A 55719-nucleotide genomic window follows, 5' to 3' on the forward strand; every position below is an offset into this window, starting at 1 on the left:
TACATATAGATAACCACAAAATAGAATAGTAGATATTAGTCAACCTAGTGGCTTACTCATTGCCTTTGAAACTGCAATTGCTGAAATTAAAATCATTGTCCCATTTAATTTACAAAAGGGGCTTTGGCTAAATAGTGCGGGGATCTTCCCCTTATTGAGATTCTGGTTAATCATCCGCTCATTACAGAACAATAATTCTTTTTTAGCGCAGTGCTTATAATTGCGGGAGTAATGACAATGAGCGAAGTAAATAATCCATTAGGCCTAATGGGCATTGAATTCACTGAATACGCAACACCAGATGCAGATTACATGGACAAAGTGTTTACTGATTTTGGCTTCTCAAAGCTAAAAAAATTCAAAGGTAAAGACATTGTTTACTACAACCAACATGACATTCATTTCTTACTGAACAATGAGCGTGAAGGTTTCTCTGCTGAATTTGCTAAAAGCCACGGTCCAGCAATCTGTTCTATGGGTTGGCGTGTAGAGAATGCACAAAAAGCATTCGAAGTTGCTGTTGAGCGCGGTGCAAAACCTGCAACAGACTCAACTCACAAAAACTTACCATACCCTGCTATTTACGGTATCGGCGACAGCTTAATTTATTTCATCGAGCAATTTGGCGACAAAGGTTCTATCTATGAGTCAGATTTTGAAGATTTAAGCGAGCAAAACATTGTTGAAGACAAAGGCTTCATCCGTATCGACCATTTAACCAATAACGTTTATAAAGGCACGATGGAAACATGGGCTAACTTCTATAAAGACGTATTTGGTTTTACTGAAGTTCGTTACTTCGACATTAAAGGTCAAAAAACAGCGTTATTATCTTACGCACTTAAATCTCCGTGCGGTACTTTCTCGATTCCAATCAACGAAGGTAAAGATAACAATAATAACCAAATCGATGAGTACTTAAATGAGTACAATGGTCCGGGTGTACAGCATTTAGCATTCCTAACGAATGACCTAGTAAGCTCACTTGATAAGCTTGACCAATCAACGATTGCGACGCTTGATATCATCCCTGAGTACTACGACACTATTTTTGACCGTGTGCCTTGGGTTAAAGAAGATAAAGAGAAGATCCGTAAGCATCAGATCCTAGTAGATAGCCAAAGCGAAAATTGTTACCTACTACAAATCTTCTCGAAGAACCTATTCGGTCCTATCTTTATCGAGATGATCCAACGTGTAGATGACGGCGGTTTCGGTGAAGGTAACTTCCAAGCGCTTTTCGAATCAATCGAACGTGATCAAGAGCGTCGTGGTGTAATCTAGTTCATCATGATGAATAAAAAGCAGCGTTATTCACACGCTGCTTTTTGTCGTTTTAAATTCTGTTTTAAACTAACTGTTTAAATTGCGTTGATTGCCTCCATATAGATAACTAATAAATCAGCGCGAACCAATAAGGAAAGAGTATGAGCCTAATTAACGAAACCCACGATATTAATCTAAAAAGCTGGGTTGCATCTGCTAACGAAGCGAACTGTGACTTCCCAATTCAAAACCTTCCTTTTGCAGAAGTACGTCGTAAAAATTCAGACGAAGCGTTCCGTGGCGCTGTAGCAATTGGTGATCAAGTTATCGACTTAGCAAAAGTAAATGAACTTGGTTTATTCTCTGGTGATGCACAAGTTGCTGTTAAAGCCGCAAGCCAAGCTACACTCAATGAATTTATGGGTCTTGGTCAGCAGTATTGGTCTGCACTTCGTCTAGCATTATCAAAAGCACTTCGTGAAGGTGCGAGTGAGCAAGCGCAATTAAGCGAAGCGCTTATCGCTCAAGCAGAGATCGAATTTGCGCTGCCGTGTCGCATTGGTGATTACACTGACTTTTATACTTCTATTTACCACGCAACAGCGGTAGGTAGTCTATTCCGCCCTGATAACCCACTTCTACCTAACTATAAATGGGTACCAATTGGTTATCACGGCCGCTCATCGTCAATTGATGTTTCAGGTCAAACGTTCCACCGTCCTAACGGTCAAACTAAAGCGCCAGATGCAGAAGCACCATCATTCGGCCCTTGTAAACGCCTAGACTACGAACTTGAGTTAGGCATTTACCTTGGTAAAGGTAATGAATTAGGCGATGCAATTGCCATTGAAAATGCTGAAAACCACGTATTTGGTTTCTGTGTATTTAATGACTGGTCTGCACGTGATTTACAAGCATGGGAATACCAGCCGCTTGGTCCATTCCTTGCGAAGAACTTCGCTTCGACTGTATCTCCTTGGATTGTTACCACAGAAGCACTGGCACCATTTAGAACAAATTGGACACGTGACGAAAACGATCCACAACCAATGGACTATTTAGAGTCAGCTCATAACCGTGAGTTTGGTGCATTCGATATCAAAATGGATGTGCAAATTGAAACTGAAAAGATGCGTGCGGCTGGCGAAGCACCAACACAAGTATCTAAATCAAGCTTCAAACACTCTTACTGGACAGTCGCGCAAATGGTGACTCACCACACAGTAAATGGCTGTAACTTCCAACCAGGCGACATGTTAGGTTCAGGTACGCAATCAGGTCCTGAGCACGAAGAAGCTGGTTCATTATTAGAACTATCACGCGGTGGTAAAGAAAAGATCACCCTAGCTAATGGCGAACAACGTGCTTTCTTGGAAGATGGCGACAACGTAATCATGCATGGTTGGTGTGAAAAAGACGGTTTTGCACGTATTGGTTTTGGTTCAGTCGAAGGTACAGTACTACCTGCAAAATAAAAATAACTAGCTATTTTTATTTCCAGAACAACGATTAAGGGCATTTTTTGCCCTTTTTTTTGCATTTTTTTCAGTTGAGTTACAATTTTTTGCTGGCTTTTTTAAATCAGATTGCTATCTTAGCTCGGTTATTAGTCAAATTTTGTACGCCATGTTAGTTAAACTTAAGTCTTTTTATCGCACGTTTTTTCCAGCTAGACAGCTGTTGATCCGTCAAAATGGCGAGGTAAAACACTTAGTATTAGCCCCTTGGGTGCAATTAACGACTTTACTAGTCATTTTAACTGCTATTGTTTGGTTAAGCATTTCGACACTACAAATCATTTCTCAAGCTGACAAGATCACCAGCATTGAACAAACCCAGCTTACGAAACAACAAGAATGGCAAAAACAGCATTATCAGCAACAAGCTGTCTATGAAAAACAGCTCCAGCAATTAGCCGTACTTGAACAAAAGCAAGCGCTATTGCAAAGCATGATCGAGTCATTACCAGAATCAATGAACAAACCGGCACTGCCAACCGACGCAGAGCCATTGCTTTTACCTGTTCAGGAGCACGCTGAAGAGTTTCACGCACCTTTAGAAGATGAACAGCAACCAAAACAAGTTAAACGCTTAGAGAGCATTTCTGAGCGCCTAGCTCGCCTTGATGCAGCTTATAACAACAGCTTTGTTGTATTAGATGAGCAAATTAAACTTCGCCACCAAGAAATTGTTGCTATGTTAGAGGGCGCAGGCCTTGATAGTAGCCTTGCCAATGGTTCGGTATTAGAAGGTACAGATACCGCACAAGGTGGTCCATTAGACTTATTCGACGAATCAAAAATCCCTCTTGAGTTTTTAGCAATTGCCGACAAATTGCTGGCATTAAATAACCTCGAAAACTTACTGAGCGAATTACCACAAACACTTCCTGCTGCCGATTACTACATTTCAAGTAGTTATGGTCTACGAAAAGATCCAATGAATGGCCGCCGCGCTTTTCACAAAGGCGTTGATTTAGCAGGTTGGCATAAAACCGAAATTTTTGCTCCCGCTGACGGCACCGTTTTACGTGCTGGTCGTAATGGCGGTTATGGCAACTTTATCGAACTACAACACAAAAATGGCTTCGTTACTCGCTTCGGTCACCTTAATAAAATTAAGGTTAAAAAAGGCCAAACAGTGACTAAAGACGATGTCATCGGCTTAATGGGTAGTACTGGCCGTAGTACCAGCACTCACCTACATTACGAAGTTTTAGTGAATGGCAAACATGTCAACCCGGTTAAAATAACAAAGGCGCTTTCTCGTGTTCGGTAAAAAAAAACAATCAGCAGCTAGCTCGTCTGGCTCATCTTTAAAAAGAACCAACCACACCCCTTCTATTATTTCTGAAGACGTTCGTTTAACTGGCGGCCTCAGCAGCCAAGGTGAAGTTCAGCTTGACGGTCGCATCGAAGGCGATTTACGTGTTAAACATTTAGTGATTGGTCACACTGGCATGATTGAAGGTGTTATTGAAGCTGACAGTGTCATCGTCAAAGGTAAAATTATTGGTTCGCTTATTGCCAATAAAGTGACTATTGAAAGCACTGCAGAAGTTCATGGCGATGTATTTCATGACACCCTGAGCATCGAAGCCGGCGCAATCATTGAAGGCAGCTTAAAACATCGTAATGAAGAAGATAATGTGGCGCCTATTAAGCCTGAAGAACAAAACAGTTCTTCAATACTGGCTGATGATGACAACGACCTGTCGTTTGTAAACAAACAAGCCGCTGATAAGTCTTAACGTTTTTTAGCGGTTACATACATTGTAATATCCGCGGTGAAAACGAGTTCATCGCGGCTATTATAAACCTTCACTGGTACTAGCAAGTCTTGCTTTTCTAACCACTCACTCGGCACGTCTATCTGGGCAACAGCACGCATATCTGTGTCAATTTTCGCTAAATAATTCACTGTCATGCCTTTTGGGATCCAGCGATGTGTTTTTGCCGGCACAGTTGCATCAACCATCAAGCCAGCGCATAGCTCAGCAACATTACATTGTGCAATTGCATGGATGGTACCAATGTGATTATGGATTGCTCGGCGATTTTTAACAGTTGCGCTGCAATGCCCAGCATTTAAATCTGTGATCAATGGCTTTATTGAACCAAAGTAAGGGGCTTTAAAGCACACGGCTTTACTAAACAACCAGTTACCCTTCGGCAGTGACAGGCATTTAGTCCAAATTTTTAATAATGATGATTGTGAGCTCACGACGTTTATCCATTATTTTTATGATGTGAGATAAAAAGCTAACACATCAGACCAGATAGCGAAATGGAAAATTTTTGTTAGCAGTTTTAATGATTACACATTTCGCTAAGTGAACGCTTTTCTTTTCCTTTAGGGGCACATAAAATACCGTTTTAAAGGAGAGCGAATGCAGTCACGCCAGCACAAAAACCTCAGCTTACTATTTATTCTTGGCCTTCTGGTTATCTTTAGCCCGTTAGCAATTGATATTTACTTACCCGCTTTTCCGACCATTGCAGAACAATTCAGCGCTTCAGAAAAGCAAATTCAGCAAACCGTCGCTATTTTTATGCTTACCGTTGGGCTTGGACAGCTCATTGCAGGGCCATTAGCAGATAAATTTGGTCGTAAGCCTGTGGCAATTACCGGTGTGACAATTTATGGTTTAGCGGCTTTTGGCGCGTATCTGGCACCTGATTTTACAAGCCTGATGATTGCAAGAGCACTGCAAGGTTTGGGGGCCTGTGCCACATTTGTAGTAGCGTTTGCCATTGTAAGAGATAGATTTGGTAGTGAACGTAGCGGCCAAATCATTACTTATCTTAATGGTATCGTATGCTTTATCCCTGCCCTCGCGCCAATTTTAGGTGCTTGGCTCACAGTACAGTTTGGCTGGCGCATGAACTTTTTATTCATGGCTGTATTTGCACTCATTGGTTTATTCATAACCTTGTTAATGTACAAAGAAACCCGCCCTGCAGATAGTGTATATAGTGGTCATATTCTTGACCTGCGCCGTTTTATGCCAATTATCAGAACGCCATTGTTTTTATTTCATAGCTTAATTTGCTTGGTAACTATGTCGGCTATTTTAGTCTTCGTTACGTTAGCACCTGGCTGGCTTATTACTAAATTAGGTGGCAGTGTTACCGACTTTACTTTCTGGTTTACCTGTAATGCGGTCTTGAGCATTGTTGCAAGCTTTATTATGCCACTGTACATCAAACGCCAACCAAAACGCGCGTTAAAAGCAGGACTCTTGTTGCTTGTAATCGCAGGTGCCTTAATGATGGCCTTTAGCCAACAACGTACTGCGCTTGCGTTGATGTTTCCGATGTTTATTGCTGCGTTTGGTTTTGCACTGACACTTGGCTCATCTGCAGGCCGTGCACTAAGTTTATTTCCTAAGCAAGCAGGCACAGCATCAGCACTTATTGGCTTAATGCAAATGAGTGGCGCAAGCTTATTAGTGTTTATAACGCAATTGTTAAATTTGACTACACCAGTATTAATTGGCGTGCATTTTTTAATGCTCATCCCTTTCACCTACTTATTGTTCAAATATAAGCACTTGTCATAAAAAAGTTTTATCATACTTTTAGTCATAACGGGTAAATGAGAATCGTTATACTCTATTTATCCGTTTAGACATCTTGTTATTTCCTACCGTTATAAAAAGCATCTTTCTAGAATAATTTGTTCCAGTTTTGTGGATTATTTTACTTGTACCCATAGCATCATTAATCTATTGTTTACTCACGTTAACATTTGGTTAACTCAAAAACATGTTTGGGATACGAATTATGAAAAAGAATAAATTAGCATTAGCACTGATCATCAGTGGACTATGTGCAGCAGGAACTGCAAACGCAGCAAATGACCGTTACATCATCCAAGTAGACAACAATAAAAAAGGCGTAGTTAAAGCACTCGCTAAAAAGCTTGGTGGTGATATTAAAGTTGATGGTAATGGCTTTATTGCAGCGCAATTTACAGGTCATGACCTTGCAAGCGTAAAAGGCTTACTAAACAACCCTCACATCAAACTAATTGAAGAAGACCAAAAGCGTGTACCAATGGCGCTTTATAACGATGACGCTGGTAATGCAATGCAGCAGCAATTAACGCCATACGCAGTTTACCAATCACAAGCTGATCAAGTTACCTTCGATGCAAATGCTGGCATGAAAGTCTGTGTGATTGACTCAGGTTTAGATGCTACAAACCCTGATTTCGTATGGGGTAACATTACAGGTGATAATGACAGTGGCACAGGCAACTGGTACGACAATGGTGGCCCACATGGTACCCACGTAGCAGGTACTATTGGCGCAGCAGACAACAATGTTGGTGTGGTTGGTATGGCGCCCGGTGTGGCAATGCACATCATAAAAGTATTCAACGCTGAAGGCTGGGGTTACTCTTCAGACTTAGCACACGCAGCAGATTTATGTTCTCAGGCAGGTGCAAATATCATCAGCATGAGCCTTGGTGGCGGTGGTTCAAATAGCACCGAGTCTAACGCATTTGCTAATTTCACAAGCGCTGGCGGTTTAGTTGTTGCTGCAGCGGGTAACGATGGTAACAACGTACGTTCATACCCTGCAGGCTATCCATCAGTAATGATGGTTGGTGCAAATGATGCGGACAACCAAATTGCAGATTTCTCGCAATTCCCTAGCTGTACATCTGGTCGCGGTAAACGCGCTACTACAGATGAAACTATCTGTGTTGAAGTAACAGCAGGTGGTGTTGATACTCTTTCTACTTACCCTGCTGGTATGGCAACGTCAGCTAGCTTAGCAGCTGATGGCGCAGGCTTTGCTACTTCATCAATGGAAAACGCGGGTAATGCATCAGGCACGGCGTATTACATGGGTACTGCTGAAAGCGTAGATGCTGGCGCAGCGGGGAAAATTTGTATGATTGACCGCGGCAATATCTCGTTCTATGACAAGGTAAATAACTGCGAAAACTCAGGCGGTATCGGGGCTGTTATCATCAATAACGAAGCTGGCATGTTATACGCTACACTAGGCGATACTAACGATACAACAATTCCAGCTGTCGGTGCGGCACTTGAAGACCGTTCAGCTCTTCTTTCAAGCACAACTATTGATATCGCAATTGGTACTAGTGATTATGGTTTCATGAGCGGTACATCAATGGCAACGCCTGCTGTTTCAGGTATCGCAGCGCTAGTATGGTCAAATCACCCTGAGTGTACGGGTACAGAAATCCGTGATGCACTAAAAGCAACGGCAGAAGATCAAGGTGCTTCTGGTCACGATGTTTACTTCGGTCACGGTATTGTTAAAGCAGCTGACGCAGATGCATACCTAACAGCCAATGGCTGTGCAGGTGGTGGCGATAATGGCGGTGGCACAACACCAGGTGGTGATGATATTAGTCTTTCTACTTCAGGTTATAAGTCAAAAGGCACTAAATACATTGATTTAAGCTGGAGTGGCGCTGCTACAAGCACTGTAGATGTTTACCGTAATGGTAGCAAAGTAGGCTCAGTGGCAAACACTAACAGCTATACTGACACTATCACAACAAAAGGTGGTGGCACTTACACTTACCAAGTATGTGAAGCACAAAGCACAACTGTTTGTTCAAACAACAGCACTGTGACGTTCTAATACTTTCCCCAACCCAAATCAGCGGGCATTGATTGTCCGCTTTTTCTTTTTCTAGAAGCTTGTTAAAATCAACTACCTAGCTTTTTATCTTTGTGCCGATGATCAATCCAGAATTTCTACTGTCGTTTTTAGGCGCCAGCTTTTTAATTGCCGTGGCCCCCGGCCCTTCTAATGCATTTTTAATGGCACAAACCTTTGCCAATGGCCGTAAAGCCGGGATGCAAAGTGCCTTTGGTTTTGCCTTAGGTGGTGTGGTGCATACTTTTTTTGCGGTGGTAGGTTTAACGGCAATTTTAAAAGCGTCGACTGTTGCCTATACCACAGTTCAGTATTTAGGTGCGGCGTACCTGTGCTATTTAGGCGTAATGACGTTAAAAGACACCTTTACACAGCCTGAGTCAGAGTGCGAAGAAAAACCCCATGTAAGTACCAGTAAAAAGCAAAATGTGATGTTTCAAGCAATGATGACCGAGGTACTTAATCCAAAAGTCGCTCTATTCTTTATTGCGTTTATTCCGCAGTTCGTCGATCCGAGCTTATCTTCAACGACCTTTCAGCTCGCTTTTTTTGGTTTACTTTACCCGCTTTTTGCTTTTCCAATCGACTGCACGTATATTTATTTCGGCGATAAGATAGCCAGTTATTTTCGTGAGCACCCACAAACCCAAATTTGGATTGATCGGATCACGGGGCTGGTGTTTATTGCACTAGCAATTAACCTATTGATATAAGAGCACTTATGGAACAAAAACAACAAGCCTTACCAGCCAAAAAGAATATTGCCCTCGTAGCCCATGATGGTAAAAAAGCAGCCCTACAGGCGTGGTGTGAAAAGCACCAAGACATTTTAAGTAAGCACACGCTATACGGTACGGGCACAACAGGTCATTTAATCGAGCGTACAACAGGGCTTGAAGTAATTAAGCTGCTAAGCGGCCCTATGGGTGGCGATCAACAACTTGGTGCTAAAATTGCTGAACATGAAGTGCACATGCTGGTGTTTTTCTGGGATCCACTTGCATCGCAGCCACACGACCCAGATGTAAAAGCATTACTGCGTTTAGCTGCGGTTTGGAATATTCCTGTTGCCTGTAATGAAGTCAGTGCCGATATGCTATTAAGCTCACCTATGATGGAAACTGAGCTGTGCCGCACGTTGCCAGATTACGAAAAATACCTCGCAACGCGCCAAGTGACTCTTTAGTTCTATAAGTCGATATATCAAAGTGGGGGCTATTAGCTATAAAGCTTGTGCGCCCACTTAGTTAAACCTGCAGTAACACTACCAAAGTGATCCCCGTTCAGCATATTTATATCGCCTAAATGGGATTTTAACGCGGCCTTGATCAGCGGTGATTGCGCGCTACCGCCCGTTAAGTAAATGACATCAGGCGTTGTGCCAGCTTCTTGAATCGCTTGTTTAGCTAAGCTCACTATCTGGCTTATTGAGTCATCAACAGCTAAAGCTAGATCTTTTAGCGTTAAGCACTGCGTTAAGTCTGAATCTAAGAAGCGCAAATCTGTAGTAAATTCATTCGCTGACGAGAGCGCAATTTTTGCCGCTTCACCTTGCTGCACTAATTGGTGACCTTGCTTATTTTGCTGCAATTGAATTAAGCGTTTAAAAAGCGCAGGCTCTTTAACTTCACGAAGTTGAGTCAGTAACTCGCGATGATGGGCATCGCTATAAAACTGACTTTGCAGATTTACATCATTGATTTTACAGGCTTGCCAAAACGGTTGATTCGGCAGTGGAAGACCCGATTTAAACTCAGTGCCTAAACCTAGTAATGGCATTAAACCATGAAAGCTCAGCGCAATATCTAAATCATTTCCACCTACACGCTTACCACTGTGAGCTAAAAAGTCATTGTCACGGCATTGCTTATCACGAAAGCTCGGCCCCATTTGTACAAATGAGCAATCGCTAGTACCCCCGCCAATATCGACAACCAACACTTTTTGGTCTTGCTGCAATGAGGTTTCATAATCAATGCCCGCCGCTAATGGTTCATATAAAAACGACACCTCTTTAAAGCCTGCGCGTTTTGCTGCTCGCTCTAGTATACCGAGCGCTTGTTGATTAGACTCTTCACCACCGACTGATTGAAAGTTTACCGGTCGTCCAATTACCGTTTCTGTTAATGTGTCTTGCAATGATTGCTCGGCGCGTTGTTTAATTTTTAAAATCATCGCCGTGGCAATGTCTTCAAAGAAGTTTATTTGCCCTTGCTTTAAGCCTACTGCACCAAAGAATGACTTAGGCGATTTTACAAAGTAACCTTCTTCAGGAAATTGCACATACTCACTAATTGCTTCTCGACCTATAAATAAGGTCTCATCACCAGCTTGAATATCGAGGTCAGATTTAATACGAGGAATGGTATTTAAAAGCGCTTGTCGCTCAGTTTTAAAGTCGTGCTCAAATGGGCTACCCGTAAGGTGTTTTGTCACAAAATCGACAACTAATGCACTGTGATGAGTATAAAGTGTTGAGGGTAAATATTGCTTGCCCTGCTCAAGCGGCACTAAAGAGACTTGTTGCTCGTTATTCATTACACCGATTGCACAATTTGAGCTACCGTAATCAAAGCCTGCAAACATTCTAACACCTATACATCAATAAAAAGGCCGCGAAATTTACCATAGTCGCAGCCGTTTTTGAATGACGCTATGGCGTTTCATGTAAAAAGCTTGCAAAACGTGGTAGGCCATTCTTAGTAAAGCCATGATATTTGTAGGTAATAGTACTACCTATCGCTGGGGGCGATGATCTTTGTTGATCGGTAAACCCCGAGCCAATTTTAAACTCGGTACCATCACTGCTGCGCACCTTGAGTGCACCAAGCATATTTTTATACTTACCCTTTCCTGCGATATAACCGATTACAACCGCTTCAGCGTCAAAATAAGGCTTTAACTTTAGCAATGCATCACTTCGCCCTGCACTATGCTTTGCAGCTGCTAGATGCAGCATGACGCCCTCAGCTCCTTGTGCGATTAGTTCATCCATAAACAAACTAAGTTGCTTGTTATCATTAAAGTGCATTTGCGCAACGGCTTTAATATGCTCACTTTGCAGCTGGTTTACTAACCTTGTGTAGTTTTCATAACGTTGACTAAATGGCGTTGTCGCATCCGGCATATCAAATATCATGTAATTGACGGTTTGCCATTCTGATTCTACAGGTGTGACTTTTCGAACGATCCCGCTCACATTGGCAAAATCTTGGTGCTTAGTCCAAAGCTCTCCATCAAGCCAAACACCTGGCAGTGGATCTGTGAACCATTTGGGGGCATAAATTGGGTTACCATTTCGGGTTACTAATTGACTCCCTGTCCAAATAGCCCGAACGCCATCATATTTTTCACTAACTAAATAGTCAGATACATTTACCTTTTCGGCTTGATAGACGTTTGCTAAAAGCACTGAAGGAGCTTGTTGCGCTTCGGCTGAAAAGCCTATAAATAACGTGATTGCGCACAAAAGGGCACGAGTGAATTTAACCATTATTGCTTCCTTGCAAATTTGTGAGTATTAACTGGCTCTGGCTTTGACTACTTAACAAAAGCAGCTTAGCAACAGTCAGCTAATTATAGTTTAGTTTGTAGCCATTTGAAAAATTCGTTCAAATCGACAAACACACCCGCGGCTTTACTAAAATCATGCTCTAACGTGAAATGATTTGGCACCGCATACACAGCAACACCTGCGTTGCTCGCAGCGGTAACACCGGTAAAGGTATCTTCGACAGCTACAGCCTCATTAGCCTTTATATCTAGTTTATCTAGGGCTAGTTGGTAAGGGTCACCAGCAGGCTTAGGATTATTAACATCATCTTTGGTAACCACACAGTCAAACCAATCGAAAATGCCATAGCCTTTTAAAATAGGATAGGCTTCATCTTTTGCACTACCTGTTACTAATGCCATTTTTAAACCACTGGCTTTGACTTGCTCAAGCACCGCTTTTGCATGTGGCATAAAGGCAGGTAAATTAGTACTAACAAAACGGCCAAATGCAGCGTACTTATCATCCGTTAACTGTTCTGGACTGATAGTAAGCCCATAATTTGTCACAACCTCTTTAGCGGCTTCAAGTGTTGGTCTTCCTGAGAAGCGCTGACAAAACGTAGCTTCATCATACTGCACGCCAAAAGGAGCTAACAAGTCATTCCAAATATTAAAATGCACACTTTCAGAGTCAACCAAGGTGCCATCCATATCAAACAATACTGCTTTTAAAGTCATCCTCATTCCTTCAAAGTAAAAAGGTGCCATAGGCACCTTTAAATATGATTATTCAGTTAGGCCCGCAGGTGGCTCAGCAAATGCTTCTTCGCCTGTTTCTACATCAACCAGCTCGTAGCCACGTTGCTTTCTTACCACTTTTAAAACCGGCTTAGAAAACGCTGTTTTTAAACGATCTGCATCTGCTTCAAGTTCTTCGACTGTATTACCAAATGGTGCTGCACCGGTTTCTGACCAGTTAGTCACTTTACCATTTAAGTTATATTCAACTTCATGAATTTGATATTGTGCCGCTTCATCTTTTGTTGCTTCACAAAAAATTACACGATAGTTCCAAAATCCAGCCATAGTTATTCTCTTTCTCTTCAATTAATCCTGCCACTTTAGCAGTTACCAACGCGATTATAAACGAAAAAACCCGCTATACAGCGGGTTTTAATAGGACTTATTATTTCAGCTTAGAAGAAGCTTACTTTGAACTCAGCACCGATGTAACGCTCTTCGTTCACCATTGCTGTGTTGTTATTAAAGTCGATAGCACCGATTGATTGCTGCTCGTCGAACATGTTACGAACGAATGCTGATACTTCATATTCGTTGTCGCCTTCAGCCCAAGCATAACCTGCACGTAAACCTACTTCAGTTAATGGCTTGCCTTCAAACTCAACTGACTCGTATAAGAAGTAGTTGATTTCGCTGCGGTAAGACACGTCAGCGTAAGTGAAGAATTCACCGTCAGCTACTTCGCGGCTATAACGTAATGTAAGGTTAGAGATCCACTCAGGTGCGTGCGGTAAGCTGTTACCATCAAGGATAGCTTGACCTGAGCTGTTTAGTGAGTTTGTTACAGTACACTGCGCACATACGTCAACGGCTAAGTCTTTATCGTCAAGCTCAGTGTTGTTGTAGCTTAAGTTAAATGTAGCGTTTAGGTTGTCAGTTAATACCCACTCAGTGTCTAACTCAAAACCGTAACCAGTTGTCTTATCAGCATTAACTAAGCGGTTGAAGTTTGCACCACCACCTACAGCAGTTAATTGTTGGTCATCCATTGTGTAGTAGAACACAGTTGCATTTACACGACCTTGGCCGTCAAGAACATCTGACTTGATACCTGTTTCGAAAGACGTCACAGTTTCAGACTCAGCAACAGTTACTTCATCACCGAATAAAATACGACCTTGGATACTTGGTGCACGGAAGCTGTTAGCAACACGCGCGTACCAGTTTACGTCATCGTTGATCTTGTAGTTAGCAGATAAATCCCAGCTAACGTGGTCGTCACTTGGGTTTTCTGTAAGGTATAACGCACTACCACCAATTGGGCTTAAAGTACGGTCTGCTGAGAATTCTTTTTCGTCATCTGAGTAACGAAGGCCCGCAGTGATTTTTAAGTCGTCAGTGATTGTGTAATCTAATGAACCGAATACCGCCCATGCTTTGGTATCTTGTTGCTGGATAACATAGCCGTTTAACTCACCTGGTGTTGAACCATAAGTGTCGTAGCTGAAGTTTTCGATTGTTAGCGCTTCATCAAAGTAGAATAAACCTACTTGGAAGTTAACGTCACCAGCATAGTTGCTAGATAAACGAAGTTCTTGCGTGTATTGGTCTTGATCTGGAATACCGTCAGCGCTTTCAGAATAGAACGGGATAAAACCTGGGCCCATATCTGGTAAGTAGCTTGCACCGTAACCACCGTCGATGTCAGCGCGAGAATAGATTTCAGCGCTTTCCCATGCAGAGATTGACGTAAGAGTTAAATCATTGATATCCCACTCAAGCTTTAAGCTTGCGCCTTGAGACTCAACTTGTTGTGTCGCACGAGAAGCAGCATCGTGGTAAACCACATCATGTTCGTAGTTATCAGCTAAATCGTTTGTGCCTGCTTTAATAGCGTTACCACGGAATGCGATTGGCGTACCGTCCATATCACGAACGTGGTAGTTGAAAAGACCTGTGAAATCGTCACCTTCATATAAGAACTGAACACGTGCCGCTTTTTCAGTGTAACCACCTAAAACGTCATCTTGTTCAAAACCAGGTGCACGGTTATCGATGTAATCGTCTTTTTCTTGCCAAAGTACAGAAACACGCGTTGATAAACGGTCTGTTAGGCCACCGCCAACAGCACCTTCAAAATCAACTGCGCCACGGCTACCGTAAGAAACTGAGCCATAGCCTTCAAATTCTTGTGATGGCTTAACTGTATCAAATTTAACAAGGCCAGCCGGTGTGTTACGACCGAATAAAGTACCTTGTGGGCCACGTAGAACTTCTACACGTGCTACGTCAAATACAGGGAAACCTTTTAAGATTGCGTTCTCTTGAACAACTTCGTCTACAACTAACGAAACTGGTTGAGAAGCATTTAGGTCAAAGTCAGTGTTACCTAGACCACGAACATAAAAGCGTGGGAAAGAACGACCAAACGAAGATTCGATTGATAAGCTTGGGATCTTCGCATTCATAAAACGAATATCCATACCAGCTGAGCTGTAAGCGTCTAAGCTGTCACCTTGTAATGCAGATACAGCTACAGGTACTTCCTGAGCGTTTTCTACACGTTTACGAGCGGTGATTTGAATAACTTCTAGTTGGTTGTTTTTTTCTGCTGTCGCTTCGTCGGCAGCAAGAGTTGAAAATGAAGTACCTGCTACGGCAGAGAACAACGTTGCATTGATAAGTGTTGCTAACGTAGATCTTTTCATTGCTTTCATGTCGGGTTTTAACCTTTTTTATGCACTCTTATTCAACGGTGATGATGTTGCGTCAATTCATTTGACGGGCTCGGCCAATTTTTCGCGCCTTGTAATAAGCTGCGCGGACCTCTAGTTCGAGAGTGCAAAACGAAGTAAAGAGGCTGAACGAACGCTGACGATTATAACACTTTATGACACTTTTACTGCATTAAAAATTAGAAATATACAATTTTTTTACAACAATTAGCGGCAACATCGCCGCATTTAGAAGATTTTATGCAATTATTTTTCAACAAAGCGGACATATGTCCTGTGCATCTAATTACAACAATGTGTAGACATTATGTACAAATGAGAGCCGCTTTCATTTACCCCTTTTTTAGCAACTAATCAGTCACACGTGCGAATTCTGGGTTAGCTAATTCACACTCATGCTCATTTAATAAGCCTAAGATTGCTAAGTTTAACTCTTCGATTACTTCCATATAAAAAGCAAAGTCGACGGTCTCTACGTAGCTTAGTACATCCACTTGTAAAGCCCAAGGCGTGAAGCCTTTAAAGCGAACACGGCAAGGCTCAAAGGCAATGTGCTTATGTTGCTCTAAAAGCTCTCTTAGGGCTTGCATAAACGACATTAGGTTTTGTTGCTTAGTATTGGCACTGAGCATCAATTTAGGTCGATAAGAAATACGCTCCCGTTCCGAGACATTCTCAAGCTGCATATCAACAAACTTTGCATTCGCTACATAGATAACTGAACGATCAAGCGTTCGAATTCGCGTTGCTCTTAGCCCTATCTCTTCTACCGTGCCTAACTGGCTGCCAAACTTACATAAGCTACCTATTTTTACTGGTGCAGAAATATATAAGGTGATTGCTGCAATGATATTCTCAACAGTTTTTTGCGCTGCAAGGGCAATTGCAAGGCCACCAATACCTAAACCTGCTAGTAAGGTAGTGGCATTAAAGCCTAAGTTTTCAAACCACATGAATAGCAACGAAATGACAATCAGGGTTTTAGCTACATTACTTATAGGACGTAATAAGAAAATCGCTTGTGGTTTATCTTGTCTAATAAAGCGCTGGCTTAATCTGTGTTTGGCAAGATCAACTGCCCGTAGGCAAATCCAGCCCCAAGCGATCAATAACACGGTCGCGCCATGGAATAGCGCCATCACAGCAATAGTTACATTAGATTGGTCGTTCAATGAACGCGCCATAAATACTGCAAGTAACAGGCTAACTGGCCCATTAATAAAACCAATAACATCTTTTTCTACAGGGACTTTTAAGTGTGCGAGAACAAACGTAATTAGGCGGGTTATGATAATCGCGACCGCTAAAAACAGAACAAATGTGAAGGCAAAATAAATCCACTGCCAAAGCATCACCCCTAAAAACTCTATGTCTGGCAGGTTATTGTAAAGCCACTCACCGACTCGGTTATAGCCATACTCTTTGGTGAGTAAAGGAATTTGACTTACGGTGGCATTCGATATTTTCCAGATCCGATTACCTGTTTTATCATCCGGTACACTTTGCAATAAAATTTGCACCTTACCTTGTGAAGTGCTGATTTCTCCAACCAAATCACGATAACTAGGCACGCTTTCTTTTTGTTTTCCTTTAGGCTTATTGCTCAAGTTATCAACATCGACCCATAAGGTACGATCAAGTACCACAGATAAACTTTCAGCAAGCTGGATTTTTCCTAATGCCTCAACGTCTTTGGGTAAGTTACGATAATCAAGATAATGGCTTGCACGTTCAAAATCGCGGTCCCGGGCCGCTTTTAAGTACCCCTGCATGGAGCTGCGTGGCGTAATTCTGTCAAAAGCATCATAGGGTAAGTCATCTTCAAGAGGCTCCTGCACTTTTTCCGTTGTAGCAGGTGTATTTGTTTCAGATTCTTGTTTGGCCGGTTTTTGTTCGGCTTGCTCTTCCTTGTTGTCTTTATCAATTAAGGATTTAACGGTCACTTCTGGTGTGGTTGTTGCCCATAATGGCGCATTAAACAACAGTAAAAAACACACTAATAACTTACTAAATTGTAATGAAAACTTGGTATTACAACGGCTCACACTCTATTCCTTGTTCGATAAACATTAAATCGCTGAAATAATCAGCTAATTAAATTAGAGCATGGTTTGTGTAACTGTACAAAAAATAATTAAAAATCTTTGCAAGCAAGCACTGAAATGTTAGTTATATAGAGACTTAAGCAAAGGATACTATTATGCAAATCTCAAGTTCACTTATCCCCCATTGGTCATCATTAATGATCCACGGTGCCATTGCCATCGTTTTTGGCTTATGTGGTTGGTTTGCCCCAGAAGCCTCATTAGCGATTCTGATGTTTATTTTCGCCGCTTACTTTTTTGTCGATGGTGCCATTAGAACTTGGTTAGCTATTGCTTCAAAAAATGAAAACCCACTTTGGTGGATGTTATTAGTGGGTGGTTTAATTTCAATTGCTGCTGCACTTGTAACCCTGTTTGCTCCCAACGTAACAGCTATCTTAATGCTGTACTTTATTGCCGCATGGGCCATTGCTATCGGAGTGATTGAAATATTGATTGCGAGTAAGCTACGCAAAGAGATCAGTAATGAATGGCTGTTAATTGGTAGCGGTATTATTTCGATTATCTTTGGTGGTTATCTGATATTTAACCCTGGCGCGGGCATAATCACCCTACTTTGGCTAGTTGCAACCTATGCCATCGTATTTGGCATAATGATGGTGTTGCTTGCTATGAAGCTAAAAAAACTCAATGAACGAGCATAAAAAAAGCGGCTAAGCCGCTTTTTTTATTTTTGGTTATTACGCCTTGTTAAAGCTATCTCACCATCGATATGAATATCGCGCTGCGGGAATGCGATGGTAATGTTATTTTCAGCAAATACTTTATAAATGCTAAAACGCAGCTCACTGCGCACTTGGCGAAGCGGGGCTTCTGATTCAGCACACACCCAGAAAATAGCGCTAAAAGTTAAAGAGCTATCAGCAAAGTCATCAAATAACACAGATGATGCAGGTGTTTTTAAAATGGCTGGGTGATCATCAAGAATTTGCTTCATCAGCTTCTCTACAAGCACCACGTCTGAACCATAAGCAACGCCAACATTCACAAATGAACGGGCATTACGGTCAATTAAGGTCCAGTTAGTTACTGTGTTTTCTAATAACTGGCTATTTGGTACCAGCATATGCACACCATCGTTACGGCGGATACGGGTTGAGCGAGTATTAATTGTCTCAACGACTCCTTTAGCTGTGCCCACTTCTAAAAAATCACCAATACGAATTGGTCGCTCCCACATTAAAATCCAACCACTAATGAAGTTATTGATAATGTTTTGTGCACCAAAACCAACACCAATCGCAATGGCACCAGAAACAAATGCAAACGCCGTTAGAGGAATATTGAGTACCTCTAGCGAGGTAAACACAAGCACTGCGATGGTCACAACAAGGTAAATACGGGTAAATAAGTGAACCGCGTCAGGGCCTAGGTTTTTTGCCAGTAATGCTTTTTTAATTAATCGACCAATCCAGGTAACCACAAACCACATTAAAAACAGCGCCAAAGGCACTTGAATTACTTTTAGTACAGTAATTTGCACATCATTGTAGGTGAACAATACAAACGATAATGCAGATTGCAGATCAACAAGGGTCATAAATTAACATTCCTAGTAAAAATCAGTTTGGTTCAGTTGTGACTAAGTTTAGCACGGCATAATAGGTGAAAACTTGGTAAATACTAAGTTCTTTATGCGCAATATGCGCTAATTATTAACTATTTTAGACTACAGCTGCTATATACATAGAGAGCTTGAGGTTTCACAGGCTTTGAATAGCACGAGGAGAACACAATGTCACAAATGACACTCACACAAAAACTTGCCACTTTACAACCCTTGGTTGATCTAAACTTATTTGAATCAAGTTTGGAGTACCGTAACCGCATCTTAAACTTACTTGCTGAGCAAGAACACTCACTGAATTTAATTAACAAAGAGTTTGGCAACGCTATGCCAGAAAGCTTTGGCTCAGAGAAAAAGTTTGTGTTGGGTTACAACTAATCTATGGTGACTTATTACCATCAAGATTTAAACTGGCAGCTAGTGCCACTTTTTACTTAAGTGAGCCATTAATAAACAATTGATGGCTTTTTACACACATTTATCCTCTCAATCACATTATTTGCGTTCAAATTCCCCAATCAAACGACAAACTTGATTGTTTCTAGCCAAAAATTTGGTAAGTTAGAAAAGATTTATCCACATTTTTGGAGCTCTCATGCGTAAGACCTTAGTAGCAACTACGATTGCTAGTGTGCTTTTATTATCTGCTTGTAGTTCACAACAAGCCGACACTCAAACTCAAGTTGAAACTACCGCTGAAACACAAACAGCTAATGTTGAAAACGTTCTTTTCAAGCCAAGCCCTTTACAATACATGGCCCCTGAGTTTGATAAAATTTCGACCAATGACTACGAGCCAGCGTTTGAAGCAGGCATCGCACAGCAAAAAGCTGAAATTGCAAAGATTGCAAACAACCCAGAACCAGCAACATTTGAAAATACCCTTGTTGCAATGGAGTTCTCTGGTGAGCTATTAGACCGCACATCTGCGGCATTTTTTAACTTATCAGGTTTAATCTCTGACAGTGAGTACCAACGTATCGCCGCGAAAATGGCGCCGATTATGTCAGCTCACACTGATGACATTTACCTAAACAAAGCTTTATTTGCTCGCGTACAAAGCATTTACGACAACAAAGCATCTTTAAATGCTGAAGATCAACGCCTTGTTGATTACTACTACAAAAAGTTCGTTAACGCGGGTGCAAAACTAACTGAAGCTGAAAAAGCAAAAATGCGTGAAATCAACGCAGAGCTTGCCAAGCTTTCAACTGAGTTTTCACAAAACATCTTAAAATCATTTAAAGAAGATGTGATTTTAGTTAAAGATAAAAGTGAATTAGCGGGTTTATCTGAAGGTGAAATTGCAAGCCTTGCAGCTGCTGCTAAAAAAGCAGGTAAAGAAGGTTACATGATCACATTGGTGAACACGACTCGCCAACCTATCTTACAAAGCCTTGAAAACCGCAAGCTTCGTGAAAAGATTTGGACAACTTCTTCAACGCGTGCACAAGCAACAAACAGCCCTATCATCATCAAAGAAACTAAGCTACGTGCAGAAAAAGCGGCATTACTTGGTTATAAAGATTGGGCTTCGTATGTAATGACTAATCGTATGGCGCAAACAACTGAAAATGTTTACGGCATCCTTGATGACTTAGCACCGAAAGCGGTTGCTAAAGCAGAAGCTGAAGCAGAGCAAATCCAACAAGTAATTAAAAAGTCAGGTGAAACGTTTGCGCTTCAACCTTGGGACTGGGCGTTTTACGCTGAGAAAGTTCGCCAAGAGAAGTACGACTTAGACCCTGCTTTAGTTAAGCCTTACTTTGAAATGCAGTCAGTGATCCACGACGGTTTATTCTTTGCGATGAATAAACTTTACGGCATTACCTTTAAAGAGCGTAAAGACTTACCGGTTTATCACGAAGACGTCATGGTGTTTGAAGTATTTAACGAAGACGGTAGCGCTATCGGTCTATTCTACATGGACCCTTACGCACGTGAAGGTAAACGTGGTGGTGCATGGATGAGTGCTTATGTTAGCCAAAGCGGCCTTAAAGACACTATGCCTGTGATCTACAACGCACAGAACATTCCTAAGCCAGCTGAAGGTCAACCTACACTTATGACTTTCTCTGAAGTAACGACTATGTTCCATGAGTTTGGTCACGCTGCACACGGTTTATTCTCTGATGTTAAATACCCAAGCTTAGCGGGTACAGCAACTGCTCGTGACTTCGTTGAATTCCCTTCACAAGCACATGAAGACTGGAATATTGAACCAACAGTACTTGCAAACTATGCCAAGCACTACAAAACAGGTGAACCAATTCCACAAGCGCTTTTAAATAAAGTACTTGAGTCACAAAAATTCAACCAAGGCTTTGATACAACTGAGTATTTAGCTGCGGCACTGCTTGATATGGAATGGCACTCATTTGGTGTTGATGCTGACATTACAGACGTTCAAAAGTTTGAACATGATGCATTAGACAAGCACGGTATTGCTTACTACCCAGTACCACCACGCTATAAGTCTTGCTACTTCAGCCACACCTTTGCCGGTGGTTACTCAGCGGGTTATTACGCTTACCTTTGGACTGAAGTATTCGCAGCAGATGCGTTTGCACACATGACCGAAGAAGGTGGTTTAACACGTGAAAACGGTGATAATTTCCGTAAAGAGATTTTATCTAAAGGTAATAGCCGCGACTTAATGCAAAGCTACATTGAGTTCCGTGGTCAAAAACCAACAACAGACGCACTATTAAAGCGTCGTGGTTTAGTTGAATAATCTAAAATTATTCGCAAAATGATGAAAGCCCGCAATTAATGCGGGCTTTTTGTTATAGTGCAATTTTTAAAATTACAAATTAATCAAACATGACCTACTTATTTGCTGTAACCCTACTTTGGGCCTTTTCGTTTAGTCTTATTGGTGTTTATTTAGCAGGCCAAGTAGATGCATGGTTTAGTGTCTTAATGCGCATCGGCTTGGCAACTTGCGTGTTTTTGCCCTTTTTGCACTGGCGTAAAACCCCTAAAGCCTTAGCCCTAAAGCTCATGGCAATAGGCGCAGTACAACTTGGTGTGATGTACAGCTTCTATTACCATTCGTTTTTGTACCTCAGTGTGCCCGAGGTACTGCTATTCACGGTAATGACGCCACTTTACATCACTTTGTTAAACGATTTGCTTGAAAAACGTTTTAATGCAAAGTTTTTATTCGCCGCAATGCTAGCTATTTTAGGCGCCGTTGCTATTCGCTATGAAGGCGTCGATGAAAACTATCTTATTGGTATGTTAATGGTTCAGGCTGCCAATATTTGCTTTGCTACCGGTCAAGTAACTTACAAACGTTTAATGCAAGATGAGCAACTCCCTCACTCTCGGGTGTTTGCTTGGTTCTTTATTGGCGCTTTAATTGTCGCACTGGTTTGTTACGGCTTATTTGGTGATACCAGTAAGCTACCCACCACAACGACACAATGGGGCGTGTTAATTTACTTAGGCACGATTGCTTCAGGGCTTGGTTATTTCGCGTGGAATAAGGGCGCGACTATTGTCAATGTAGGTGCCTTGGCCGTAATGAATAACCTACTGATCCCAGCTGGGATCATCGTTAACATTGTGATTTGGAATCGTGATGCCGATATCATCAAGCTTGCTATCGGCGCAGCGATTATCTTATTAGCACTTATTATAAATCAGAAACTTAATAAAACTGCCACGGAGTCATGATAGGCTAAACTCTATTCGATTAGAGGGATGCTGTTATGCGCGCACTGGTTTTATGTTGTTTAGTTTTCGTTATTCAAGGCTGTAAGAATCTGCCTGTGGATCAGGCAGTGCAAGCGGGTGCAAGGCCTTACTATTTAATCGACAAGATGACAGATGGGCCTTTAAAGCAGCAACTTGCTGCCTGCGGTAATGGCCCTTTTTACAAAACTGATTTTGTAATTGGTCATCGCGGTGCCCCCATGCAGTTTCCTGAGCACAGCAAAGAGTCATATTTAGCTGCTGCAAGAATGGGCGCAGGCGTACTTGAATGTGACGTCGCCTTTACTAAAGACAAACAACTCGTGTGTCGTCATTCACAGTGTGATTTACACACTACTACCAACATTTTAGCGATTCCTGATCTCGCTGCAAAATGCAGCCAACCTTTTACCCCGGCCAAAGACGGCCAACCAGCTCATGCTAAATGCTGCACCAGCGATATCACCCAAGCTGAGTTTTTAACCTTAAAAGCTAAAATGGATGGTGCCAATGCAAATGCCAAAACGGTTGCAGAATACATGCAAGGAACACCAAGCTGGCGCACTGACTTATACGCAAACAGTGGCACCGTAATGACCCACCAGCAAAGCATTGAGTTATTCAAATCACTGGGTGTAAAAATGACACCCGAACTAAAAAGCCCAGAAGTTAGCATGCCATTTAACGGTTTTAGCCAGCAAGATTATGCGCAAAAAATGCTTGATGAGTACCGAGCTTTAGGTGTGAATAGCCAAGATGTTTATCCGCAATCATTTAATCTTGAAGATGTGAAGTATTGGCTAAACAATCACCCTGAATTTGCAAACAACAGTATTTATCTTGATGGCCGAGATGAGCAAGCAGACTTTGATGCCATGGATGAAACAACTTGGCAGCCATCAATGCAGGCTCTATATAACGATGGAGTACGCATTATCGCACCGCCAATGTGGATGCTTTTGAGCCTTGATGAGTCAGGTGCAATCGTGCCTTCCCTTTATGCTATTAAAGCTAAACAAGCTGGACTGAACATCATTACTTGGAGTTTAGAGCGCTCTGGTCCATTAAATAATGGCGGTGGTTATTATTACCAGTCGATTGCCCGTGTAATTAAACAAGATGGGCAAATGATGAAAGTGGTAGACGTCCTTGCTAAGCAAGTGGGTGTGATGGCTATTTTCTCTGACTGGCCTGCTACTCTTACCTATTACGCAAGCTGTATGCAGTATCCTGCCTCAGAGAGTTAACTGAGCATCAATAAATTTCAAGGGCTTTTACTCGTCCAAAAGGTGGGGCTGAGGTATTATTAGCTAAACCGTTTTTTACAAGGATAAACATGATTATTCAGCACCATAGCCACGAGATAGCGACCAACACAGGTGTAATGCGCACCAGTATTTATCGTCCTGTAGAAGAAGGTAAATACCCGTGTATTATCTTCTATTCTGAGATTTTCCAAGAAACAGCACCAATTGCACGCTCTGCGGCAATACTTGCTGGTCATGGTTTTGTCGTGTTAGTGCCAGAAGTTTTTCATGAGTTAAATCCTATTGGGACAGTACTTGCCTATGATGATGCTGGTAAAGACAAAGGCAATGCCGACAAATGGGCAAAACCGCTTGAGAGCCATGACTCAGATACTGACGCCTTAATTGCATTTGCACGTCAGCAAGAATACTGCACAGGAAATGTAGGTGCGATGGGCGTATGTATTGGTGGTCACCTTGCATACCGTGCTGCATTAAACCCAAGTATCAAAGCCGCTTTTTGTTTATACGCGACAGATATACACAGCGATACTTTACCAGCACAAGCAGGTAATAACTCATTTGAGCGCATGGCAGATATTAAAGGTGAGATCCACTTTGTTTGGGGTAAACAAGACCCACATGTACCAAAAGAAGGCCGCCTTAAAATTTACCAACAAGCGGTGGCAACAGGCATTAATTACCAGTGGCAAGAAGTGAACGCCCAACATGCGTTTATGCGCGACGAAGGCGACCGATACGACCCAGCTCTTGCCATCAGCATGTATCAACAAGCAGTAGCTTTATTTAATCGCACACTTGTTTAAATCGTCATAGTGGCTACTTGATTAGTAAAATAATCCTTCAAGTAATCAAGTAAAACCCGCAGCTTTTTACTTCCCGCCGCCCCTGGCGGGAAAACGCCATAAAGTTCAATATCAGCAGTTTTGTAATCATCTAAGATTGTGCGTAACAATCCTGCTTTGATCCTTGGCAATGCATCATAAACTGGGATTTTCGCTAAGCCATGCCCAGCTTCTACAAAGGCAGTTCGTGCAGCAGCGTTGTTGGTACTTATGCCACCACTAACTGCCACCTCAAAGCGGCGTTTATCTTTTTCGAGCGTGACAACAGCACTACTTGGTTGATACACCACCCATGTATGCTCCGCTAAATCGGCGATGCTCTTTGGTATAGGGTACTTTGTAAAGTAATCGACTGAACCACATAAGCAAGTAGCCATACTTGCAAGTTTAGTGGCTTGTAAGTTTGAGCTTTCAAGGGCCACACCTCTAATCGCTAAGTCGTAGCCTTCTTTGATGATATCAACCACATCATCACTAAGCTGTAAATCAATATCAATTTTCGGATACAAACGCTTAAACTGAGCCAGTGCCGGTACCACAAGTTGCAAGCCTACATTCACCGGGCAACTCAATTTAATAACCCCAACCGGTTCACTCTTTAAGTTTTCAAGGTGTAAGTTAGCAGCCTCAGCGTGCTCGGTGATAGCCTGACAACGTTCATAATAAGCCATACCTGCTTCGGTGAGGGTCATGGTACGCGTTGAGCGGTTAAGCAAGGTAAGCTTTAGTTGCTGTTCTAGTTTCTTTAAGTGATAACTAACAACAGCCCTTGATAAACCAAGTTGCTGAGCTGCTTTAGTTAAGCTGCCTTGCTGCACAATGTGGGCAAACACCACCATGCTTTTTAATTGCTCAAACGATACTTTCATACAAACTCCTAATCTAACCTGAATAATTGTATCAATTATTAAACCAATGAAGTCAAATTTATCTGCGTTGTTTAACTCTATTTTCACCCCTATAGTGTTATCAACGATGTTTTATACACAAAAAGGGATTCACTATGTCAGCTAAGAAAATTTTAATGGTACTCACTTCACACGATGAGCTTGGCGATACAGGCCATAAAACAGGCTTTTGGGTTGAAGAATTTGCGGCGCCCTACTACGCCTTTATTGATGCTGGTGTAGAGGTAACTTTAGCCTCTGTTAAAGGTGGCCAACCTCCGGTTGATCCAAACAGTGCAGCCCCTGATGCAGCAACCGATGCCACAAAACGTTTTGAGCAAGACAGTGCGGCAAAAACTTTAATGGCTAATACTAAACCTCTGACTGAAGTTAAAGCCGATGATTTTGATGCGGTATTTTACCCTGGCGGCCATGGTCCGTTATGGGACTTAGTTGATAACCAAGATTCAATTAGCTTAATTGAGCAATTTCTTAACTCAGATAAGCCAGTCGGTGCAGTGTGTCACGCCAGTGCAGTATTACTGAATGCGAAAAATGCAGCTGGTAAATCTGTGGTATTTGATAAAAAAGTAACCGGCTTTAGTAATTCAGAAGAAGACGCCGTACAGCTTACCAATGTTGTGCCATTACTTGTTGAAGATGAGTTAATCAAACAAGGTGGTCAGTATCAAAAAACCGATGATTGGGGCGAGCTTGCGATTGAAGATGGCCTACTAATCACAGGGCAAAACCCTGCAAGTTCAGAGCTTGCTGCGAAAAAACTATTAACCAAATTAGGTTAAAATAAGTCAACATGCCCTAGACCTTTAGTAAACACCTTGCATATCAAGGTGTTTACCTTCACTTTTAATAAGTTATACTCATTCGGTCACATTGATTTAAGAGCTTCTCATCATGACTGAAAAAAAAGCTGTCAAAATTCCTCCTATTAGTAGTAAGCGATTCGCAATTTTAGGCATTATGCTGGTGTGCTTGGTACTGCAAATAATTAATACCCTACCCGGCATAAACTTAAACGGCTTAGGTATTTTGCCAAGACAAATGTCTGGTTTATCGGGGGTGTTTTTTGCGCCATTTTTACATGGTGGCTGGGCACACCTTTTTAGTAACCTAGTGCCATTTGCGATTCTCGGCTGGCTAGTTTGCCAATTTAGCGTAAAACGCTTTTGGCTGGTGTTTGCAGGCACAGCGCTCATTGGTGGGTTATTAGTATGGCTATTTGGCCGCAGCAATATTCATGTAGGACTAAGTGGTGTTATCTACGGTTTATGGGGCTACTTAATTAGCTACGGCATTATGCACCGCTCATTCAAAGCCATTTTAATCAGTATTGCGGTTGTTGTGTTATACAGCGGCCTGATTTGGGGTGTCTTCCCGCAGCGCATTCATATTTCATTCGAAAGCCATTTATTCGGCGCAATTAGCGGCGCATTCATCGGCTATATTATGGCAAAGCGTGATAAGCAAAAGAGACCTAAGCTTTAAACTGAAAGCTGAAAGCTGAAAGCTATTAGCTTCTAGTCTCTTAACTTCATTGTCACCAACACAACGCCATGGTCGGTACTTTGATCATCATAGGCAAACTGGGGGTTGATCAAGTGCTGATCATAGGTGTGATAATCAACCACCTCAAAAAAGCTACCCTGAAACCCGGCATCAAACTCACGGGATAACAAAATATAATCAAATACTGAGCTGCTACTGCCAAAATAGTGGGTGGCTTCTCTGTCGTTCTCGGTGACAACATGGCGCTGATAGAGTTGCCAACTATCTTGTAGTTTAAACTCTGAACGAGATGGGCTATTTTGCCTATGACCGCTAAAACGAAGGTGGTCAGCGATTAAATGGTTAAGCACGCCATCGTGTAACTCATTATTAAAGTCCCCCATCACAATCACAGGGTTATTGGTGTGCGCTCTGCGCTTAATGATTTCTACGAGTAACAGCGCTGCTTCACTGCCACGCTGCATGCTTGATGCCCAGCGTCCAAGAACTTGCGATTTTAACTGCATAACTAAGTTTTGCTGTTCGCTTTGGCTTTCATCCTCTTGGTGATGGAGCATGCTGCGCTTAGATTTAAAGTGCACTACATAGCAATCGACGTGTCCTAAGTGAGGTACTTCAAGTGTCGCGCGAATAATACTGCGGCTAAAGTTAAAATTATCGCTCAAGCCCATCGCTAAAATATCATCTTGCTCTGCCTCAACCTGACTGACAGCAACAATTTTATAGCGTGAGGCAATAGCCACAACCGGATCGCGATAAATAAAGTCATCAATCACCGTTGGCTCATCAACGACTGCAAAATAGGGGTAACCCTCTGCGTTAACTTGTTGTTTTAGCTCATTGATACTGAACACTTCTTGAAAGCCAATGATATCTGGCTGCTGATTTTTAAGGTAATCGGCCAACCAGCGCTGCTTTTTGGCCCACTGCTCAGCGCTATAAATGCGCTGAAAATCATAAAATGCGTCAGGTGGCGCTAAATAATTATATAAATTAAACGTCGCCACCTTTAATTGACTGTTTTCTATCACTTAACTCCTTATTCGTGTAACCACTCAGTGGCAATAATCGGGTCTTCAAAGTATTTCACTTCGCCACTGATAAACCAGTTACCCACTTTGCTTGCCACTTGTTGCCAGTTTTTGTTACCAAGCACAGCTATACGGCAAAACTCTTTGTTATGTTTAAGGCCTAACTTAAAATCATCCCACGCCGCTTGTAACTCCCAGCCTTCTAACTCAGTAATATCAACATAGGCTCTTATTTTTGCACTCGGAACTGCCGCTACAGCATTATCTACAAGAGGAGTGAGAGTTTTATAATCCTCGTGGGTAAGCTTTCCGACTACTTTAATTGTGAGATAAAAAGTCGTGCCAGTTCGCTCAAGGCCAATGGCTAAACCATGCTTTTTCATGTCATCCTCCTTGTTATTCATAATTAATAACTGTACTTCCCTTGCTCTATCTGATCAACTAGGATGGTAGTCTCGTAATGACATTCATTAAAGCACAATTTAGGAGTTTCAATGAGTAATACCGAAAGTTATACGCCACCTAAAGTGTGGCAATGGGATGCAGAAAACGGTGGTGAATGGGCGAAGACTAATCGTCCGGTCTCAGGTGCAACCCACGAGCAAGACTTGCCCGTTGGTAAACACGATCTTCAACTCTACTCACTTGCGACACCAAACGGCCAAAAAGTGACTATCATGCTCGAAGAACTATTAGAGCTTGGTATTGATGAAGCTGACTACGATGCATTTTTAATTAAAATTGGCGATGGTGATCAATTCTCTTCAGGGTTTGTCAGTGTTAACCCTAATTCAAAAATCCCAGCCTTAATGGATCACAGTACAACGCCCCTTACTCGCGTGTTTGAGTCAGGTGCAATTTTACAATACCTGGCAGAAAAGTTTGATGCGCTGATCCCAAGCGATCACGCTAGTAAAACAGAATGTCGAAATTGGCTATTTTGGCAAATGGGCTCTGCCCCATACTTAGGTGGAGGCTTCGGTCATTTTTATAGTTATGCCCCTTTCAAGATGCAGTACCCAATTGATCGCTTCACCATGGAAGTAAAACGCCAGTTAGACGTATTAAACCGCCATTTAAGCGACCATGACTACATGGCTGGTAGCGAATATTCAATTGCCGATATCGCTATTTGGCCTTGGTATGGCAGCTTGGTACTTGGCAATTTATATGATGCAGCTGAGTTTTTAGATGTTGAGTCATATAGCCATGTGATGCGCTGGGCAAAACAAATTGAGCGCCGCCCTGCAGTACAACGAGGTCGCAGAGTAAACAAAACATGGGGTGATGAAGCTGAGCAGTTAGCAGAGCGCCACTCTAAGGAAGATTTTTAAGGGCTTAAATGCCCTTTTTCATAAAAATAAAAAGTATGCAAAAGCTCAGTAAAGAAGATATCTACCAACGCCTCAGTAACACCGAGGATGCCCGTGCCTGCAAAGCAATTGATGAAGCTGCTTGTAAAGTAGTGCCCGGCAATTTTCTTACCTTATTAGTAAGCCAACTATTTAGTAAGTTTGCAGATGCCCTGTTAAACCCTAAAGTGACCCTGCCTTGGCTTTTACAGAGCATTAATGTACCAAGTAGTTTTATTGCTTGGCTTGTGCCTATTCGTGAGTCAGGCTCAATGTTGCCACAACTGGCCATCGCAAGTGCTATTCGTAGGCTGCCTGTCAGAAAGTGGGTTTGGGTGATTGGCGCCATAGTGCAAGCCTTGTGTATTGTAGGCATGCTTATTTGTGCTTTAACACTTCAAGGTGCAACGGCAGGTTTTGCTATCATCGCTATTTTGATTATCTTTAGCCTTGCTCGTGGCTTTAATTCCATTGCTGCAAAAGATGTATTAGGCAAGGTCATACCTAAACAACAACGAGGCAGCATTAGCGGTCTTGCTGCGAGTTTTGCAGGATTTGCAACGCTCACATTTGGTCTTGGTTTATGGTATCTACAAAGCCTTGGCTATGAAAATGGGGTGTATGTTGCTTTAATGCTGGCCGCTTTAATGTGGCTGTTTGCAGCGCTCAGTTATAGCCGCATTCAAGAATACAAGGGCGCAACCGAGGGCGCTGAAAACGGCTTTCTGCATGCTTTATCAAAATTAAAACTGCTTTACCAAGATAAACAATTTGCTCACTTTATTATCACTCGTGCGTTGTTGCTATGTTCTGCTTTGAGCGCCCCGTTTTATATCGTTCTTGCTAGTGAACAGGCTTTCGACTTTTCACTACTTGCTACATTTATGGCCCTTTCGGGGCTTGCCAGTTTAGTCTCTGCGCCAATTTGGGGGCGATTAAGTGATTTATCGAGCCGCAAGGTATTAGTGTTTGCTGCAATGCTCGTCACCCTCAACGGTTTCGCCGTTTATTTAGTTGCTTATCTGAGCCCACAAACGCTCAATGAATTTTGGCTATTACCGCTCTGTTATTTTTTACTCACCGTAGCTCATCAAGGGGTTCGCCTTGGTCGTAAAACCTACCTTGTTGATATGGCTGAAGGAAACAAGCGCACTGACTATGTCTCTGTTAGTAATACGGTGATCGGAGTTATATTATTACTGCTAGGTAGCGTCGGCTTACTAAATACCTACTTAACGACTGCTGAGTTAATTTTTTTCTACAGTATCTTAGGCTTACTTGGTGCAATTAGTGCGTGGTTTTTACCCGATGCCTAGACCCTGCAGTAAAAAAAGCGCATAATCGCGCTGATTTTATTTCCAAAAAGGACTTACTATGAAAAAGGCAGCTCTTGCACTTCTTACGCTACTTACACTTTCTGCTTGTAGCACCAGTGTGCCTATTCGTAACTTTGACGCAAACCCTGTACCGCAAATGGCGTCTGGCCAACATGACCTTGAAAGTATCAAAACCAATATTTTAAAAGCATGTATGAAACTAGGCTGGACGTGTCGTTCAAATGCCGAAGGTCAAATCTTAGGTAAACTTGATATTCGTAAACACCAATTACGCGTTGATATTACGTTTAACGAGCAAGAATATTCTATTGATTACAAAGATTCGATAAACCTTGATTACAATGGCAAAAAAATCCACCGCCAATATATCAATTGGGTTACCAACTTAATGCGCAATATTGATGCTGAATTAGCTTATAAATAAAATTGACGCAGAATCAGGTATTAAAAAAGGCGACCTAGGTCGCCTTTTTCTTTGCTAATTTTTCAAGTTCTTATCGAAGAACTCTAAAAACGCTTTCAACGTTTTAATTCTATACGGCTGGTGCGATAAGTAATGATCGCCATCTTCGAGCTCAATGTAAGTAACATCTTTGCCTTCGTCTTTAAGTTCATCATCCATTTCACGACTATGATAAACAGGCACTACATTATCATCAGAGCCATGAACCAATAGCACCGGACGATTAATTTGCTTTGCAAAATTAACAGGCGACACTTTTTCTAGTTTATCGCCATCAGTTCCAAATTGCTTACGCACAATTTCTTTATTAGTGAAATAACGCGCTTTACTAACAATACGCTCAAGATCAGTAACGCCAGCAAAGCTTGCTGCACATTTGAATGTTTCAGGGTGTTTAACTACTGCCATTAATGCAGCATAGCCACCATAACTTGCCCCGCCAATACAAATTTTATCTTTATTAGCGATACCTTCTTCAACAAGCCAATTCGCCGCATCTTGCAAATCATCTTGCATTTCTTTACCAAAACCTTGAACTGCAGCCATCTCAAATTCATGCCCATAGCCACTTGAACCACGGAAGTTTGGTTGCAGTACTGCATAACCATTATAAGCAAGTAACGCAGTCCAATAGTCAAAACCAGCGTAATCACGAGCCATTGGCCCACCATGCGGGAACACAATTGTTGGTAACTTATCACCTTCTTTGTAACCCACAGGTAGAGTTAAATACCCTTCAATAGTTAAGCCATCACGAGCTTTATAACTAATTTTCTTTTTACCGCTGTAAACAGTTTCATCAACATCTGGAAATGCCGAGGCAAATGCAGTTAATTCGTTAGAATCCCGGTCACCCAACATATAGGTACCAGGGATTTGCTCACCTGAAACGTAAACCACATATTGACGCTGTTCTTTACTAGTATCAATAATATCAATATCAAACTTATCTGCCGGCAATACAGCGCGTAAGCCATTATAAAGGTTGTTTAAATCTTCATCCCAGTAACGGATCCCCTCATCTAATTGAGAGTGCGTAAACCCTGCTACTTCACCTGTAAGAGATGAATAGAATATATGACCGTCGAAGTCATAGTTATCATCGCTGAACACTAACTCTTTTTTCATGGTCGTTAGGTCCATTTTATAAAGCGCATCATAGCCATCTTTAAGAGCTTTGAAGTAAAGAATATTAGGGTCTTTATCGAAGCCCAAAACAGTCACTACATCAGGGCTAAATGCTTTATATTTGAATAACGTTTTACGGTTATCTCGATCTTCGTCATAAAGAATATATTCAAATTCGTCTTCATCCATTTTTAGGGCAATACGCACATTACCTTGGCGGTCTGCTGTCCAATCAATCACTTTACTACGTGAGCGCTGAATTTTTTTCTTACGAAGTGTACTTAAATCAAGTTCATACACGCCAGGGGCATTGGCAACATCAAAATCACCTTGAACTAAAATTTTATCTTTTTTATCGGGTAAAAAGCTGATTACCTGATCACCAAATTGCGGTTGGCGTTCATCACGATTAAAGTTAGGCTTTATAGCCAGTTTCGCCTTGCCATCACCACCAATTTTATATGCATATAAACGTGTAGAGGTATATTTAGGGCCGCCAAATTGGCGTTGAATATAGCGGGCACCTAAAAGAAGTACCTCATCATTTGCCCATTCATACCAATCGAAGAAAATAGTATGATTATCTGAACGAATAATAGAATCAGCTTCTTTAGTTTTACGGTTATAAACCATTAAAACCAGCTCACCATTTACATTTCGAATAAACGATAAATTTTTACCATTTGGCGAAAATTTTACTTGGCTAAAAGCGCGTAAAGAGGCGAATGATTCTACAGGGAGTTGTGTGTTTTCAGCAGCACGAGGCATTAAGCTCAGCACTGCAAAAAGAGTAAGCAGTAAGTACTTCATAATAAAGTCCATTTCTTTTTTATTGTCGCGGCAATAGTAACATTAAATTACAAAAAAAGACTAATTCAAAAAAATTAGACACCTCTTCCATTCGTTTAAAACGAACGTAACACTCGATTAATAGCATTATTAATTTATTTTTTGCTAATTATAATAGCTGCACAACTTCAGTTTTCTTAGGTGACATGATGAAAAAAGTACTTGTGTTAAATTCATCTTTAAATGGTGAACAAGGTAATTCAACCAAGCTTAGCCAACTATTTGTTGAGCAGCTTGCTAACAACCAACAAATTTCAGTAACAACTCGCGATTTAAGCGACAATGCGATTGCTCACTTAACGCAGACAGAAATGGCTGCTTGGATGACTGATGCAAACGAACGTAGCGATGAGCAAAAGCTACTTGCTGCAATTTCTGACGATTTAATTGCTGAACTTAACGATAACGAACTGATTGTCATTGGTATGCCAATGTATAACTTTGGTATTCCATCAACATTCAAAACTTGGATTGATCGTATTGCTCGTGCTGGTATTACATTTAAATATACAGAGCAAGGCGCTGTAGGTTTAATTAAAGACAAAAAAGTAGTGGTACTTGCTGCCCGTGGTGGTGTATATCAAGGCACCGACATGGATACACAAACTAAATACTTAAAAGATGTACTTGGTTTTGTGGGTATGACTGATGTTAACTTTATTTACGCTGAAGGCCTTGCAATGCCAGGTGCAGATCAAAGCTTAGAAGCTGCACAAAACGAAATAAAGGCTTTCACCGCGTCACTTTAATATGTGATTAATAAAGCTAGATATAAAAAAGCGGTCATCATGACCGCTTTGTGATTTACGCTGTGACCGATAACAGCGAATCACCTTCAGATAAACCAAACTTTTCTTGCACAGAGGCTAGAATCGCTTCTTTATCTTCTTCTCCCAGTTGATCAGAATATTGCGCTAACAACTCATCTAAATAACTGACAACTTCTTCGCTATCAACCTGCTCAAGTGAATTACCACTTGGCGGCGGTGGTGGCGGACCAGGCGGACGCTCACCTTCAGGACGACCTAATTCACCGACTTCAGCGGCATCAAAGCCAGCTTCAGCCATAATTGCTTCCATTTCTTGACCCGGTTGAATACCCGCATCCATAAATGTCTGCATAATAGATTGTGCATCTTCTGCAGTTAAGTTTTCAGGATCAAACTGAGCTAAGGTTTCATTCATTAACTCTGTTTGTTCACTGGTCAACGGTTCTGCTTGAGGTCGTTGCATGGGCTGAAAATTCGCACCCGATGAAACACTGTTGATCATCGTTGATTTTCCTTACGTTTTGGTGGTTTATGGTTGTTGAACTCGTCTTCAGTTACTTCACCATTTTGATCAGCATCCATGTCATTAAAAATGGTTTGCAGCATATCTTCAGGCATAGGCTGTTCACTAAACTCAGTAAAATCAATCGCCCCATTGCCATCTATATCAATCGATGCAAAGTCAGGTCGCTGGGGTGGACCGCCTTGATGGTCGCGAGCAAAGCAAGCGGGCGCTGTGGCTAACAACGAAATAGCTAAAACAGAAAGTGCAGATAATTGCTTCATAGCGAACCTCTTATGTCATTCAATTGACCGTAAGCATAATCTGAATACCATCCAAAAGTGTGTGGGCAATATGCTACAAATGTGGAAACTTTGTGGATTGCTTTAGTAATTAATCTAAGTTGTGACTTGCTACGTATAATCATTAAAGCAATTTTCAACTCCACGTTTATGGCAGGCTCAAAAAAACAAAAAGTAAATCTTGTTTGGTTTAAACGTGACCTACGACTATCTGATCATCAGCCACTTGCCAGTGCAATTGCATCAGAGCTGCCTTGCTTACTTATTTACAACTTTGAGCCCCTATTACTCGAAGACCCCCATTACAGCTTTAGGCACTGGCGTTTTGTTGCTCAGTCACTTAAAGACATCAACCAACAGCTCGAAAAATATAACGCTGAAATCGCCATTTATAATCAAGAAATGATTACCTTGTTAGAAACCCTTAGTGAAGATTTTGATATTGCAGGGGTTTATAGTCATGAAGAAATAGGTCTTTACAATACCTTTGAGCGAGATAAACAGGTCAAACGCTGGCTAAACAGCAAAGTAATTCCTTGGCACGAAACGCCACTTGGAGGTGTAAAACGAGCGCGGCCAAAACAGTTTGATTGGCAAACACATTGGCATGGCGTGATGAACCAACGTCTTGTAACGCCAAATTGGCAAGCCTTTAATGCAGTGCAGCCTCATAATTACCAAGCAGCAACCTGTGCTGATGATTTTCTAAAGCACGACCCGCAGTTTCAATATGGTGGCCCTCATGCAGCCAGAGCTTGCCTACAGAGCTTTGTAGAGGAGCGTGCAAAGAGCTACCAAAGTGGTATCTCGAGTCCTTCCAAAAGTAGAGATTCATGCTCTAGGCTTTCGCCTTACTTAGCCTTTGGCAACTTGAGCCTCAGACAAGTTTATCAAACTCTAAAATACTATTTAGCAAAGCAGCCTTTAAGCTGGCGTCGCTCATTACATGCTTTCGAGTCAAGGCTTCACTGGCATTGCCATTTTATGCAAAAATTCGAAACTCAATGCAGCATGGAGTTTGCACCGCAAAATGCGGGCTACAAGCACTACCCTTATCGCGATGATGAACTCGTTGCAGAGCACTTAAAACGCTTTGAGCAAGGTCAAACAGGTATTCCCATTATTGATGCGTGTATGCGCTGCCTCGCAGCAACGGGTTACATTAATTTTCGAATGCGCGCTATGTTGGTCAGCTTTATGACTCATCATATGAACATTCATTGGCAATCAGTCAGCTTTATTTTATCGCGTTATTTTTTAGATTTTGAGCCTGGTATTCACTACCCACAAATCCAAATGCAAGCATCGGTCACAGGAACCAACACGATTCGTTTGTATAACCCAATAAAGCAATCTGAAGATAAAGACCCAGATGGCATATTTATTAAAACATGGTGCCCTGAGCTTAAAAACTTACCCATAGAAGATCTCCACCAGCCATGGCAACAGCCGCCAATGGAGGCCTTATTTAATAACTTTAAACTCGGCGAAGACTACCCTGAGCCTATGGTAGATATTGAACATGCAGCCAAACAAGCACGTGAGCGATTATGGTCATTTCGAGAACGTGATGATGTAAAGCGTGGCACAAAAGCCGTATTGAATAAGCATGTGATAAGCCTTAAAAGACAACGCCATGGCTCATAAAAAGCTTAATTTACCCAGCAAAACCTGCCCCGTTTGCGACAGGCCATTTATGTGGCGTAAAAAATGGCAACGTGACTGGGAGCATGTAAAGTACTGCTCAGAACGTTGCAAGCGTGAAGCAAAAAGAAATATTGGCGTTTAAGTTGCACTCATATCGTTAACTCACAGTTTTCGGCACAAAACCCTGAAAGCCTTTCACGGTTGTCGAAAAAATTTACAAAGGAGATGACGATGACGATTAAAAAATCTGCACATACGAGTTGGTCTGGTGATATTAAATCTGGCAAAGGCTATATTTCTAGTCAAAGTGGCGCGCTTGAGAAACAGCCATTTGGCTTTAACACTCGCTTTGAAGATAAGCCGGGCACTAACCCTGAAGAGCTGGTTGCAGCGGCACACAGTAGCTGTTTTAGCATGGCGCTATCGCTTGCACTAACTGAAGCAGGCTTTGTCGCTGATGACATAACGACCAAAGCAACAGTGAGTCTTGATGAAGTTGATGAGGGCTTCGAAGTGAGTCACATTGCACTTGATGTTAGTGCAAAGATAAAAGAAATTTCGAGCGAAAAGTTTGAGCAACTTTGTGAACAAACCAAGCAAGGCTGCCCTATTTCTAAACTGATGAATGCCGAAATATCACTCACCACAACGCTTAATTAATCTCTGTAGGCCAAGCACTGCTTGGCCTTTTCACAAACTAACAGACCCACAACACTTTATTACAATGTAAATACCTACTTGTTGTATTATCTTGATGAAGCAAAATCAAATACAACAAGGATATGTATGTTTAAACAACTTGCCCCTATTGCTCTGGCAGCACTTGCTTATTCAAGCTGCTCGATCGCAACAGAACAACAGATGAGTAAACAATGGTTCAATAGTATCGACTATACGCACATAGAGAGTAACAGATATAGTTTTAATGCTTACCAATTAGTGAGCCATTACTACTTTGAGGAGCAGCAGAGCTCTGGGGTACTTGATGATTATGGCTACCTAGATACAGATTCCAACATCCGAGTGAATTACTTTAATAGCGATTACACTGATTATCTTGGCTTGTTTGGTGAAGGATTTTATAAAAACTGGTTTGTTACAGGTGAAATTTACGATGTTGATGATGCTGATGACTATACCTTAGGAATAGGCTATTTATTTGCCGATGCCTTAAAGGTCTCTGTAAATAGGGATGTGCGTGAATATGGTGATGATTATTTCCGCTTAAAAGCGCAGTATAACCTCCAAATAAACGATAAAGATTACCTTGGTTTTAGTGCAGAAACAGATGATGAACTCGACGTTTGGAATGTCTCTGCCAGATACTTTAATCATTTAAGTGGTAGCCATTACATTACTGTCGATGTTGGCCACCAAGACAGCCTTAATGATTCAGCAAGCAATGCCATGATCAGCTACTACTTCGGCGATCACTATGCCATAGGCGCAGGTTTGGATGATTCTGAACTCGTTTTACAAGGCAAGTACTTTATTAATGATAAATACTATTTAACCGCTAATTACACTGAAAGCGGCTCTGCTGAACTTTATAACCTTAAGTTTGTTGCCCAGTTTTAAACTGATATGAGCCAACAGCTTTAAACAAAAACGCCGCTATAAAGCGGCGTTTTCAGTTTATAGAATTACATATTACCTAGCTTAATCATCATTGCAGTGTACATTTTTAAGTTCAGTGCTAACTGCTCTTCAGTAATAAACTCATGCTCTGAGTGACCTGTGTACTTTTTACCTGGCATTGATGGACCAAATGACACCGCATTATCAAACAGCTTAGCATTTGTGCCACCACCAATTGACACAAAGCCCGCGTCTTTATCGCCGGTAAAGTGCTTAAAGATATCGAGTAATGCTTCTGCATGAGGCGCACCATCTAACAGCATTGGCGTACCAATTACCACTTTAGTGTCTTTTAACGTAACACCATTAGTGGTTTGCCAAGCGCTAAGCGCTTCATTAATTTGCTGCTTAAGCACAGCTTCTTGTTTACCTACCGGACGACGCATATTAATCGACAATTTAATCTCGTTACCATCGCGGCTTAATAAGGTTGGCGAAACAGTCATCGGGCCCATAAAGTCATGCTTGTAACCAATTTCACCGAATTGCGCGCCGTATAAATCAAGACCAATTAGCTGATTGATAAACTCAACTGCTTGACCATCGCTATTGTTTTCAAGATCAATACCTTTAAAGATTTCTGCAAGGTGCGCAATGGCATTTTCACCCGCTTCTGGCTCAGATGAATGCGCTGAAATCCCCTTCACTTGGACTAACAAGCCATTGTCTTGCTCTGTCATCGCCACTTTGACGTTTTTGAGCTTAGCGACATTGTCGTGTAATTTAGCCACTGTCGCCGCATCAGCGTTATGTACTAACACGCTGGCATCTTCAGGGATTTGGCTAACAAAGGCGCCGCCTTTTAAGTCACTAACATATAAACCAGTTTGTGCAGAGGTCGCTGAGAAAGTCGGGGCAATTAAGCTCCAACCTTTTTCTGCAACAACCACAGGGTATGAAGCATCAATAGTGACTGCGTATTTTGGTTGCTGATAGGTTTTCATGAACTCTTCGAGTGGTGCCCAGTCAGACTCTTCTGCAAGGTAAACCATTAATTCAATACGGTTATTTAATGTAATACCCTTGTCTTTGATCGCCTTCATTGCATGCAGTGCAGTCGCAATTGCCCCTTTATCATCTTCTGTACCACGTGCAATTAGCTTTCCTGGCTCAGAGGTTTTATCCATTTTAAATGGACTTTGCTGCCATTTACTGGCATCTGCTGGTTGCACATCACCATGGGTTACTATGGTTACTTTTTCAGCTTGGTTACCCATGCCAATTAACACTGTGTAGCCTAAATCTTGATAATCAAAACCAAACTGCGCCGCTTTCATTTTTAAGAACGACTTAAAGCCAATGAAATCTGGGTTATCAGGAGTCGCTAGACCTTCTTTATTTACCGTTGGATACGAAACTAAATTCTCTAAGGTATGAATTTGCGCTTGTTGATATTGCTCTACCGCGTAGTTAGCCAGCTTTTCACTTTGCTCAGACACAGCAGCCTGACTAGAGAAAGCACTTAATAAAAATGCAGCAAGTAATGAATGTTTCAAGATAAGCTCCAGAGTTTAAGAAGGTTTTTAGAAAGTCGCCTTGATTGTAACGCTTATAACGCCGACATAACATCTCTAATTCAAGCAAAATAGATCGCTTAAAAATACCAACAAGGTACAATAGCCACTCACCCTATTAATTCGTTTGTTAGACTCATGAACCGCAGAAAAAAGATCTTCACTAAACTTAAGCAAAAAGATAAGCGTGCCAATGCAAAATTGCATAAAAGCAATAAACCGGCATATATTTCAAAGGCAGAACGCGAAAAATTAGCACAGCAAGAAGCTGAGCAGGAAAGTTAAAATACCTAGCGGTCAGCGGTAAGGTTGTAGGCGCGATTTTACATCGCGCAATATAAAAAGATAACGCGCGAAATAAATTTCACACCTACATCAAAAAACGTGGGAGCGGCTTTAGCCGTGAATAAAGTAAAGCTGTTCGGCGTTAAAACGCCTCCTACACCGTAGGTGTCACGCTTGCTTAGCGCGTCTCAACCACCACACAAAAAAACACCCTCGCGCGAAATAAATTTCACGCCTACAACACCTCAATTCACATTTGTATCGGACACGTGATCTGACTCGCTAACTTTACTCGCGTAGCTAGATACTCTGGTTTTCAAACTGAAAGCTGAAATCTGACGGCTCATCATTCTCTTTGTACACTCTGGTTTCGCGCGTAGAAATTTCACGCCTAGCAACTCAACTCTTTTCACACTCATTCACAAATTGTGCTTCACATAGTTCCGATTTTTAAGTATTTTAAAATTAATAAAATAACAACAATAAGATACAAGGGAATGAGAAGTTTATTGCTGCTTAGCTGTGCGCTTTTGTTAAGTGCATGCGCATCTAAAGTTACCAACATAAAAGAAGACCGAGACACACTATCTAAAGCCGATGAAGGCTACCTACTGATTGGCATTGAAACTAACCGCAGTTTAAAAGCCATTTATATTGATGGTCCAAAATCGCTTGTTCTTACGGCTAAGGACATTCGAAGTGGTAGCAATTATATTTTAGCGAATCTACCATTGGGTGATTACACCATCACACGCTTAAACTTAAATCGATATTCCTATCTTGAATTTGATAACGATGAAGAAAGTTGGCAATTCACTCTTTCTGCTAAAAAAATCAACTATGTAGGTCATTTAGATATTACCACGGTAGGTTTTTGGTATACCCGCTCTCACATTGTTTTAGAAAACCGAAGCTCTGAAGCACTGCAATACATGGAACAAAACTTCCCAACGATTTTGTCTGGTCGCTCGCTAAATTATGGCGGCCCAGGGGAAGACTCATTCTTTGATTATTTGGGACAAACATTTTCGCAGCAGGAAGCAAAATAATGAAAAAGCTACTTATCTTATTATTTTTTATTTTTCCCTTGCATGCTGAAATGTTATCGAGTGAAGACTTAATGTATTCGCCCGATCAAAGCCAAGTTATGGTTTCGCCCAGTGGCCGCTGGATCAGCTTTTTAGAAGCGCAAGAAGACAAAACCAAAACTCTCAATATCATCGATATAAAAACGATGGAAATGTACTATGCAGTTAAACTCAAGGAACAGGATAATTTTCTTCATTATGAATGGTTGAGTAATGACAACATTTTCGTTCGTGTAAGTAGTAAGTATGACTCTGACTACAGCGCAGTGATCAATGTCACAGAAAGTGAAGAAAAGCCAAAGTTCGAACAGCATAGAGTCACAACCAAAGGATACATGGTTGATAGGTTATTAAACGATGCTGAACACATTTTATTCGCAAAACCAGATAAAAAGAATACGCATATTTATAAGGTTCCCCTCACTATCTTGTATAAAGATAACCTAAGCTCCTTCTCCCCCATAGAGAAGGGTTTAAAAGGCGCTAGCAGCTATTTTTTTGATGAGCATAAACAGCAATTATTTACTGTTAAATTTGATATTGATGAAAAAAGCTTACAGTTTTTCTACAAGGTTATCGGGAGTGATAAGTGGATAGCACTTTTTACACTCTCAGACGCCGATTATCAGTTTTTACCAATTGGATTTACTGACCAAGATCACCTTGCCGTCATTACCAACAAAAATACCGATAAGAGCCAGGTGAGCCTTTTTAATATCAACACACAAGAAATCACCGACACACTCTATCAACACCCAAAATATGACATTCAGTCGGCAGAACTTGATGATAACGGCAAACTTATCGCCGCCTCGTATATCAAACATGGTAAATATACGACTGACTATTTTGTGGATACGTATAAACAGTTGCATAGCAAAGTTGCTGAAGCATTAGGGGATGAGCAATTCTTCTGGGTAAATAGCTCATTAGATGGAAAAAACCATATTCTTTACAACCATTCCTCAACGATTCCAGGTAAATATTTCTTATATAACGCCGAAGCTAACCACATTGAATTATTATTCTCTACCGATAAAAATGAAAACGTTAAGTACGCCAAAACAACGTTCTTTAACTTCAAAGCCTACGATGGAACTAACCTTGAAGGTTACTTAACCAAACCCATTAACAACGATAAGCAGGTATTATTAGTGATGCCACATGGTGGTCCAATAGGTATTCGTGAAAGTGATGAATTTAGCCCTGAAGTACAATACCTTGCCTCTCGTGGCTTTTCTATTTTACGTGTTAATTTCAGGGGCTCAGCAGGGTTTGGTAAAGAGTTTTTAGAAAGCGGTGTTGGTCAATTTGGTAACCTTATCGAACAAGACATTTCTGCCGCAGTGGCTCATATTCGTTCACAACATAGCTTTAAACATACCTGCTCTATGGGCGCAAGCTATGGTGGTTATTCTGCGGTGATGCTGGCAATTAAACACCCTGATATTTATGAATGCGTGATTGCAAGTTTTGGTATTTATGACTTACCTCTACTTTATAACGCAAGTAATATCGCTTTAACTAAAGATTATCAAGCGCTTATAGAACGTACTGTTGGTGAATATAACCAAGATTTAAAAGATATTTCCCCCGTCTATCAGGCTACATCTTTAAAAGCCCCTGTTCTTATTATTGCTGGCAAACAAGATGAAATATCGGGCTTTGAGCAAAGTAATCGCTTTTACTATGTTTTAAAGCGTTTAGGTCATGATGTTGAAAAAGCGTTTTTCGAACGCTCTGGGCATGGTCATCAGATTTGGTATTACGATCAAGTAGAAGCAGCTTTAGCTAACGACTTTATTGAAAGAAAACTTAATCTAAACAGTACATTAACTAATTATATTGAATCTGAAAAGAAAGCGGTTCAACGTGATGCCATATTGTTAGCAGATACATTTGACAGTAAAACAATAGAAACTGATCGTACAAAAGAAAGCTTTGAATACTACCAATTAGCGGCCAACTTAGATCATGATCGAGCCATGTTTAATGTCGGTAGTTATTATCATCGTGGCGATAATAGGCCTATTGATATTAAAAAAGCTATTGAGTATTACAGCCGCTCGGCGGAATTAGGCTATGAGAATGCAAAAGAAAGACTAAGTTTTATCTATTCCTATAGTTTACTTGTGGAGCCTGACTTCAAAAAAGCTCAAAAGTACTCTCAAGAACTTTATGATAAAGAGCAAACTGTTAAAAACGCATTTAACTTAGCAGTAGTCAATTGCATTGCTGATATTAAATTTAGAAATACAGAAAAGTGTTTAAGCTTAATAGAAGAGTATGCTGAAAAAGTTGGCAATAACTCAAACGGAGAAGTTAGAGAGCAGATAGCCCTGCTAATGCTGGAAGGTCAATACTCGACTCAAGAACGAGAAAGGCTTCAGAAAGTAATTAAAAAACTGTATGGGCTTGATTATCCAAATGCGATTTTAGAGTTAGAGCGGGCTGGATTATTTAAACTAGTTTTATCTGAAAAATTTAATGGCCGTTCTAGTGTCGAGCAACTCAGTGAAGATACGGAATTTTCATATACACTGAACGAAAAACAGCGCTTTGGAATCGAGTTTTCAATGAACCGAGAGGGTATTGATAATCGTAAGGATCGCTTGGTTATATTTACCAAATGGCACTTCAAACCAAGCTCTCCTGAAGAAAATGAAAATGTTTATTACCAAACTTTATGGGGCAGCCCTCTTGATGAATGGTTTACCTACCGCACTTTAGATGAAACATCGACGCCAGGTACGTGGACTTTAGATGTGATGGGCGCAAACCAACAATTGCTCTATCAAAACACCTTTAAAGTGACGGCTATCAACTAAACTCAAAATGCGCAATTTCAATCAGGTAACGACTTAGGGGCCATGGCAAACTGGCCCCACTTCTGAAAAGCATTAACGAGTAACCATGAAAACGAAGCAACAACAACGCATTGAGCTGGTCTGTGATTACATTAGCCAGCACCTTGATGAACCTTTATCACTGGAGACACTCAGTGAGGTGGCATGTTGTTCGAAATATCATTTTCATCGTTTATTTGCCGCTGGAGTTGGCCTAAGCGTTACCAAATATGCGCAGCTTGCGCGCTTAAAGCGAGCCTCATTTCGACTTGCATTTGAACATCAACTTAAAATTATTGATGTTGCATTAGAAGCGCAATTTGATAGCCCAGAAGCATTTAGTCGTGCTTTTAAGCGCACCTTTACGCAGTCGCCAAGCGAATTCAGAAGCAAACCAAACTGGCCTAATTGGCACTCACAGTTTGAATTTTCATTACCTGACAAAAAGGTTTGCCCTATGAATGTAAACATTGTTGATTTTAAAGCACAACCGGTGGCTTTATTAACCCACCTAGGCGCTGCTAATACCCTGATGAATACCGCTGCACAATTTATTGAGTGGCGAAAAGAATCAGGCTTTTCACCTGTTAAAACCAGTAAAACGTATGGGATCCCGTATAGCGATCCGGCCACCACTGAAGACCATGCATTTCGTTTTGACTTTGCAGGCAGTATCACCTCACCGATTACTGAAAACCCGCAAGGTGTGCGAAATGGTGAAATTCCAGCAGGACGCTGCGCCGTTGTTCGTCATAATGGCTCTCATGACACCATTAGCGATACAGTTTACTACTTATACCGTGAATGGCTGGTGCAAAGCGGCGAAGAAGTCAGAGACTTCCCGTGCTTCTTTCATTACCTCAACCTCATCCATGAAGTTGATGAATGTGACCTGCAAACGGATATATATTTGCCGATAAAATGATTGCGAGTTTCGAGATGCGAGATGCGAGATGCGAGATGCGAGATGCGAGATGCGAGATGCGAGATGCGAGATGCGAGATGCGAGATGCGAGATGCGAGATGCGAGATATTGTAGGCGCGATTTTATATCGCGCAATATAAAAAGATAACGCGCGAAATAAATTTCACGCCTACATCAAAAAACGTGGGAGCGGCTTTAGCCGTGAATAAAATAAAGCTGTTCGGCGTTAAAACGCCTCCTACACCGTAGGCGTCGCGCTTGCTTGGCGCGTCTCAACCACCACTCAATACAAGCACCCTCGCGCGAAATAAATTTCACGCCTACGACAGCTTATTTCACATTTGTATCGGACACGTGACCTGACTCGCTAACTTTACTCTCGTAACTAGAAACTCTGGTTTTTAATCTGATAGCTGACGGCTGATAGCTGACAGCTCTCTTTCCCCTAGCAACTCGCTAACTTTACTCTAGCAGCTCCCTTCCCTAAAACCTATAACTCACACTGGCATTATACGAGCGGCCTTGCCCTGCAAGTTGCTCAAAGCCATTACTCATATCTTGCTTGTAATTAGCAATGCTTACACCGCCAAGTGGCTGTTGGTAGTATTCATCTAGTAAGTTAGTAATTGCCAACTTAAAGGTTAAATTTTGCCACGTTTTCTGACTTGAGAATGCCAATAGCTGATAACTGTCGGTTTGGTTTTCTAAACGGCGCTCATCAACATGGGTTTTACTATCAACCCATTGCCAGCTCAGTGCGTTTTGACAGCCTTTGTATTCGTGCTCTAGGCTCAGCTCAGTGTGCAGTGGCATAATTTGATATAAGTCTTCATTGCTATCATCACGTTCGCCATGAGTACTGGTTAGTGAGCCTTTTAACTGCCACTTTCCTGCTTGCTTTGTGTTGTAAAGCTCTACCAAGACCGCCAGTTTTGCACCGTAAAGAGTGGCATCTAAATTCGTAAAGGTAAGAATATTACGCTTGGTATGCGCCATGTCATTGCGATTAAAGCTTTTAGTCACTTCAGCATCAATATAATCATTTACTTGCGTGTACCAAACATTTGCCGTTACTTGCCAGCTATCGTCTTTGGCTAATTTGGTGTAGCTAGAGCTTAACGTATGAGCTGTTTCGGCTTCTAAATCTGGGTTACCAATATAACCATTACCATCGCCAAACCAACCAATCATGGTGGTTGCCATCGTACCTACACCCCAGCTGTAACGCTCATATAAATTAGGTGCGCGGTTTTTACGAGCTAAACCAAATTGCAGCTCATCGTTATTCGATAATTGATAGCGAGCAAGTAAGCTAATATCAACTAAGGTGTCGTCAAGTTTACGGTCTAATTGGTTAAATTCCATCGCAGCTTGGGCGTCGGTTTTTGACATATCCATCATTGAGCCCATATTAGCCATACCGCTCATGCCACCTTCGTTATAGGCCTGCACTTCGCCTGTATCTGTGGTGACTTGCTCAATACGAGCACCTGCCGACACCCACCATGCTTGGTTTACTTGGTTTTGGTACTCAGCAAATGCAGCAAGGCGGTCACGTTTGCCATCGTTAATGTTTACGTATTCATTTGGGCCCATCATCATTGACCCTGCAACCGCCGGCCACCAATCATCAATTCGATAACCGTAATATTCTTGCCCTAGCATTAATGATGACTGTTTTGATAAATCAGTGCGCCAATGAACTTGATAACTGTAATCTTGTGCATCGGTATTCATCGGCATCATGCCGGTTTTCTCATTACTGAAAAAACCCATTTCGTGTTTTACATCATGCGCATTCACTTGCACCTGCAAATCACCACTTTCAAGCTCACGTTGATACTGAGCAACGAAACCATAGCTGGTGTTATCGGTCATATCCATGTATTGATTTGCAAAGCCTTGGTAAGGAATTTTTTGATGCGTCAGTTTAACAACAAGCTGTTGTTTTTCATCACGAATAGCGCCCGTTAAAGCATGATTTTGCACTCGATATAAGGTATCAAGTACACGCTCACCATGCCCATCATCATAGCTGTTAGCATCTTCAAAGCTGCCTTGGTAAGACAAGCTAAACTGTTTACTAGCAAGGCTTGCACCTAGGGCGTATGCTTGGCTGTCGTTAACGCTCTTATACTGGGCAGTAACATAGCCTGCGCGCCAGTTCACTGAGTCTGAATCACTAAATTCAGGGGCAATCGTATTTACTCTAATAACACCGGCAATATTATCACCGCCACTGCTTACCGGTGAAACACCAGCAACAACACTGTAAGAGGCAATTTGGTTTGCCGACACATAAGAGAGTGGCGGGTTCATTTGGTTAGCACACGCTGCTGTAACATCAGCACCATCGACTAAAACTTTAACTCTATCGCCCATCATGCCGTTCATCACCGGCAAGTTAGACACCCCTCCGGCAGCTGAAAAATCAACACCTAAATCTTTCAGTAACGCGTCTGCAGAGCCAACTAATTGATGGTTATTTTGGGCATGACCTTGTACTTCTATCACTTCAATAGAATCATCAGCAAAGGCAGAAATACTTAAAACACAGCTAAGTGCTGCAGCAATTTTAGAAAATAAAAAACCAGGGCGAGAAGATTGCGTGTTCATAACTCTTTTAAAATCAAAGCAAATAATTAATGACGCCGATTATAAAACTCATTAATTAGTCTGAACACGTGACATATTGTCGCACCCTGTCACTGGTAAATAACTTAGCGCAACACCACTAAAGGAATACGGCTATCTTCAAGCATTTTTAAGGTCGTGCTGCCTAAAAAGAATTGTCGCCATTTAGAGTGACCAAATGCGCCCATCACCATTAAGTCAACGGCGTGGTCACTTTTATATCGCCACAGCGCTTGGTAAACATCGCCATCGAGCATGCGCGCTCTAACATTAAAGCCGTTTTCAGCCAACCTAGCTGAGGCAGTATCGAGTTTGTCTTGGCAGTGACCGTCTTGTTTATCAACCATCACCAAGTGGCAATCTAAGCCGGATAAAATACCGCCATTGATAATTTGTGTAATTGCTTTGTCGGTACTTTCGCTGCCATCATAAGCCAGCATAAAGTTTGTAGGCTCATGAAATTGCGGCGGCACAATGGCAACCGGGGTATGCACCTGACGGATCAGCGTTTCAATATGCGAGCCCAGTACTTTAAAATCATCGTAATGGCCTTTACCAGAGCGGCCAATAATCATCACACGGGCATTGTCTTCATGTTCAAGTAAAGCATCAACAAGACTCATTGAAAGCTGCTGTTGCTCAATCTCGGTTAGGCCTGCATGCTCGGCTTTTTTTATTGCTTCATCTAGCAATAATTGACCGTGCTGCGACGCTACTTTGTTGCGTTCTTGCTCAAGTTTTGCCAATTGCTCTAACAATGAGGTTTGCGAACCTAAGCCAATAATTGCGGTTAAATCATCACTGCCCTGCGGCAAAGGTGGCTCTAAAGCATGCAGAAAATTAATTGGATGGCTGGAGCGCTTAGAAATCCAAATAGCCGCTTCTGTCACCGCATCGGTCATGCATGAACCGTCGATACAAGCAAATATCTTTTTCATTGCGCTCTCCTTTAAACCAATTCAGTTAACCAAGTATAGTTGGCTTTTCATCTGTATTTATTTTGAACAGCAAAGACTTAAGAAGTTCAGGTTATTTTCTTATAGCAAACAAATATAGAACGTTCCAAAAAGTACTGTATCAACCCCGTTAATTTGTATTACAATAGCGCTGGGCACACATCTCTACTCCAGAACAAAGTATTTGTTACTGGCATTTTCAATTATCAAAAATCTATTTTGTTTTTAAATTTATTTTAAAGGAATTACATGACTAACGTAGCCAACTCCCAAGGCAACGCAAGCACGTTTACCATTCTGATAGTATTGGCTTTAGGCACATTCATTTTAGGCCTATCAGAATTTTCTATGATGCCAATGTTGCCCCTGATCAGCGAAACATTTTCGTCTACGCCAGCGCAAAGTGGTTATGCCATTAGTGCTTACGCGATAGGCGTAGTCGTCGGTGCGCCGCTATTTATGATCACAACCGCCAACATGCGTAAGCGCAATGCACTGTTGATGTTTGTCAGCATGATGTTTTTATTCAATGGCTTGAGTGCTTTTGCAAACTCACTTGAGCAACTTATTTTATTTCGATTTTTAAGTGGTTTACCACACGGTGCCTACTTCGCCGCCGCTATTTTATTGGCTGCCGACATTGCCCCTGCCGATAAACGCGCAAGCTTTATGTCAAAAGTATTTATGGGTTTAACCATTGCCACAATTGTTGGTGTGCCCATGGTCACCCTAGTGGGGCAAAACTTTAGCTGGCGTTATTGTTTAGCGGGCACAGCTGTACTTGCGTTAGTTGCCTTGGTATTGATTGTGAAATACGTACCTAACGTAAAAAATACCTCGCCGACATCGATTCTCGATGAGCTAAGTGTATTAAAGAACAAGCTCGTATGGACCATTCTAGGCATCATCATTATTGGTTTTGGTGGTGTATTTTGTGTTTACACTTACATTGCTGACACTATTTTAGAAGTCACCCATACCCCTGCTTACACTATCTCTATTGCCATGATCATGTTTGGTATTGGCTGTACTTTAGGTAACTACGTATTAGGTAAAGCCGCCGACCACTCACCGCTGAAAACCACAGGCGCAGCGCTAATTGGTGCTGTTGTATTTGCAGCCAGTTATGTAAGCGCAAGCCACAATATTTGGCTGTTATACGCGGTGATTTTCTTTATTGGTTTTAGTGTTGGTTTAGGTACCGTGATCCAATCATTATTAATGGATGTATCACCACAAGGCCACGCCATGATTGGTGCGCTGGTGCAGTGTGCGTTTAATACAGCTAATGCGATTGGCCCTTGGCTTGGCGGCATGGCTATCGCCGAAGGCGCACTCCCTAGTCAAACAGGCTATGTTTCGGCGGCACTATTCTTAGGTGGTTTTTTAATGTGGTCGTTAAGTGCAATGCAAATGAAAAGACAAAGCTGTAAGCCTTAAGCTCTCAAAAATGTAGCAGCGATTTTATATCGCGTAGGATAAGTGGCGTTTAACCTGAATGATTTAACATTCGGCGTTAAAACGCCTCCTACGCTATCAGACTTACTCATCCTGAAATATCTCTTCGATACTCAGGTTAAATAAACGCGCGGCTTTAAATGCTAATGGCAAACTTGGGTCAAATTTACCTTTTTCAATCGCATTAATGGTTTGCCTAGACACATCCAAAAGCTCTGCGAGTTTCGCTTGGGTGTAGTTGTGCTCAGCACGAAGCACTTTCAAGCGGTTTTTCATTCTTCGCCCTCGTCGTTTAACTGCTTATTCATCATTAAAAGACTCACTAAATAGGTTAAGCTCATAAAGATTACGAGGTGCGATATATCTTCTTTAAAACTAATTAAACCGCTTGATTGCACCACCGAGTAAGCTAAACCAAATACCAAGCTTGCACCCAAGGTAATGGCCATTGCATTAAGGTGCATACGCTGCTGCAGCTCATCCATTCCTTGAAGTTGTCGTTTGTTCGATAAAATCATCATGATACCAACTACAACATTAATTAAGATTGCTACAACACTATAAACAGCCTGCTCTTGCCATAAAAAATGTGGTCCAAATGAGGCAATTGCTAAAGTAATCACCCATGCAGATGTCCATTTAGCGAGGTTTAGCGTGTTCTGCTTATTACGTTGTTTAAAGTTTAACCCTGTTTGATTCATTATTCTCACCTTGAAAGTAAAGTAAACTTGACTAAAGATTAACCTAGCAACACAAAAAGTCAAACAAACTTTACAAAAAGTTTTATATACACGACATCAATATGATTTTTTTAATGTCAGAAAAGGCAAGGCGCTTGCCGTTGATCTCATAATATTGTATTAATCAAAGAATTCCGTAATCTAATATAAAATCGGTCCAATCGGACTGCGTTTCTAACAATAAAAATGAAGATAACACTATGAATACGGCACTGTTTTTCGTTGGCGAATGGCAAGTTACTCCGGCCACTAATTCAATCAGACGCGGTGAAAAAACAAAGCATCTTGAACCCAAGGCGATGGATGTATTACTGCTGCTTTGCGAAAAACAAGGTGAGCTACTAACAAGTGAAGAAATTATCAGCCACTGCTGGCCAAATGTAGCGCTCGGTGACAATCCCCTGCATAAAGTGATCACCCAATTACGTAAAGCCTTTGAAGATAAAGCAAGCGATCCGCATTACATAGAAACCATTCGTAAACGTGGTTATCGGGTTATTGCCGAAATCAACTTTCCACTCAACGAAGAACAAAAAGCCAGCCAAACCAGTTGGCAAGGTGATTCGCCCTTTGTTGGCTTAAGTGCGTTTGCACCTGAGCAAGCCAATGTGTTTTTTGGTCGTAACAAACAAATTGCCACTTTGTTACAGCGGGTATCGGCTCAAATAGAATTTGGTCGCGCATTTTGCTTAATTTTGGGAGCCAGTGGTTCAGGTAAATCGTCGTTAGTTAACGCAGGTGTATTGCCCGCTTTAATGTCGAGTAATGGCTACGATGGCATTAGAGTACACAGTTACTGCCAACTCGACTTTGCCGATGTCAGCAAAGAGCGCTTACTGCTTGATTTAGCCTCAACCTTGCTCGATTTAGAAATAAACGACGCACCTGTACTTAGCGATATAAGCGCCGATGCGTTGGCTGAATTGTTATTAACAGATCCAGAACTGGTTATTTCTCGCTGTAAAGCAGCACTTGCAGCGCTAAATGCAGAGCGCACTACGCCCTATCTATTTTTATTTATCGACAGGCTCGAAGTGCTATTGTCATCGCCGCTATTTAGCGATGACGAGCGCAACCAGCTGTTAGCACTTATTGAGCGCCTAGCAACAAGTGGCTGCATGATCATTTTTAGTGCCTGTCGGAATGACTTTTACCCGCAAGTAGTGAGTCAACCAAGTTTAATGGCAGGTAAAGCCAATGGCGCACACTTTGATTTATTAGCGCCAACTCGCTCTGAGCTAAAGCAAATGATCCGTTTGCCAGCACTTGCAGCAGGCTTAAGTTGGCAACATCACCCAGAGCATCACACACCGCTTGATGAACAACTTTGTAACGATACTGCCAATAACCCTGATGCATTGCCAATGCTGCAATACACCTTGCAGCAGCTTTACTTGCAGCGCAGCCCAGACAACGAATTATTGTTTTCTGAATACCAAGCGCTTGGCACCATCGAAGGAGCCATCGGCCAAAAAGCCGAACAGGTATTTTGCCAATTACCCGAAGACCAACAAACTGAACTTGCCGCAGTCCTTTCTAAGCTGATCACTTTAAACCCTGATGGCGAAACGCTCACTAGCCGTGCAGCGCGTTGGAGCGAATTAACCGGCCCTGCTGCGACCAAGCTTGTTCAGGCTATGGTCGATAGCCGCTTGTTTGTATCACACCTTAAAAATGAGCAAGCCTGCTTTAGCCTTGCCCACGAAGCGCTGCTGCGCCATTGGCAACGCGCCATAGATTGGGTGCAAGAGCACCAACAAAGCTTAGCAATTCAAAGCCGTGTGCAACTAGCTACCGAGCGCTGGCTGATTGAACAAAAACACAGCGACTTTTTATTAGCCCAAGGCAAACCGCTGCAAGAAGCACAAACCCTAGTTAAAAACCCTATGTTTAGCTTATCGAGCGACGAACAAGCGTTAATTAAAGCTTCTAACAATAAAGTCAAACGTAAAAAACGCGTGTTACAAATAACGGCGGCTGCACTTGTGTGCTTAACCTTTATTGCCACATTTATGAGCGTGCGTAGCTACCAAGCCGAACAAATAGCAAAACAAAAACGCCAAGAAGCAGAGAGTTTATTGGGCTTTATGGTTGGTGAATTTGCCGATAAACTCAGAAGCGTAAGGCGTATGGATTTACTTGATGGTATTAGCAACAAAGCCCTTGAGTATTTTACCAATCAAGACGAAGAAACAGCGTCGTTGTTTGACTTTAGCGATAAACAAGCCCAGTTTAATAACCGTTTTCAATACGCTCAAACCTTAGAGGCTATGGGCGAAGTCGCCTACTCTCGTGGCAAAACCGACGAAGCCTTCACCGCCTTTGAAAATGCGCGAACGCGCCTAGAATCATTACTACAAATTCAACCCAACAACCTTGATTTACTAATGCTCGCAGGGGCTAATGCTTTTTGGCTTGGTAATTTAACTTATGAGCAAAGTAATTACTTAGCGACTGAGCCAATGTTCAAACGTTACTTGGCTTACAGTGAAAAGATGTATCAACTTGCCCCTAATGACTTTAATTCAATTATGGAGCTATCTTACTCACACAATTCTCTTGGTTCGCTGTATTTAAAACAGTTTAATTACGCACTTGCAAAACAAAGTTTTACTGAATCTTTAAAACTTAAAAACCAAGCCCTTGAGCTTAAACCTAATAACAAAAACTTATTACGCGATAAAACAGACACCATTAGCTGGATTGCAACCACAGAAGAAAGCCAAGGGAATCTAAACGCTGCACTCGAACTACTTGAGCAAGCCTCTCAAGAGCTAATCAACATGCTTGAAACGTCACCGAATGATGCAAGCATATATAATTATTTAGCAAACACTTATATGCAGCAAAGCTTTTTATTGAGCTACTTCCCAAATAAGAAAGCGGCATTTTTAAAAGCCGAAGAAGCAACTAATGCGATTAACCAAGCTAGAATACAAGATCAAAAAAATCAAAAGTTTCAACGCACCTTTTATAGATCACTTGCATACCAATTAATGCTGTTAGATAAAAGCAAAAAAAGTGAAAGAGTAAAAGATGTTTTGAGTTACATTAATAACCAAGGGTTTTCAGATACAACCTCAATAAATATTCAAATTGGGGTGATTCATTATTATATCAATCGAAACCTTTTAAGCGAAGCCGAAGACCTTTTGTTAAAGTTAGAAAGCAACTCAGATTTTATAGAGAGAATTTCTGACACTAGCAAAATAGAAAACCTCGCTGCTCTGATAAAGGTTAATTTAGTTAAAGCAAAGCTTGCTGAAGACAAGATAGCAAGACAACAAGCATGCCAAGAAGCTATTAATGCAATTGAAGAAAATAATAACGGCGATAAAAGTATAAAAAGAACTTACCCACTTATTCAAGCCTACACATGTTTAAACAAGGAAAGTGAGGTAGGTACAATTAAAAGTAAACTAATAGAGTTAGGTATTACTAACTTTGATCTATAAAAAACAACTAGAAGGTAATAACAATGAGCGAAAGTCAAACTTTCAACTTTACAGTGAATGTTAAACTTAACACTGAAAATGAAGCTTTATTCACATACTTCCAAGACGGTCAGCAAGTTTCTGGAGGCGGCACTGTCAATGAAAGAAACAGCCTAGGTATTTATACACTTGATGATGCAACAGTGGATGCAGGCTTTCAATTTACAGGTGCTAAATTTGCAAACCTTGAAGGTAATTGCGAGCAAGACTTTAGCTTTAAAGTCACTAACAATGGCCAAACAATTGAGATTGCCGATTCAGATGAAAATAGCGGTACTGCGTGTATGATTTTCATCGTAGAGTGCAATGGCACAAGCTATGAAAGTGCAGATCCACAAGTTGAGAACGAAAAAGAAAACTAAAAACCTCTCGTGAAAAGCTCCTTCTTAGGAGCTTTTTGCATTATAAAACAACAATTTAAAACCAGAAGATTACCGGAAGGTTAATTTGCACTTTTTTAAGTAACTTTATAGACACCAAAATCGTTTGCATCGGCAAAAAGGAAACGAACGTGTCTACTAATAAAAATGAACAACCAAGCACTGCAAAACCAGAAGCGAAAAACGCACTACCGCAGTCTATCAATTCAGAGCAACTTGCACTGATTGCCCAAATGTTTCAGAACATTCCTGAGGGAGTGTTTATCATTAATGGCCAAGGCACGTTTGAATTTGCAAACCCGATGGCGGCTCAGCTTTTAGGAGACAACCAAGAAGCGTTAATCGGGCAAAACATTTTACATTACCTACACGACACCGACCGTGATAAATATATGTATACTCTACTCAGTTGGTTAGACCATAAAGACTCGCCGATAAGCCTTGGTCCAAACGAAGTTAAAATAAACCGCGCCGACAGTAAAACCCTTGAGGCGGATTTATGTATATCGAGCCTGCCAAAAAACATTGCCGTTGCAGAAAATTTATTTATTTGTGTATTACACGATTTATCATCACACAAAGAACAATATAACCGCTTAATTAAACAGGCTACCACTGACCATTTAACCGGCCTTGCAAATAGATTAACTCTTGAGGAATCATTAAAAGAGCATTGGCAAGAAAGCGTACAAACAAACCAAGCCATTAGCACTATATTAATCGACATTGATTACTTTAAATTATTCAACGACCGATTTGGTCATGTAAAAGGCGATAAATGCTTACAAAAAGTAGCAAGTATAATCGCAGAATCACTCCCTTCTAGAGATTGTTTAGCAGCCCGTTATGGCGGTGAAGAATTCGCCATTATATTACCCCGCTGTCAAAAAGATACGGCCGCCGCTATTGCTAAACATATTCAAATAAAAATAAATAACATGCCATTTACTGACATAGGTTTACCAAGTGATTTTAGAATAAGTGTAAGCCAAGGAATTGCCTGTGAGTTTAATAATCAATACCGTACTTCAGAGGCATTAATTTGTGCAGCAGATACTGCTTTATACCGAGCAAAAACAGAGGGTAGAAATAAAATAAGC

The 55719-nt window shown here is 41.5% G+C and carries 51 protein-coding genes; 32 read left to right on the plus strand and 19 right to left on the minus strand.

Annotation, left to right across the window (positions count from 1 at the left end):
* The first annotated feature begins 237 nt into the window (after window positions 1–237).
* The 4 genes from hppD to L1D51_RS03340 all read left to right on the plus strand — a co-directional run bounded on the left by hppD (window position 238) and on the right by L1D51_RS03340 (window position 4516).
* Window positions 238–1284 (plus strand): 4-hydroxyphenylpyruvate dioxygenase, encoded by a 1047-nt coding sequence (gene hppD / locus L1D51_RS03325; protein ID WP_055021474.1) that lies wholly within the window; start codon window positions 238–240, stop codon window positions 1282–1284.
* Window positions 1285–1427: 143 nt separating this feature from the next.
* A complete protein-coding gene (gene fahA, locus L1D51_RS03330) occupies window positions 1428–2741 on the plus strand; it encodes a fumarylacetoacetase (RefSeq protein ID WP_239962630.1) in 1314 nt (437 codons plus the stop codon).
* Between the two features lie 151 nt (window positions 2742–2892).
* Window positions 2893–4044, plus strand: coding sequence for a peptidoglycan DD-metalloendopeptidase family protein (locus tag L1D51_RS03335; protein WP_239962632.1), 1152 nt, complete (start codon window positions 2893–2895; stop codon window positions 4042–4044).
* Window positions 4034–4516, plus strand: a complete 483-nt coding sequence (locus L1D51_RS03340; RefSeq protein ID WP_054561944.1) for a bactofilin family protein — start codon at window positions 4034–4036, stop codon at window positions 4514–4516. The genes L1D51_RS03335 and L1D51_RS03340 overlap by 11 nt, the downstream gene beginning before the upstream one ends.
* On the opposite strand, the gene L1D51_RS03345 is transcribed toward L1D51_RS03340, so the two are convergent.
* Window positions 4513–4989 carry a hotdog fold domain-containing protein gene (locus L1D51_RS03345; RefSeq protein WP_239962634.1) on the minus strand — a complete coding sequence of 159 codons (477 nt, stop codon included), beginning with the start codon at window positions 4987–4989 and terminating at the stop codon, window positions 4513–4515. The two genes, L1D51_RS03340 and L1D51_RS03345, sit on opposite strands and share 4 nt — an antisense overlap.
* A gap of 166 nt (window positions 4990–5155) precedes the next feature.
* On the opposite strand from L1D51_RS03345, the gene L1D51_RS03350 reads away from it, so the two are divergent.
* The 4 genes from L1D51_RS03350 (at window position 5156) to L1D51_RS03365 (ending at window position 9597) form a co-directional block, all read left to right on the plus strand.
* Window positions 5156–6328, plus strand: a complete 1173-nt coding sequence (locus L1D51_RS03350) for a multidrug effflux MFS transporter (RefSeq protein ID WP_239962636.1) — start codon at window positions 5156–5158, stop codon at window positions 6326–6328.
* A 223-nt stretch (window positions 6329–6551) separates the two neighbouring features.
* Window positions 6552–8393: a S8 family serine peptidase gene (locus L1D51_RS03355; protein ID WP_055021456.1), complete on the plus strand. Its 1842-nt coding sequence runs from the start codon at window positions 6552–6554 to the stop codon at window positions 8391–8393.
* A 98-nt stretch (window positions 8394–8491) separates the two neighbouring features.
* A complete protein-coding gene (locus tag L1D51_RS03360) occupies window positions 8492–9124 on the plus strand; it encodes a LysE family translocator (protein WP_054561948.1) in 633 nt (210 codons plus the stop codon).
* 8 nt (window positions 9125–9132) lie between these two features.
* Window positions 9133–9597: a methylglyoxal synthase gene (locus L1D51_RS03365; protein WP_054551787.1), complete on the plus strand. Its 465-nt coding sequence runs from the start codon at window positions 9133–9135 to the stop codon at window positions 9595–9597.
* 32 nt (window positions 9598–9629) lie between these two features.
* Here L1D51_RS03365 and yegD read toward each other — a convergent pair whose 3' ends face one another.
* The 6 genes from yegD to L1D51_RS03395 all read right to left on the minus strand — a co-directional run bounded on the left by yegD (window position 9630) and on the right by L1D51_RS03395 (window position 17427).
* Window positions 9630–10997 (minus strand): molecular chaperone, encoded by a 1368-nt coding sequence (gene yegD, locus L1D51_RS03370; protein ID WP_175079190.1) that lies wholly within the window; start codon window positions 10995–10997, stop codon window positions 9630–9632.
* Window positions 10998–11064: 67 nt separating this feature from the next.
* Window positions 11065–11904, minus strand: a complete 840-nt coding sequence (locus L1D51_RS03375; protein ID WP_054561950.1) for a DNA ligase — start codon at window positions 11902–11904, stop codon at window positions 11065–11067.
* An 83-nt stretch (window positions 11905–11987) separates the two neighbouring features.
* Window positions 11988–12644 carry an HAD family hydrolase gene (locus L1D51_RS03380; protein WP_239962638.1) on the minus strand — a complete coding sequence of 219 codons (657 nt, stop codon included), beginning with the start codon at window positions 12642–12644 and terminating at the stop codon, window positions 11988–11990.
* Between the two features lie 48 nt (window positions 12645–12692).
* Complete coding sequence (locus L1D51_RS03385; protein ID WP_054561952.1) at window positions 12693–12992, minus strand: hypothetical protein; 300 nt, start codon at window positions 12990–12992, stop codon at window positions 12693–12695.
* Window positions 12993–13102: 110 nt separating this feature from the next.
* On the minus strand, window positions 13103–15364 hold the full coding sequence (locus L1D51_RS03390) for a TonB-dependent receptor (RefSeq protein ID WP_239962640.1): 2262 nt from the start codon (window positions 15362–15364) through the stop codon (window positions 13103–13105).
* A 368-nt stretch (window positions 15365–15732) separates the two neighbouring features.
* Window positions 15733–17427, minus strand: a complete 1695-nt coding sequence (locus L1D51_RS03395) for a mechanosensitive ion channel family protein (protein WP_054561954.1) — start codon at window positions 17425–17427, stop codon at window positions 15733–15735.
* A 155-nt stretch (window positions 17428–17582) separates the two neighbouring features.
* Here L1D51_RS03395 and L1D51_RS03400 point away from each other — a divergent pair, with 155 nt between their 5' ends.
* Window positions 17583–18131, plus strand: a complete 549-nt coding sequence (locus L1D51_RS03400) for an HdeD family acid-resistance protein (RefSeq protein WP_054561955.1) — start codon at window positions 17583–17585, stop codon at window positions 18129–18131.
* 23 nt (window positions 18132–18154) lie between these two features.
* On the opposite strand, the gene L1D51_RS03405 is transcribed toward L1D51_RS03400, so the two are convergent.
* Complete coding sequence (locus L1D51_RS03405) at window positions 18155–19027, minus strand: mechanosensitive ion channel family protein (RefSeq protein WP_054561956.1); 873 nt, start codon at window positions 19025–19027, stop codon at window positions 18155–18157.
* Window positions 19028–19222: 195 nt separating this feature from the next.
* Between L1D51_RS03405 and L1D51_RS03410 the strand changes: the two genes are divergently transcribed.
* The 5 genes from L1D51_RS03410 to L1D51_RS03430 all read left to right on the plus strand — a co-directional run bounded on the left by L1D51_RS03410 (window position 19223) and on the right by L1D51_RS03430 (window position 24827).
* Window positions 19223–19432 (plus strand): hypothetical protein, encoded by a 210-nt coding sequence (locus tag L1D51_RS03410; protein ID WP_054561957.1) that lies wholly within the window; start codon window positions 19223–19225, stop codon window positions 19430–19432.
* Between the two features lie 217 nt (window positions 19433–19649).
* Window positions 19650–21788 (plus strand): M3 family metallopeptidase, encoded by a 2139-nt coding sequence (locus tag L1D51_RS03415; protein WP_239962642.1) that lies wholly within the window; start codon window positions 19650–19652, stop codon window positions 21786–21788.
* Window positions 21789–21877: 89 nt separating this feature from the next.
* Window positions 21878–22735, plus strand: coding sequence for a carboxylate/amino acid/amine transporter (locus L1D51_RS03420; RefSeq protein ID WP_239962644.1), 858 nt, complete (start codon window positions 21878–21880; stop codon window positions 22733–22735).
* A gap of 35 nt (window positions 22736–22770) precedes the next feature.
* A complete protein-coding gene (locus L1D51_RS03425; RefSeq protein WP_239962646.1) occupies window positions 22771–24000 on the plus strand; it encodes a glycerophosphodiester phosphodiesterase family protein in 1230 nt (409 codons plus the stop codon).
* Between the two features lie 89 nt (window positions 24001–24089).
* Complete coding sequence (locus L1D51_RS03430) at window positions 24090–24827, plus strand: dienelactone hydrolase family protein (protein ID WP_239962648.1); 738 nt, start codon at window positions 24090–24092, stop codon at window positions 24825–24827.
* Here L1D51_RS03430 and L1D51_RS03435 read toward each other — a convergent pair.
* The gene (locus L1D51_RS03435) at window positions 24824–25735 is read right to left on the minus strand and encodes a LysR family transcriptional regulator (protein ID WP_058585515.1); all 912 of its coding nucleotides are present in this window, start codon (window positions 25733–25735) and stop codon (window positions 24824–24826) included. The genes L1D51_RS03430 and L1D51_RS03435 overlap by 4 nt on opposite strands.
* A gap of 134 nt (window positions 25736–25869) precedes the next feature.
* On the opposite strand from L1D51_RS03435, the gene L1D51_RS03440 reads away from it, so the two are divergent.
* Both L1D51_RS03440 and L1D51_RS03445 read left to right on the plus strand, forming a co-directional pair.
* Window positions 25870–26556 (plus strand): type 1 glutamine amidotransferase domain-containing protein, encoded by a 687-nt coding sequence (locus tag L1D51_RS03440; RefSeq protein ID WP_239962651.1) that lies wholly within the window; start codon window positions 25870–25872, stop codon window positions 26554–26556.
* A 112-nt stretch (window positions 26557–26668) separates the two neighbouring features.
* On the plus strand, window positions 26669–27259 hold the full coding sequence (locus L1D51_RS03445) for a rhomboid family intramembrane serine protease (protein ID WP_054561964.1): 591 nt from the start codon (window positions 26669–26671) through the stop codon (window positions 27257–27259).
* A 32-nt stretch (window positions 27260–27291) separates the two neighbouring features.
* Here L1D51_RS03445 and L1D51_RS03450 read toward each other — a convergent pair whose 3' ends face one another.
* Both L1D51_RS03450 and L1D51_RS03455 read right to left on the minus strand, forming a co-directional pair.
* A complete protein-coding gene (locus tag L1D51_RS03450) occupies window positions 27292–28311 on the minus strand; it encodes an endonuclease/exonuclease/phosphatase family protein (RefSeq protein WP_239962664.1) in 1020 nt (339 codons plus the stop codon).
* Between the two features lie 8 nt (window positions 28312–28319).
* Entirely contained in the window at window positions 28320–28694 is a 375-nt protein-coding gene (locus L1D51_RS03455) for a SpoIIAA family protein (RefSeq protein ID WP_239962667.1), read from the minus strand.
* Between the two features lie 111 nt (window positions 28695–28805).
* Here L1D51_RS03455 and yghU point away from each other — a divergent pair, with 111 nt between their 5' ends.
* The 3 genes from yghU to L1D51_RS03470 are packed head-to-tail and all read left to right on the plus strand — an operon-like array spanning window position 28806 to window position 31424.
* The gene (gene yghU, locus L1D51_RS03460) at window positions 28806–29645 is read left to right on the plus strand and encodes a glutathione-dependent disulfide-bond oxidoreductase (RefSeq protein ID WP_239962670.1); all 840 of its coding nucleotides are present in this window, start codon (window positions 28806–28808) and stop codon (window positions 29643–29645) included.
* A gap of 8 nt (window positions 29646–29653) precedes the next feature.
* The gene (locus tag L1D51_RS03465) at window positions 29654–30979 is read left to right on the plus strand and encodes an MFS transporter (RefSeq protein ID WP_235576258.1); all 1326 of its coding nucleotides are present in this window, start codon (window positions 29654–29656) and stop codon (window positions 30977–30979) included.
* A 58-nt stretch (window positions 30980–31037) separates the two neighbouring features.
* On the plus strand, window positions 31038–31424 hold the full coding sequence (locus L1D51_RS03470) for a hypothetical protein (RefSeq protein WP_054561969.1): 387 nt from the start codon (window positions 31038–31040) through the stop codon (window positions 31422–31424).
* A 54-nt stretch (window positions 31425–31478) separates the two neighbouring features.
* Here the strand turns inward: L1D51_RS03470 and L1D51_RS03475 are convergent, their stop codons facing one another.
* Window positions 31479–33401 (minus strand): S9 family peptidase, encoded by a 1923-nt coding sequence (locus L1D51_RS03475; protein WP_054561970.1) that lies wholly within the window; start codon window positions 33399–33401, stop codon window positions 31479–31481.
* A 188-nt stretch (window positions 33402–33589) separates the two neighbouring features.
* Here L1D51_RS03475 and L1D51_RS03480 point away from each other — a divergent pair, with 188 nt between their 5' ends.
* On the plus strand, window positions 33590–34189 hold the full coding sequence (locus L1D51_RS03480) for an FMN-dependent NADH-azoreductase (protein WP_055021452.1): 600 nt from the start codon (window positions 33590–33592) through the stop codon (window positions 34187–34189).
* Between the two features lie 55 nt (window positions 34190–34244).
* Here the strand turns inward: L1D51_RS03480 and L1D51_RS03485 are convergent, their stop codons facing one another.
* Window positions 34245–34712 (minus strand): hypothetical protein, encoded by a 468-nt coding sequence (locus tag L1D51_RS03485; RefSeq protein ID WP_054561972.1) that lies wholly within the window; start codon window positions 34710–34712, stop codon window positions 34245–34247.
* Window positions 34709–34996: an EF-hand domain-containing protein gene (locus L1D51_RS03490; RefSeq protein ID WP_055021451.1), complete on the minus strand. Its 288-nt coding sequence runs from the start codon at window positions 34994–34996 to the stop codon at window positions 34709–34711. Before L1D51_RS03490 ends, L1D51_RS03485 begins: the two co-directional genes overlap by 4 nt.
* Window positions 34997–35164: 168 nt before the next feature.
* On the opposite strand from L1D51_RS03490, the gene L1D51_RS03495 reads away from it, so the two are divergent.
* From L1D51_RS03495 to L1D51_RS03510, 4 genes are all read left to right on the plus strand, one after another.
* Window positions 35165–36661 carry a cryptochrome/deoxyribodipyrimidine photo-lyase family protein gene (locus L1D51_RS03495; protein WP_239962673.1) on the plus strand — a complete coding sequence of 499 codons (1497 nt, stop codon included), beginning with the start codon at window positions 35165–35167 and terminating at the stop codon, window positions 36659–36661.
* Window positions 36651–36803, plus strand: coding sequence for a DUF2256 domain-containing protein (locus L1D51_RS03500; RefSeq protein WP_082401584.1), 153 nt, complete (start codon window positions 36651–36653; stop codon window positions 36801–36803). Before L1D51_RS03495 ends, L1D51_RS03500 begins: the two co-directional genes overlap by 11 nt.
* 89 nt (window positions 36804–36892) lie before the next feature.
* Window positions 36893–37321, plus strand: a complete 429-nt coding sequence (locus tag L1D51_RS03505; RefSeq protein WP_055021449.1) for an OsmC family protein — start codon at window positions 36893–36895, stop codon at window positions 37319–37321.
* A gap of 126 nt (window positions 37322–37447) precedes the next feature.
* A complete protein-coding gene (locus L1D51_RS03510) occupies window positions 37448–38239 on the plus strand; it encodes a putative porin (RefSeq protein WP_239962676.1) in 792 nt (263 codons plus the stop codon).
* A 65-nt stretch (window positions 38240–38304) separates the two neighbouring features.
* On the opposite strand, the gene L1D51_RS03515 is transcribed toward L1D51_RS03510, so the two are convergent.
* Entirely contained in the window at window positions 38305–39795 is a 1491-nt protein-coding gene (locus L1D51_RS03515; RefSeq protein ID WP_054561976.1) for a dipeptidase, read from the minus strand.
* 156 nt (window positions 39796–39951) lie between these two features.
* On the opposite strand from L1D51_RS03515, the gene L1D51_RS03520 reads away from it, so the two are divergent.
* The 4 genes from L1D51_RS03520 to L1D51_RS03535 all read left to right on the plus strand — a co-directional run bounded on the left by L1D51_RS03520 (window position 39952) and on the right by L1D51_RS03535 (window position 44957).
* Entirely contained in the window at window positions 39952–40098 is a 147-nt protein-coding gene (locus L1D51_RS03520; protein ID WP_064971746.1) for a DUF2986 domain-containing protein, read from the plus strand.
* A gap of 497 nt (window positions 40099–40595) precedes the next feature.
* Entirely contained in the window at window positions 40596–41147 is a 552-nt protein-coding gene (locus tag L1D51_RS03525; protein ID WP_239962679.1) for a hypothetical protein, read from the plus strand.
* Window positions 41147–44014: a prolyl oligopeptidase family serine peptidase gene (locus L1D51_RS03530; protein WP_239962682.1), complete on the plus strand. Its 2868-nt coding sequence runs from the start codon at window positions 41147–41149 to the stop codon at window positions 44012–44014. Before L1D51_RS03525 ends, L1D51_RS03530 begins: the two co-directional genes overlap by 1 nt.
* A gap of 85 nt (window positions 44015–44099) precedes the next feature.
* On the plus strand, window positions 44100–44957 hold the full coding sequence (locus L1D51_RS03535; protein ID WP_239962684.1) for an AraC family transcriptional regulator: 858 nt from the start codon (window positions 44100–44102) through the stop codon (window positions 44955–44957).
* Between the two features lie 483 nt (window positions 44958–45440).
* Here the strand turns inward: L1D51_RS03535 and L1D51_RS03540 are convergent, their stop codons facing one another.
* Window positions 45441–47573: a TonB-dependent receptor gene (locus L1D51_RS03540; protein WP_239962686.1), complete on the minus strand. Its 2133-nt coding sequence runs from the start codon at window positions 47571–47573 to the stop codon at window positions 45441–45443.
* A gap of 104 nt (window positions 47574–47677) precedes the next feature.
* A complete protein-coding gene (locus L1D51_RS03545) occupies window positions 47678–48529 on the minus strand; it encodes a universal stress protein (protein ID WP_239962688.1) in 852 nt (283 codons plus the stop codon).
* 267 nt (window positions 48530–48796) lie between these two features.
* On the opposite strand from L1D51_RS03545, the gene L1D51_RS03550 reads away from it, so the two are divergent.
* Window positions 48797–49987, plus strand: coding sequence for an MFS transporter (locus L1D51_RS03550; RefSeq protein ID WP_239962690.1), 1191 nt, complete (start codon window positions 48797–48799; stop codon window positions 49985–49987).
* A 102-nt stretch (window positions 49988–50089) separates the two neighbouring features.
* Here the strand turns inward: L1D51_RS03550 and L1D51_RS03555 are convergent, their stop codons facing one another.
* Together L1D51_RS03555 and L1D51_RS03560 are read right to left on the minus strand one after the other, a co-directional pair.
* Entirely contained in the window at window positions 50090–50281 is a 192-nt protein-coding gene (locus L1D51_RS03555; RefSeq protein ID WP_054551820.1) for a helix-turn-helix transcriptional regulator, read from the minus strand.
* A complete protein-coding gene (locus tag L1D51_RS03560; protein WP_239962692.1) occupies window positions 50278–50706 on the minus strand; it encodes a hypothetical protein in 429 nt (142 codons plus the stop codon). The genes L1D51_RS03555 and L1D51_RS03560 overlap by 4 nt, the downstream gene beginning before the upstream one ends.
* A gap of 239 nt (window positions 50707–50945) precedes the next feature.
* Here L1D51_RS03560 and L1D51_RS03565 point away from each other — a divergent pair, with 239 nt between their 5' ends.
* The 3 genes from L1D51_RS03565 to L1D51_RS03575 form a co-directional block, all read left to right on the plus strand.
* Window positions 50946–54200 carry an nSTAND1 domain-containing NTPase gene (locus L1D51_RS03565; protein WP_239962694.1) on the plus strand — a complete coding sequence of 1085 codons (3255 nt, stop codon included), beginning with the start codon at window positions 50946–50948 and terminating at the stop codon, window positions 54198–54200.
* A 23-nt stretch (window positions 54201–54223) separates the two neighbouring features.
* Window positions 54224–54601, plus strand: a complete 378-nt coding sequence (locus L1D51_RS03570; protein ID WP_055022095.1) for a DP-EP family protein — start codon at window positions 54224–54226, stop codon at window positions 54599–54601.
* Between the two features lie 149 nt (window positions 54602–54750).
* The coding region (locus tag L1D51_RS03575; protein ID WP_239962696.1) for a GGDEF domain-containing protein at window positions 54751–55719 on the plus strand (969 nt) is incomplete at its 3' end.

It is taken from the genome of Pseudoalteromonas shioyasakiensis (genome assembly GCF_022398475.1).
Classification (GTDB): domain Bacteria; phylum Pseudomonadota; class Gammaproteobacteria; order Enterobacterales; family Alteromonadaceae; genus Pseudoalteromonas.

Bases quoted from the DNA above. Each gene is read 5' to 3' on its own strand.
- hppD (WP_055021474.1), top strand. From the start codon at position 238: ATGAGCGAAGTAAATAATCCATTAGGCCTAATGGGCATTGAATTCACT.
- fahA (WP_239962630.1), top strand. From the start codon at position 1,428: ATGAGCCTAATTAACGAAACCCACGATATTAATCTAAAAAGCTGGGTT.
- L1D51_RS03335 (WP_239962632.1), top strand. From the start codon at position 2,893: ATGTTAGTTAAACTTAAGTCTTTTTATCGCACGTTTTTTCCAGCTAGA.
- L1D51_RS03350 (WP_239962636.1), top strand. From the start codon at position 5,156: ATGCAGTCACGCCAGCACAAAAACCTCAGCTTACTATTTATTCTTGGC.
- L1D51_RS03355 (WP_055021456.1), top strand. From the start codon at position 6,552: ATGAAAAAGAATAAATTAGCATTAGCACTGATCATCAGTGGACTATGT.
- L1D51_RS03360 (WP_054561948.1), top strand. From the start codon at position 8,492: ATGATCAATCCAGAATTTCTACTGTCGTTTTTAGGCGCCAGCTTTTTA.
- L1D51_RS03365 (WP_054551787.1), top strand. From the start codon at position 9,133: ATGGAACAAAAACAACAAGCCTTACCAGCCAAAAAGAATATTGCCCTC.
- yegD (WP_175079190.1), bottom strand. From the start codon at position 10,997: ATGTTTGCAGGCTTTGATTACGGTAGCTCAAATTGTGCAATCGGTGTA.
- L1D51_RS03375 (WP_054561950.1), bottom strand. From the start codon at position 11,904: ATGGTTAAATTCACTCGTGCCCTTTTGTGCGCAATCACGTTATTTATA.
- L1D51_RS03380 (WP_239962638.1), bottom strand. From the start codon at position 12,644: ATGACTTTAAAAGCAGTATTGTTTGATATGGATGGCACCTTGGTTGAC.
- L1D51_RS03385 (WP_054561952.1), bottom strand. From the start codon at position 12,992: ATGGCTGGATTTTGGAACTATCGTGTAATTTTTTGTGAAGCAACAAAA.
- L1D51_RS03390 (WP_239962640.1), bottom strand. From the start codon at position 15,364: ATGAAAGCAATGAAAAGATCTACGTTAGCAACACTTATCAATGCAACG.
- L1D51_RS03400 (WP_054561955.1), top strand. From the start codon at position 17,583: ATGCAAATCTCAAGTTCACTTATCCCCCATTGGTCATCATTAATGATC.
- L1D51_RS03405 (WP_054561956.1), bottom strand. From the start codon at position 19,027: ATGACCCTTGTTGATCTGCAATCTGCATTATCGTTTGTATTGTTCACC.
- L1D51_RS03410 (WP_054561957.1), top strand. From the start codon at position 19,223: ATGTCACAAATGACACTCACACAAAAACTTGCCACTTTACAACCCTTG.
- L1D51_RS03415 (WP_239962642.1), top strand. From the start codon at position 19,650: ATGCGTAAGACCTTAGTAGCAACTACGATTGCTAGTGTGCTTTTATTA.
- L1D51_RS03420 (WP_239962644.1), top strand. From the start codon at position 21,878: ATGACCTACTTATTTGCTGTAACCCTACTTTGGGCCTTTTCGTTTAGT.
- L1D51_RS03425 (WP_239962646.1), top strand. From the start codon at position 22,771: ATGCGCGCACTGGTTTTATGTTGTTTAGTTTTCGTTATTCAAGGCTGT.
- L1D51_RS03430 (WP_239962648.1), top strand. From the start codon at position 24,090: ATGATTATTCAGCACCATAGCCACGAGATAGCGACCAACACAGGTGTA.
- L1D51_RS03435 (WP_058585515.1), bottom strand. From the start codon at position 25,735: ATGAAAGTATCGTTTGAGCAATTAAAAAGCATGGTGGTGTTTGCCCAC.
- L1D51_RS03440 (WP_239962651.1), top strand. From the start codon at position 25,870: ATGTCAGCTAAGAAAATTTTAATGGTACTCACTTCACACGATGAGCTT.
- L1D51_RS03445 (WP_054561964.1), top strand. From the start codon at position 26,669: ATGACTGAAAAAAAAGCTGTCAAAATTCCTCCTATTAGTAGTAAGCGA.
- L1D51_RS03455 (WP_239962667.1), bottom strand. From the start codon at position 28,694: ATGAAAAAGCATGGTTTAGCCATTGGCCTTGAGCGAACTGGCACGACT.
- yghU (WP_239962670.1), top strand. From the start codon at position 28,806: ATGAGTAATACCGAAAGTTATACGCCACCTAAAGTGTGGCAATGGGAT.
- L1D51_RS03465 (WP_235576258.1), top strand. From the start codon at position 29,654: ATGCCCTTTTTCATAAAAATAAAAAGTATGCAAAAGCTCAGTAAAGAA.
- L1D51_RS03470 (WP_054561969.1), top strand. From the start codon at position 31,038: ATGAAAAAGGCAGCTCTTGCACTTCTTACGCTACTTACACTTTCTGCT.
- L1D51_RS03475 (WP_054561970.1), bottom strand. From the start codon at position 33,401: ATGAAGTACTTACTGCTTACTCTTTTTGCAGTGCTGAGCTTAATGCCT.
- L1D51_RS03480 (WP_055021452.1), top strand. From the start codon at position 33,590: ATGAAAAAAGTACTTGTGTTAAATTCATCTTTAAATGGTGAACAAGGT.
- L1D51_RS03485 (WP_054561972.1), bottom strand. From the start codon at position 34,712: ATGATCAACAGTGTTTCATCGGGTGCGAATTTTCAGCCCATGCAACGA.
- L1D51_RS03490 (WP_055021451.1), bottom strand. From the start codon at position 34,996: ATGAAGCAATTATCTGCACTTTCTGTTTTAGCTATTTCGTTGTTAGCC.
- L1D51_RS03495 (WP_239962673.1), top strand. From the start codon at position 35,165: ATGGCAGGCTCAAAAAAACAAAAAGTAAATCTTGTTTGGTTTAAACGT.
- L1D51_RS03500 (WP_082401584.1), top strand. From the start codon at position 36,651: ATGGCTCATAAAAAGCTTAATTTACCCAGCAAAACCTGCCCCGTTTGC.
- L1D51_RS03505 (WP_055021449.1), top strand. From the start codon at position 36,893: ATGACGATTAAAAAATCTGCACATACGAGTTGGTCTGGTGATATTAAA.
- L1D51_RS03510 (WP_239962676.1), top strand. From the start codon at position 37,448: ATGTTTAAACAACTTGCCCCTATTGCTCTGGCAGCACTTGCTTATTCA.
- L1D51_RS03520 (WP_064971746.1), top strand. From the start codon at position 39,952: ATGAACCGCAGAAAAAAGATCTTCACTAAACTTAAGCAAAAAGATAAG.
- L1D51_RS03525 (WP_239962679.1), top strand. From the start codon at position 40,596: ATGAGAAGTTTATTGCTGCTTAGCTGTGCGCTTTTGTTAAGTGCATGC.
- L1D51_RS03530 (WP_239962682.1), top strand. From the start codon at position 41,147: ATGAAAAAGCTACTTATCTTATTATTTTTTATTTTTCCCTTGCATGCT.
- L1D51_RS03535 (WP_239962684.1), top strand. From the start codon at position 44,100: ATGAAAACGAAGCAACAACAACGCATTGAGCTGGTCTGTGATTACATT.
- L1D51_RS03540 (WP_239962686.1), bottom strand. From the start codon at position 47,573: ATGAACACGCAATCTTCTCGCCCTGGTTTTTTATTTTCTAAAATTGCT.
- L1D51_RS03545 (WP_239962688.1), bottom strand. From the start codon at position 48,529: ATGAAAAAGATATTTGCTTGTATCGACGGTTCATGCATGACCGATGCG.
- L1D51_RS03550 (WP_239962690.1), top strand. From the start codon at position 48,797: ATGACTAACGTAGCCAACTCCCAAGGCAACGCAAGCACGTTTACCATT.
- L1D51_RS03555 (WP_054551820.1), bottom strand. From the start codon at position 50,281: ATGAAAAACCGCTTGAAAGTGCTTCGTGCTGAGCACAACTACACCCAA.
- L1D51_RS03560 (WP_239962692.1), bottom strand. From the start codon at position 50,706: ATGAATCAAACAGGGTTAAACTTTAAACAACGTAATAAGCAGAACACG.
- L1D51_RS03565 (WP_239962694.1), top strand. From the start codon at position 50,946: ATGAATACGGCACTGTTTTTCGTTGGCGAATGGCAAGTTACTCCGGCC.
- L1D51_RS03570 (WP_055022095.1), top strand. From the start codon at position 54,224: ATGAGCGAAAGTCAAACTTTCAACTTTACAGTGAATGTTAAACTTAAC.